The 57671-nt window shown below is 39.1% G+C and carries 38 protein-coding genes (2 of these 38 cut by a window edge); 26 read left to right on the forward strand and 12 right to left on the reverse strand.

What is annotated here, in order from left to right; all coding sequences use genetic code 11:
• Together R2R28_RS22895 and R2R28_RS22900 are read left to right on the forward strand one after the other, a co-directional pair.
• Nucleotides 1–419 carry the 3' portion of a hypothetical protein gene (locus R2R28_RS22895; protein ID WP_316827980.1) on the forward strand. The gene continues 967 nt to the left of window position 1, outside the view, so the window shows 419 of its 1386 coding nt (coding positions 968–1386); the start codon falls outside the window, past its left edge; it ends in the stop codon at nucleotides 417–419.
• Nucleotides 420–1039: 620 nt separating this feature from the next.
• Nucleotides 1040–2443, forward strand: coding sequence for an alkaline phosphatase (locus R2R28_RS22900; protein WP_316827981.1), 1404 nt, complete (start codon nucleotides 1040–1042; stop codon nucleotides 2441–2443).
• Nucleotides 2444–2611: 168 nt separating this feature from the next.
• Here the strand turns inward: R2R28_RS22900 and R2R28_RS22905 are convergent, their stop codons facing one another.
• From R2R28_RS22905 to R2R28_RS22925, 5 genes are all read right to left on the reverse strand, one after another.
• Nucleotides 2612–3394, reverse strand: coding sequence for an HAD-IIA family hydrolase (locus tag R2R28_RS22905; RefSeq protein WP_316827982.1), 783 nt, complete (start codon nucleotides 3392–3394; stop codon nucleotides 2612–2614).
• 233 nt (nucleotides 3395–3627) lie between these two features.
• On the reverse strand, nucleotides 3628–4356 hold the full coding sequence (locus tag R2R28_RS22910; protein ID WP_316827983.1) for an esterase family protein: 729 nt from the start codon (nucleotides 4354–4356) through the stop codon (nucleotides 3628–3630).
• 64 nt (nucleotides 4357–4420) lie between these two features.
• Complete coding sequence (locus R2R28_RS22915; protein WP_316827984.1) at nucleotides 4421–5008, reverse strand: GDSL-type esterase/lipase family protein; 588 nt, start codon at nucleotides 5006–5008, stop codon at nucleotides 4421–4423.
• A gap of 539 nt (nucleotides 5009–5547) precedes the next feature.
• Complete coding sequence (locus tag R2R28_RS22920; protein WP_316827985.1) at nucleotides 5548–6627, reverse strand: acyl-CoA desaturase; 1080 nt, start codon at nucleotides 6625–6627, stop codon at nucleotides 5548–5550.
• Nucleotides 6628–6946: 319 nt separating this feature from the next.
• Complete coding sequence (locus tag R2R28_RS22925; protein ID WP_158544319.1) at nucleotides 6947–7117, reverse strand: hypothetical protein; 171 nt, start codon at nucleotides 7115–7117, stop codon at nucleotides 6947–6949.
• A 318-nt stretch (nucleotides 7118–7435) separates the two neighbouring features.
• On the opposite strand from R2R28_RS22925, the gene R2R28_RS22930 reads away from it, so the two are divergent.
• On the forward strand, nucleotides 7436–10042 hold the full coding sequence (locus R2R28_RS22930) for a hypothetical protein (protein WP_316827986.1): 2607 nt from the start codon (nucleotides 7436–7438) through the stop codon (nucleotides 10040–10042).
• A 66-nt stretch (nucleotides 10043–10108) separates the two neighbouring features.
• On the opposite strand, the gene R2R28_RS22935 is transcribed toward R2R28_RS22930, so the two are convergent.
• Nucleotides 10109–10288: a hypothetical protein gene (locus R2R28_RS22935; protein ID WP_316827987.1), complete on the reverse strand. Its 180-nt coding sequence runs from the start codon at nucleotides 10286–10288 to the stop codon at nucleotides 10109–10111.
• Between the two features lie 679 nt (nucleotides 10289–10967).
• On the opposite strand from R2R28_RS22935, the gene R2R28_RS22940 reads away from it, so the two are divergent.
• Both R2R28_RS22940 and cysM read left to right on the forward strand, forming a co-directional pair.
• The gene (locus R2R28_RS22940) at nucleotides 10968–11780 is read left to right on the forward strand and encodes a serine acetyltransferase (RefSeq protein ID WP_316827988.1); all 813 of its coding nucleotides are present in this window, start codon (nucleotides 10968–10970) and stop codon (nucleotides 11778–11780) included.
• Nucleotides 11781–11791: 11 nt separating this feature from the next.
• Nucleotides 11792–12664 carry a cysteine synthase CysM gene (gene cysM, locus R2R28_RS22945; protein ID WP_316827989.1) on the forward strand — a complete coding sequence of 291 codons (873 nt, stop codon included), beginning with the start codon at nucleotides 11792–11794 and terminating at the stop codon, nucleotides 12662–12664.
• Here cysM and R2R28_RS22950 read toward each other — a convergent pair.
• The 3 genes from R2R28_RS22950 to R2R28_RS22960 form a co-directional block, all read right to left on the reverse strand.
• On the reverse strand, nucleotides 12661–13056 hold the full coding sequence (locus R2R28_RS22950; RefSeq protein ID WP_316827990.1) for a response regulator transcription factor: 396 nt from the start codon (nucleotides 13054–13056) through the stop codon (nucleotides 12661–12663). The genes cysM and R2R28_RS22950 overlap by 4 nt on opposite strands.
• A gap of 9 nt (nucleotides 13057–13065) precedes the next feature.
• The gene (locus R2R28_RS22955) at nucleotides 13066–13383 is read right to left on the reverse strand and encodes a hypothetical protein (RefSeq protein WP_316827991.1); all 318 of its coding nucleotides are present in this window, start codon (nucleotides 13381–13383) and stop codon (nucleotides 13066–13068) included.
• 547 nt (nucleotides 13384–13930) lie between these two features.
• Nucleotides 13931–15517: a 7TM-DISM domain-containing protein gene (locus R2R28_RS22960; protein WP_316827992.1), complete on the reverse strand. Its 1587-nt coding sequence runs from the start codon at nucleotides 15515–15517 to the stop codon at nucleotides 13931–13933.
• 157 nt (nucleotides 15518–15674) lie between these two features.
• On the opposite strand from R2R28_RS22960, the gene R2R28_RS22965 reads away from it, so the two are divergent.
• The 3 genes from R2R28_RS22965 (at nucleotide 15675) to R2R28_RS22975 (ending at nucleotide 19520) form a co-directional block, all read left to right on the forward strand.
• The gene (locus R2R28_RS22965; RefSeq protein WP_316827993.1) at nucleotides 15675–17291 is read left to right on the forward strand and encodes a Na+/H+ antiporter; all 1617 of its coding nucleotides are present in this window, start codon (nucleotides 15675–15677) and stop codon (nucleotides 17289–17291) included.
• A gap of 119 nt (nucleotides 17292–17410) precedes the next feature.
• The gene (locus R2R28_RS22970; RefSeq protein WP_316827994.1) at nucleotides 17411–18694 is read left to right on the forward strand and encodes an ATP-binding protein; all 1284 of its coding nucleotides are present in this window, start codon (nucleotides 17411–17413) and stop codon (nucleotides 18692–18694) included.
• 52 nt (nucleotides 18695–18746) lie between these two features.
• Nucleotides 18747–19520 carry a GDSL-type esterase/lipase family protein gene (locus R2R28_RS22975; RefSeq protein ID WP_316827995.1) on the forward strand — a complete coding sequence of 258 codons (774 nt, stop codon included), beginning with the start codon at nucleotides 18747–18749 and terminating at the stop codon, nucleotides 19518–19520.
• Here R2R28_RS22975 and R2R28_RS22980 read toward each other — a convergent pair.
• Nucleotides 19517–19741: a helix-turn-helix domain-containing protein gene (locus R2R28_RS22980; protein ID WP_187595127.1), complete on the reverse strand. Its 225-nt coding sequence runs from the start codon at nucleotides 19739–19741 to the stop codon at nucleotides 19517–19519. The two genes, R2R28_RS22975 and R2R28_RS22980, sit on opposite strands and share 4 nt — an antisense overlap.
• Before the next feature lie 637 nt (nucleotides 19742–20378).
• On the opposite strand from R2R28_RS22980, the gene R2R28_RS22985 reads away from it, so the two are divergent.
• From R2R28_RS22985 to R2R28_RS22995, 3 genes are read left to right on the forward strand one after another with little or no spacing between them, the layout of a single operon-like run.
• Complete coding sequence (locus R2R28_RS22985) at nucleotides 20379–21029, forward strand: TlpA disulfide reductase family protein (protein ID WP_316827996.1); 651 nt, start codon at nucleotides 20379–20381, stop codon at nucleotides 21027–21029.
• Nucleotides 21026–24217 carry a SusC/RagA family TonB-linked outer membrane protein gene (locus R2R28_RS22990; protein WP_316827997.1) on the forward strand — a complete coding sequence of 1064 codons (3192 nt, stop codon included), beginning with the start codon at nucleotides 21026–21028 and terminating at the stop codon, nucleotides 24215–24217. The genes R2R28_RS22985 and R2R28_RS22990 overlap by 4 nt, the downstream gene beginning before the upstream one ends.
• An 11-nt stretch (nucleotides 24218–24228) precedes the next feature.
• Nucleotides 24229–25590: a RagB/SusD family nutrient uptake outer membrane protein gene (locus R2R28_RS22995; protein ID WP_316827998.1), complete on the forward strand. Its 1362-nt coding sequence runs from the start codon at nucleotides 24229–24231 to the stop codon at nucleotides 25588–25590.
• A 421-nt stretch (nucleotides 25591–26011) separates the two neighbouring features.
• Here R2R28_RS22995 and R2R28_RS23000 read toward each other — a convergent pair whose 3' ends face one another.
• Both R2R28_RS23000 and R2R28_RS23005 read right to left on the reverse strand, forming a co-directional pair.
• Nucleotides 26012–26710: a hypothetical protein gene (locus R2R28_RS23000; protein WP_316827999.1), complete on the reverse strand. Its 699-nt coding sequence runs from the start codon at nucleotides 26708–26710 to the stop codon at nucleotides 26012–26014.
• Nucleotides 26711–27107: 397 nt separating this feature from the next.
• Nucleotides 27108–27977 carry an AraC family transcriptional regulator gene (locus tag R2R28_RS23005; RefSeq protein ID WP_316828000.1) on the reverse strand — a complete coding sequence of 290 codons (870 nt, stop codon included), beginning with the start codon at nucleotides 27975–27977 and terminating at the stop codon, nucleotides 27108–27110.
• Nucleotides 27978–28358: 381 nt separating this feature from the next.
• Between R2R28_RS23005 and R2R28_RS23010 the strand changes: the two genes are divergently transcribed.
• The 15 genes from R2R28_RS23010 to R2R28_RS23080 form a co-directional block, all read left to right on the forward strand.
• On the forward strand, nucleotides 28359–29027 hold the full coding sequence (locus tag R2R28_RS23010; RefSeq protein WP_316828001.1) for a DUF3826 domain-containing protein: 669 nt from the start codon (nucleotides 28359–28361) through the stop codon (nucleotides 29025–29027).
• A 79-nt stretch (nucleotides 29028–29106) separates the two neighbouring features.
• Nucleotides 29107–32199, forward strand: a complete 3093-nt coding sequence (locus tag R2R28_RS23015) for a TonB-dependent receptor (RefSeq protein ID WP_316828002.1) — start codon at nucleotides 29107–29109, stop codon at nucleotides 32197–32199.
• A gap of 26 nt (nucleotides 32200–32225) precedes the next feature.
• Nucleotides 32226–34061: a RagB/SusD family nutrient uptake outer membrane protein gene (locus R2R28_RS23020; protein WP_316828003.1), complete on the forward strand. Its 1836-nt coding sequence runs from the start codon at nucleotides 32226–32228 to the stop codon at nucleotides 34059–34061.
• A gap of 30 nt (nucleotides 34062–34091) precedes the next feature.
• Complete coding sequence (locus R2R28_RS23025; protein ID WP_316828004.1) at nucleotides 34092–35027, forward strand: hypothetical protein; 936 nt, start codon at nucleotides 34092–34094, stop codon at nucleotides 35025–35027.
• Nucleotides 35028–35543: 516 nt separating this feature from the next.
• Nucleotides 35544–38810 carry a SusC/RagA family TonB-linked outer membrane protein gene (locus tag R2R28_RS23030; protein ID WP_316828005.1) on the forward strand — a complete coding sequence of 1089 codons (3267 nt, stop codon included), beginning with the start codon at nucleotides 35544–35546 and terminating at the stop codon, nucleotides 38808–38810.
• Between the two features lie 11 nt (nucleotides 38811–38821).
• The gene (locus R2R28_RS23035; RefSeq protein ID WP_316828006.1) at nucleotides 38822–40645 is read left to right on the forward strand and encodes a RagB/SusD family nutrient uptake outer membrane protein; all 1824 of its coding nucleotides are present in this window, start codon (nucleotides 38822–38824) and stop codon (nucleotides 40643–40645) included.
• Between the two features lie 390 nt (nucleotides 40646–41035).
• Nucleotides 41036–42691, forward strand: a complete 1656-nt coding sequence (locus R2R28_RS23040; protein ID WP_316828007.1) for a polysaccharide lyase — start codon at nucleotides 41036–41038, stop codon at nucleotides 42689–42691.
• A 1-nt stretch (nucleotide 42692) separates the two neighbouring features.
• Complete coding sequence (locus R2R28_RS23045; protein ID WP_316828008.1) at nucleotides 42693–44324, forward strand: polysaccharide lyase; 1632 nt, start codon at nucleotides 42693–42695, stop codon at nucleotides 44322–44324.
• Between the two features lie 153 nt (nucleotides 44325–44477).
• Nucleotides 44478–47639, forward strand: a complete 3162-nt coding sequence (locus R2R28_RS23050; RefSeq protein ID WP_316828009.1) for a DUF6298 domain-containing protein — start codon at nucleotides 44478–44480, stop codon at nucleotides 47637–47639.
• 196 nt (nucleotides 47640–47835) lie between these two features.
• The gene (locus R2R28_RS23055; protein WP_316828010.1) at nucleotides 47836–49236 is read left to right on the forward strand and encodes a glycoside hydrolase family 140 protein; all 1401 of its coding nucleotides are present in this window, start codon (nucleotides 47836–47838) and stop codon (nucleotides 49234–49236) included.
• A 254-nt stretch (nucleotides 49237–49490) separates the two neighbouring features.
• Nucleotides 49491–50417 carry a glycoside hydrolase family 43 protein gene (locus R2R28_RS23060; RefSeq protein ID WP_316828011.1) on the forward strand — a complete coding sequence of 309 codons (927 nt, stop codon included), beginning with the start codon at nucleotides 49491–49493 and terminating at the stop codon, nucleotides 50415–50417.
• 129 nt (nucleotides 50418–50546) lie between these two features.
• Nucleotides 50547–52379, forward strand: coding sequence for a six-hairpin glycosidase (locus tag R2R28_RS23065; protein WP_316828012.1), 1833 nt, complete (start codon nucleotides 50547–50549; stop codon nucleotides 52377–52379).
• A gap of 205 nt (nucleotides 52380–52584) precedes the next feature.
• A complete protein-coding gene (locus R2R28_RS23070; RefSeq protein ID WP_316828013.1) occupies nucleotides 52585–53946 on the forward strand; it encodes a sialate O-acetylesterase in 1362 nt (453 codons plus the stop codon).
• Nucleotides 53946–56720, forward strand: a complete 2775-nt coding sequence (locus tag R2R28_RS23075; protein WP_316828014.1) for a glycoside hydrolase family 2 protein — start codon at nucleotides 53946–53948, stop codon at nucleotides 56718–56720. Before R2R28_RS23070 ends, R2R28_RS23075 begins: the two co-directional genes overlap by 1 nt.
• A 300-nt stretch (nucleotides 56721–57020) precedes the next feature.
• Nucleotides 57021–57671, forward strand: partial view of an alpha-L-rhamnosidase gene (locus tag R2R28_RS23080; RefSeq protein ID WP_316828015.1) — the 5' portion only. 2085 nt of this gene lie beyond the right edge of the window; 651 of the gene's 2736 nt are visible here — the first part of the coding sequence; it begins with the start codon at nucleotides 57021–57023; its stop codon lies off the right edge, out of view.

Here is a 57671-nt window from a genome sequence, read left to right on the forward strand (position 1 = left end):
TGACAACAGATGCCGATTTGGTAAATATTAAATACAATAACCAATATTATTATGGAAGCACTGCTGGTATATTGGCCCAGTTTTTAGCCAGCGATGGAGTAGCAAAAGCACAACCGGCAGATATTAAAAGCGCAACCGCAAAAGATAAAAACCCATTGTTTTTTAGTTACAACGTAGATCAGTACGATTATACTGCAAGCCCTGGCCCGATAGCAGCAGCATTAATGCCGGCTTATATCACTACGGTTGGTGCTGCTAACTTTAGCCTACAAGCCAGTTCTCCTGGCCGTAATAAAGCCAAAACAGATTTTACCCCTTTAGCAGTTGTTAAAACTACCGGTAACTTTGGTGCAGTAATTACTGCTCCGGGAAGCGATATTGGCGCTTACCAAACCGATGGCAGCGGAAACCAACATTAATCATTAGATAAACTAAAATACTTACTGGTCTTAGCATCCCGCTAAGACCTTTTTTGTTTGTTTTTGCCCTGCCTGCGCAGCCATTCAGGTGGTAACACATGGAAAAACAATAAAGAGTTGTCCTCTCGACTGAAAGGTCCAGGATATTCGGGAGAGAGATCTATAGCAGATCTCTCGGCTGTGTTGCACTCCGCTCGAAATAACGTTACTCGGTTTATTTTCGCTAAGGCCAGGTATTCCCGATATCTTAATATTTACTTAAAACCAGTTGCTTAATGTTAATGATATCATAACACTATTTGTTTATCCTGCTAATAGTTATAGTTCAATTTTGTAGTAAAAAGAATCAGGAATTAAATATTAAGTGATATGAGATTGGTTTCATGCGTAGGTCTTTTAATGGTTATACCAGCAGTTGCACTGCTAACCCATAGTAATGGGCATCAGCTTAATAAGCTAGAGACTGCAGAAACACATCAAAAAAATAAAACTAGATCCATAACACCGCAACAAACTGCACGTCTGGATTCTGTGCCGTTTTCTAAAGCAGGTAATGAACCTGCTCAAACACTACCCATACTTATCCGGAATAGATAAAAGCATAATTGCTTTACCAAAATATGAATAGAAGATCGTTATTAAAAAGCGGCTTGTTGGCCGGCTTAAGTGTACCACTTGTTGGGTTAAAAGATGTAATGGCCGCTCCGGTTGGCGGTACAAAGAAAGCAAAAAACATCATTATGATGGTGAGCGATGGAATGAGTACAGGTACTTTAAACATGGCCGATCTTTATGCCAGCCGTGCTTATGGACGGAGCAGCAAATGGTTAGGTTTATATCGCGACAACAAAGCTGTTCGCGCCTTAATGGATACCGCTTCAGCAAATTCCATGCTTACCGATTCTGCGGCCGCAAGTTCATCATGGGGTGGTGGTATCCGCGTTAAAAATGGTTCGCTAAATGTTGGGATGAAAGGAGAGAAACCTCAGCCAATCCTTCAGAAATTTAAAGAAAAAGGCAAGAAGGTGGGTTGTGTAACTACGGTTCCGATTACACATGCTACACCGGCAGGTTTTTGTGTGAATATTGATAACCGTGGTGGACAGGACATTATCGCTGAAATTTACCTTGGCCTGAAATTCGACGTGATGATGGGTGGTGGTAGTAAATATTTCGGAGAACACAGAGCAGGAGGGAACCTTTTGCCTAAATTCCTGACCCAGGGGTATAAAGTTGCCGAAAACAGAAACGAAATGTTGGCTTTGGATAAATCGAAGCCTGTTTTAGGTTTATTTGCTGAAGATGGATTACCTTATGAGGTAGATCGCATGCATGATGCGGAATTGCAGAAAACAGTGCCTACGATTGCTGAAATGACCATGAAAGCCATTGAGTTAATGAAAGATCATAAAGATGGTTTTGCATTGCAGGTTGAAGGTGGGAAAGTAGATTGGGCAGCCCATTCTAACGATTTAGGTGGATTAATTTTCGATCAGCTGGCTTTTGATGAAGCAGTGGGTAAAGTAATCGAATTTGCTGAAAAAGATGGCGAAACTTTGGTGATCATCACCACCGATCATGGCAACTCAAATCCGGGGTTGTTTTATGCCGATGAAGCCAACAAAAAGTTTGATAGCCTGCAACGCTTTAAACACAGTAATACCTGGTTATTAGGCCAGTTAAACCAATCATTCAGTGAGCAGAAAATCATGGAAATGATTAAAGAAAACCAGGGCATAGAAATGAAAAGCGAAGATGTAAAATCATTGCTCAGCCATTTTAAAGATATTGTTCCCGGTCAGCTATATAATGAAGCCAATCTTCCTTTTTACGAATATGGAAAGATTTTAGGTAAATATACCGATGTACAATGGGCAGGCATGAACCATACCGGTGATTATGTAGAATTAACCATGTTCGGCCCCGGATCAGAACAGTTAAAACCTTTTGTTAAAAATTACGAACTGCATAACTTTATGCTAAAAGCTGCTGAAATGCCGGAACATTTTTTGGTAGGGAGGTAAGTTCATTGGTTTATTAGTCATTTGTTCATTGGTTTATTAGTCATTGGTTCATTAGTCATTTGTTCATTGGTTAGGATGCTTTAGATATTTCTTTGGCGTGGTGTCAGATGTTACCATCTGACAGCACATTTTACACTGGACTCCCAACTCCCAACTCCCAACTCCAAACTACTTCTCTTCCCACCAACTTAAAGGAAATTTAATCTCATCAACAGAGCTGGCAATCATATCTGGTTTAAAAGCGTAGTGGCCTAAAGTATCCTTGCTTGATATACCCGAAAGCACTAAAATGGTTTTATAACCCATTTGTACACCGCCTTGGATATCAGTTTCCATGGTATCGCCAATAACGGTGGTTTCGCTGGTTTCCAGTCCTAAAAATTTACGTGCTGAGCGCATCATTACCGGGCTTGGCTTACCTGTTACAAAGGCTTTTCTGCCTGTTGCTTCCTCAATCATTGCTGTGGTAGCTGCTATACCCAGGTTGTTCCATCCCGGTTTTTTTGGAGACGGATCTCTGTTGGTTGTAATAAATTTTGCGCCTGCAAGAATCATGTCTACAGCCCTTTGAACCATCTCAAGGGTAAAATTCCTTCCTTCACCCAGCACCACAAACTCCGGGTCGGTATTTACAAGGGTAATACCATGATCATGCAGGCTACTCAATAAACCACCTTCTCCAAGTACATAGGCGGTACCATTCGGACTTTGATCGGAAAGAAATTTGCCAGTGGCCATTGCACTGGTGTATACATGGCTTTCTTCTACCTTTATACCTAAGCCTTTTAATTTACGCACTACCTCTAAAGCTGTACGCTGGCTATTATTGGTCATAAAAGCAAAAGGAATATTTTCATCAATTAAGTTTTTAATGAATTTATCGGCACCAAATATCAATTCCTCCCCACTGTAAATCACCCCGTCCATATCTATTAATAATCCTTGTTTCATGTTTCTTGCAGATTTAATTTGTTTGTATACAAACTTAATATTTTCTTGTTCAATCAAGGTTAAATTAAAGATTTTACGCAGGTGTTGCAGATCATATTCCTAATGGTTAATACGATAGACATACATTCCGCTTAGCTTTCAGCTCTTAAAAAGTTTTAGCCACAGATTAAGAGTTCTTTAACAAAAAACAGGATTTAATCTGTTGCTAACAAAAATAGTTATCTCTATGAAAGTTAAATGTACATAGGCGCCATTTTCCGCCAGTAATGAGGACGGTGGGCATTGCTTTCCCAGGTGTGGAACTGGTTAGGGACACCTTTTTCCCATAACAGGCTGCTAAGGTGCTGGTTTCCGCTCAAAAACGGGTCTGTTTCTCCAACGGCCAAAATGATTTCCATATTTCTCACCGCTGTGAGCAATTTATCATCATTAAGGTTCGCCAGGTATTGTGCAGGCATATTAAGGTATACCTGCTCATCATGAAATCCATTTAGCAAATCCCTGAAATCACCTATGTTGTCTGTAAGGTCGTACCTGCCACTAATGCCAACTGCTTTTCTAAATAACCAGGGATATTTCATTGCCAGGTTTATGGCATGATAAGCGCCCATACTGCAGCCTGCTGTTTCGATGTAATTACTGTCGTTCTTTTGGTAGATCAATGGTATCACTTCATCCAAAAGGTATTTTTCGTACTGGAGATGCCGCTCCATCCTAACCGATGGAAATACACCATCATTGTAAAAACTTTCGCCATCAATACTGTCCACACAGAAAACCTGAAGTTCGCCATTTTCGATCTGGGTACTTAACGAAGCTATAATTCCCCAGTTTTCATAATCATAAAACCTGGCCATACGCGTTGGGAAAAAGATAACCGCCCGTCCGCTGTGTCCAAAAACCAGCAGTTCCATTTCCCGTTGCAGATTATGGCTGAACCATTTGTGGTATTCCCTGTTCATCTGTTTAAATCTTGATGGAAAAATAATGCTCCGATGTTATCAGGATATTAATTCACCGTAATGATTAGCCTATTTTTTCTTTAACGGTTTCGGTCCATAAGCGGTAACCCGCCTCACTTAAATGCAAACCATCGTGGTCGTAAAGTGCAGCATCCGGTTGACCGGATTTATTAAGCATTTTTTTAAATACATCAATAAATTTCCAGTTGCCATTGAGTTTGATAATTTCACTCTCGATTAAATTATTGGTGTACCTGAACTGATCGGCCATATGCCAGCGGTTTAAACTCGGTTTTAATGAAATAAAATAGCAGGGAAGTGCACCAAACCTTAGGTTAACCTTAACCATCAGCTGCTGGAAAAATATAAAAATCTCTTCAGGATTCCTGCCATCACCAAGATCATTATCACCAGCATACACCACCAGCGATTTTGGTTTGTAATCTGCCATAATCCTTTCGAAAAACCATACGCAAGCTGCCAGGGTAGAGCCACCAAAACCCAGATTGGTTACTTTGGTGAAATCAAAATCATCCTCCAGACTGTTCCAGAGCCTTATAGACGAGCTTCCATAGAAAATAATGCCAGGATGGTCACGGTCTAAACGATACCTTCTTTCTAATTGTTTAACCTCTTCTTCGTACCAATACATATTGATAAAGATAAAAAGATCTGCCTTTTATAGGAATGTGTTGTATGTTAAGTTTATGTAAAGCGGGAGAGGTTGATTGGTTCACTGGTCAATAGTTTAATGGCTTATAGTTGATAGCCAATTTCTTCATGTATGGTGCAAAAATGAAACCATCATACTGATTAGTACTGAAGCCTTAATTTATAATATTTTGGTTAATTGCTTAACTGTTTAATCGATTGAAGCACCGATTAATTGGTCTGGATTCCGAACTGACACTTCGGGCTTGTTAATTTTTTTAACTTAATGGTGAGTAAATATTACCTTGTTTGATTAAACAAAAACTCCCGGCATACTAGCCTTCGATTCCGCTGCCATTCACAGATCCAATAGAATGGTCGTTATTGTTGAGGGCTGAAAAAGTCTTTCTCGCAATGATGATTCCTCCCAGTCAATAAACCGCATTAAAACCTTCTGTCATTCATATTGATTTTATACAATAAATACCCCTCAGGATGAAATTTCGAGTTAGAAAAGAACAAAGGACTCCAGACTAAAAACTAAGCAACCCTGCCCATCTTTTTCAAAATCCGGTAATGTGAACGGAGTGCCGATAAAAAAGTGGTATTTTCATGGTAAGGCAATCCAAATTCAATTGCTGTTTGTTTAACAATTCCTGATATCCGCCCGTAATGTACATGACAGATTTTTGGGAAAAGATGGTGTTCAATCTGCCGGTTTAACCCACCTAGAAAAAAGGCCGATACAGGGCATTCTGTAGCAAAATTGGCGGTAGTACGCATCTGGTGTTCTGCCCAGGCTTCTTCCATATTACCTTCTGCATTGGTTAAAGGGAAAGTTGTTCCTTCAACTACATGTGCCAGTTGAAAAACCAGTCCCATTGTTAAACCTTGCGCCATATGTAATAACAAAAAGCCGATTAAAACCTGCCACCATAACAGCGGCATCAGCATTATCGGCAAACCGATAAAAACAAAATAATATAGAAATTTATAAAAGAACAGGTTAAAATATTCAACTTTAGGGTGTTTGTTCTGACAGGCGCCAACACTTTTCTGAAAAAATTTTTTATAATCCTTACGGAATACCCATGAAAGTGAAGCCAGGCTATATAAAGGAAAAGCATACCACTGCTGAAAACGCTGATGCGGCTTTAATTCATCTTCCGTACAAATGCGGATCAGGCCTGGAGCTACTTCAATATCTTCATCATGTCCGGGGATATTCGTATAAGTATGGTGCACCACATTGTGGGTAATATTCCAAACATAAGGATTGGCGCCTACCATGTTAAACAGAAAACTAAAAAACGAATTGGTACGTTTAGAACTCGAGAACGAACCATGAATGGCGTCATGACAGATGTTAAAACCAATAAATGCACAGGTGGCACCCAATAGAATCGTTAAGGCCGAAAGGATGAGGCCATTTAACGGTAAAAGTAATATGGTAAGGTAAAATGCCAAAAATAAACTAAGAAAAAGACAGGCTTTAAACCACATCAGTTTATTCGCATTTGTACTTCTGTTGTTTTCTTTAAAGTCGTTATTAACCCTGCGACGAACCTCAGAGTAAAACGTAGTTCCCGGTACACATGGGAATTTTGCTTTTGATTTCATGATCTTGTGCTCTTATCAACCCCATGTACGAGGGAGAAAGTCCAAGTTCATTAAGCTTTATATGTAAACCCGGCATTTGGCCTGGCCTTGTTATAAACGTAAACTATTTTGTTTTAGTTTTCAGCGAAGATAATAACTTTAATTGTTGCTGCACCCAAATTAAATGTTAAATAAAGGCACGATTTAGTTAAAATAACCTGCATCACAAACAATTATTAAGCTTAACAGAGCTGGGGAGATTAAGACATAAAAATATAGGACACGACTATTTTAAGCCCAAACTATTTTAGCGGGATACAAAACTTAATTAAGAAACAGGCTACTCGCTGTAATTCCTCTTATCAGCAGCATAAATATGGTACCAAATGTACAGAATCCATATTAACACCACGGTGCTGTAAACCAGTTCAGGATCAAACGAATCCTGTGTAATTAACAACGCAATGGAGGAGATCAGGGCAGTCAGGAAGAAATAAAAAATATTTTTCATAACGTACTGATTTAATGAATGTTGGATTTAGTAAATATAATAAAATATCTGTTATTTGCCAAATGTAAATGAAGATAATTTACTTAAATCTGATTATTGATGATTTTTTGCCTGTTTTTGACCAAAATTTAACCGGATTGACCATTAAACAGCTTATTTATCTCGTAAAAGCCTTTCTTTTCTGATTAAATACCCTAATGTTAAGATTCCCTATTTTAGAATAAATTGATTGAATTAACAAAATTGTGGCAAAGCCGAATTTAGAATTTTTTGTATGTTTACCACACAACTAACCAAAAAACAAAGAACACAAACACAATGATCAAATTTTCTTTAAGTTTAATTTCTTTTACGTTATTCTTTTTCGGACTAAAAAGTTTTTTTAGCGAACCAAAAACGCAATCAGTATTACCTCCCGAATTAACGATAACCAATTTCGCTGGTCCCGATGTTACACCTAGTCCCGCTTGTTTAGCCGTTGCGCCAACCGGTGAGGTATATGTAGGTGTTGATATGATCGGCTCCCTGGGTAAAGATCCTGGAAAAGGCCATATTCTAAAACTAATTGATAAGGATAATGATGGTAAGATGGATCAGCACATCGATTTTGCTGAAGTAGATAATCCCAGGGGCATTATTGTTCAGGGCAGCCAAGTGTTTGTATTGCATACTACTTTTTCGAAAGAAACAAAACAGGCCACAGGTATGAACCTGGTCGTTTTTGAAGATAAAGATGGCGATGGCAAAGCCGATGGCCCCGAAAAACCACTTATCGAGCACATCAGCAATGCAAAATACATCCGCGAACGTGGTACCGACCACGCTACCAATGGCATCAGGATGGGTATTGATGGCTGGATTTATATCTCTGTTGGCGATTTTGGCTTCCACGATGCGGTAGACCGTTCTGGTAAAAAATTAACCATGTTGGGTGGTGGTATTTTACGTGTCCGCCCTGATGGTACCGAAATGGAAGTGTACACTCATGGTACCCGTAATGTGTATGATGTAGCCATTGATCCCTATATGAATGTTTTTACCCGCGAAAACACCAATGATGGTGGTGGATGGAATGTTCGTTTTTCCCACCATATCCAGTCAGGAGAATATGGTTATCCTGTTTTATTTCAAAATTTTACTGACGAAATTATCCCTGCATTGGCCGATTTGGGCGGTGGATCAGGAACAGGTGCATTATTTATGGATGAACCAAACTGGCCGGCACAATATAATCACGTACCTATGATGGCCGATTGGGGCAGAAGTATGCTTTACATCCACAGGGTTACAGCCGATGGACCAACTTTTACCCAAAAAGACGAAGAATTTATCAAACTGGCACAAATTACCGATCTGGATGTAGATGGATCCGGAAGGCTTTATCTTTCGGCATGGGATGGAGCAGGCTATTCAGGTAGCCCTAATAAAGGGTATATTGTACGGGCAGTGCCCAATAACTGGACCTATAAAGCTTTTCCGGATGTGAAAAAACTTTCCGTTAAAAAGTTAACAGAATTGTTGAAATCCAACAGTGCTGTAGGTCGCTTAAATGCTTCGCAGGAATTAATTTTCCGCAACAATAAACAAGCAGGCGAAACGGCTTTAAAAACGGCATCTGATCAAAGTTTAGCACTCGATGTTCGTATAGCTGGTTTATATACTTATGCGCAGATAGCCAAAGAAAATGGCATTACAACCCTGGTAGAATTTACGAAAGATAATGCTTTAAAAGAATTTGCCTTAAAAGCACTTGCCGATCGTAAAACTTACATTGATAAAGTACCGGTTGAGCCCTTTTTAGCGGGTTTAAAAGATGCTTCCCCACGTGTTCAGGCGGCTTCGATAATTGGTTTAAACCGTTTAGGCAGACCAGAAGTAGCCAATGTACTTTTACAAACCAAAGTGCCTGCCTCATTTGTTGCACCTGCAAAAGGTACCGAAGGCCCACACGCCACACCAAATGCTTCAATTATATTACCCCATCTTGCCGTGCGTGCTTTGGTTAATCTTAATGCGGTTGATGCTTTGCTTGCAGCGGTTAAAACCGAAAACTCAACCCTTGCACTTTGGGCTTTGCGTTATATGCATAATGAGAAAGTGGTTAATGGCCTTATTGATACCTACACTCAATCGAAAGATGAAAAATTAAAACAACAGATTCTGGTTACATTGGGCCGCTTATATAAAAAAGAGATTGCTTACGATGCTTCGTGGTGGTGGGGTACACGTCCTGATTCGCATGGTCCGTATTTTAAAGCGGTAAGCTGGGAAGGTTCTCCGGCAATCGAAAAATTCTTAAAAGAAGAAGCTGCAAAAGCCGGTACACAAGGAAAACAATTTTATGTTGATTTAAACTCGCGCCAAAGGATGGATATCGCTGAATTTGCCGAAGAGGAAAAAGTTGCAGCAACTGAAGAGCCAAAAATCGATCTTGAAAAAATCAAGAACAAAAAAGGCCAGGTAGGTAAATCATCTATTGAAGATGTATTATTAGCCATCAATAAATTACAGGGCGATCCGTTAAAAGGAAGAACAATTTTTAACAATCAGGGCTGTATCACCTGCCATAGTTTAAGTAGAACAGAGAAAATGAAAGGTCCTTTTATGGGACAGATCGGCTCCATTATGAACCGTGAACAGATTGCTGAATCGATTTTAAAACCAAGTGCATCTATTTCGCAGGGGTTTGCAACAGTGATGATCACAGCAAAAGGAGACCGTACCTATATGGGTTTTATTACGGAAGAAACTGCCGCTAAAGTGGTGCTGCGTAATATTGCAGGAGAAGTTTTTACCATTAAAGCTGGCGATATTTTATCCCGTAAAGAAATGGAAAACTCGATGATGCCCGAAGGTTTAGCCAACGCTTTATCTTATGATGAACTGGCTTCGCTAGTTACCTTTTTATCACAACAGAAAAAATAACTCATAAAAGCATTTCCGGTTGTCTCATTAATCGGAAATGCTTTTTTTACCATTAGCATCCTGATGCTAACTCCTGCGGATAATAATCAATTCTCCATTATCCAGCTGAAAAATATAGCTGCAAATACTTACTGATTTAAAGATGGCAATGCGATATACCAGACCAGATTTTTTTTCAAAAGTAATTTCCTTACCTATATAAACTTTATCCAGTTCTATTGTCGTTGTTTCTTTGGTAATCAGCATATAAAAGTAACATTGTGAAAAAGAGCTTGTTTCGGGAAAATACTTTATTCTTATTCCTTTTAGGAGTAATGGTTCACTGGTTCATTAGCCATTAGTGCATTGGTTAGCATGATGGATAGACTTGAGTAAATGTAAACTAGAAATTGTTCATTAGCCATTAGTTCATTGGTTAACATGATGGATAGACTTGAGTAACTGTAAACTTAAAATTGTTCATTAGCCATTAGTTCATTGCTTAACATGATGGATAGACTTGAGTAACTGTAAACTTAAAATTGTTCATTAGCCATTAGTGCATTGGTTAGCATGATGGATAGACTTGAGTAACTGTAAACTGAAAATTGTTCACTAGCCATTAGTGCATTGGTTAGCATGATGGATAGACTTGAATAACTGTAAACTTAAAATTGTTCATTAGCCATTAGTGCATTGGTTAGCATGATGGATAGACTTGAGTAAATGTAAACTAAAAATTGTTTCTCCTTAATCTATAGATGAATCGACTCCCAACTCCCAACTAAACCATTCGACTCAGGACTACCAACTCCTTTGTTATTTCCCCGCAATTTTTATAATAAAATTTACCCAATGGTTTCGGTTTAAAAAAACAAAACTTACATTAGCGATTAAATCTATATATCTAGTCGATGAGCAGATCGGCCAGACATGACCACCTATTATGGATAACCATTTTTTTGAACAAATATTTAAAAAACCGCTTGAGCAACCCAATATACCGCCTAATGAAGTCATATCCCAATGGGCTGAAAAACTGATTCAGGTACTTTTTCAAGAGAATGCGCCTAAAGTATTTTTAACGGTTGAAGAGGTTAAAGAACAAGTATCAGCTTTAAAACTTGAACTTTATGACATTATTTCGGCGAGTTGTAAACTGAGGAATAGCGAGTGTAAAAATGCAGCAGGACAATTTTTTATAGAACTGCCAGAACTTTACCGGGTATTAAATACGGATATTGTAGCCATTTACGAAGGTGATCCGGCGGCGCAAAGCAGGTTCGAGGTAATCAGGACTTACCCGGGTTTTTACGCCATTTGTTTTTATCGGATTGCGCATATATTGTATAATTTCGGCATTCCATTGGTCCCCAGGATACTTACCGAATATGCCCATTCTAAAACCGGAATTGATATCCATCCGGCCGCCAGCATTGGCGAATATTTTCACATCGATCACGGTACCGGAATCGTAATTGGCGAAACCAGCACGATTGGCCGTTATGTAAAATTATACCAGGGGGTAACGCTTGGAGCGCTAAGTGTTAAAAAAATACTGGCGGGCAGCAAACGCCATCCAACAGTAGAAGATCGCGTAGTGATTTACTCCGGAGCCACTATTTTAGGCGGCGAAACCATTATTGGGCACGATAGCATTATTGGCGGTAATGTATGGCTTACCGAAAGTATTCCGGCTTTTTCAACTGCATACCACTCTCCAATTATTACCATTAGAAACCATAAAGAAACCAATTAATATAATATAACATGGCAGGAATAATCGATCTGATCGGAAATACGCCAATGGCCGAGCTTCAAAAAATGAATATTAACCCGGCCGTAAGGGTTTATGCAAAATTAGAAGGCAATAATCCGGGCGGCAGCGTTAAAGACAGGGCCTCGCTCAACATGATCAGAAGTGCTATAGAACGTGGCGAAATAACACCAGGTACAAAATTGGTTGAAGCGACGAGTGGTAACACAGGCATTGCATTGGCTATGATTGCCAGTTTGTACAATTTAGAGATCGAACTCGTAATGCCAGCCAATTCTACCCGTGAGCGAAAGGTAACCATGGAAGCTTTTGGCGCTAAAGTAACTTTGCTTGAAAGTATTGAAGATTGCCGCGATTACGCAGAAGAAAAGGCCGAAAGTAAAGGATATTTCTTATTGAACCAATTCGCAAATCCAGATAATTACCTGGCGCATTATAAAACCACAGGACCTGAAATATGGAAAGATACAGAAGGGCAGATTACCCATTTTGTAAGTTCGATGGGTACAACAGGCACAATAATGGGATGTTCACGGTTTTTTAAAGAACAAAATAGCGAGATACAAATTGTGGGCTGCCAACCTACAGAAGGTTCATCAATACCAGGTATCAGGCGATGGCCGACAGAATACCTGCCAAAAATATTTGAACCAGAGCGTGTTGACCGGGTGATGGACATTGCTCAGGAAGAAGCAACAATCATGTCGCGCAGGATGGCTAAAGAAGAAGGTCTTTTTGCCGGGATGAGTTCGGGTGGTGCCTGTGCAGCTGCTTTAAAACTTGCTTCCGAGCTTGATCAGGGAACTATTGTATTTATTACCTGTGATCGTGGAGACCGTTACCTTAGTAGTGATCTTTTTGGCTAATCACCATCATCATTGTTCTTATCTGAGAGAAGGTTTTTTACCCTTTTGATGATGGTTTCCATTTCAAATGGTTTTTCAATGTAATCATCCCAATGTGTTTTATAATGAAAGCTGTTTTGAAAAACATTTCTTGACGACATTAATAAAATAGGAATAGGAGCATGTACAGATAATTTTAGCTCAGTACATATCGCGCGCCCTCCTATAGTACCTAATAAAGCATCAATTAAAATGATGTTTGGTGCAAAAGCACCTACCTGGGCATGTAAATCTATCGTGTTTGACAAACCCAGCACTTTATAACCTTCAAATTCGAAGATCATCTTTATCGCATCAAGCGTTGCATGATGATCTTCGATAATTAATATTTTAGTTTTTTTTAGGGAGCGCATTATAGGTATTTAGGGGTAGGGTTGGTTGTAGGTACCCCGCTTTTTAAGCAATAATTCAAATATTTTCGAATCTGTTTTGGTAAGGCTATCGAGCGAGTTGCGCAAGCTTTGGTTAACGAGACTGAGGTTGACAAACATGGTTCGCAAGGTTTCATTTTCATCCCTCAATTCCAAAAGTTCATTGGCTATACTGCCAAATTCCCTGATCCATGTATCAAAACAGTGCTTGTCTATGGCCAGTTCCGCAAAAATTTCTTCCGGTTCACGGCCATTGTAAAATTCCTGGATACTGCCAATAATTTGGGCAGGACTATTATTCGGTTTCATAGTTTGTTTAATATACTGCCGTGCCGGAGGGCAAATGGTCCCGCATTTACACCTCTGGTTACGCAGTAATATTTTTAAATGTTTTGTTTAAGAGATAGGGACAAAGGAATAGCAGCGTTAAGGCTAATCAAAATTTTTTTACTACGCAGTAATACGCAGTGTTTTTAAGTGCCTGACTTACAGTTGTAAAAATAAAATGTCATTATAGTTAACTTTCATGGGATATGGTTTTAATTGAATTAACGTTTTTAATAAGCCATGCCGTCAGTCGTGTAACAAATCATCCCGGATAAGACCGTTTCTGTCGACATGGCTAAAATTTGAGCACAATTCAGACAAATAAGATGAGTCTGTTTAGTTTGTACGGCATCGCACCGCTTGCACTCCTTTATGCTATATGCAAAGAGGGTGCGGCAGGTTCTTTTGCATCATACGCATTTCTACGCAACGCTACTCAAAAGGTTGTAATAAAGCGATTTAGGTGTTTCCTGAAAATTAATCGTTAAAATGACGTACAAGCCATATAGCGGATATTTTTGTATATTATTTAGGACGATTTGGTGAGGTTTAACACCCAAGCATGCATATTTGTTTCAGCATCTATACCTAATTTTTTGCGGATTCTATATTTGCGGCTTTCTACTGCCCTAACACTTAACCTGCAAGTACGGGCAATTTCTTTCGTATCAAAGTTTAACCTGATATAAGCACAAAGCTCCAGCTCTGCCAAAAGAAGCTGAGGAGAGATCTGGAGTAGTTCTGTTACAAATATGGTTTCCGTTTCCCTAAACCTTTTCATAAAAGAAGGATCACGTGATCGGGCTAATTCGGTAAGGGCTTTTAATGATAATTGCTCAGCTGGTTTTTCATGCTTTCGGTTAAGCTGTTCACGGTAGCCCTCCATTTGCTCGTGTAAAAGAATACGCTGCCTGCGGAAATGTGCATTGTGGCGGGCCAGTAACCGGAGCCGCTGTCCGAAAAGGCCTAAACTAATCAATATTCCTTCAATTATTCCGGCCAGGGTAAGCAGGTTAAAATTATAGGGTTGGAAAGGAATCAGTTCCATTAAACTAAAAACAAAATAAATGGAAACCAGGGCCACGGGGATCCAGCCAAATACATAACACCAGATGAGCAAGTTGTTTTTGGCATAGCCTCGTACAATAATTACCTGAGTGCTGCTAAAAAGAAAAAGTAGCGAGGTTAACAAAAATAAAACCTGTGTAAGTGCATTGGTAATGCTGCGTGCATCCCATAAAGAGCAGATCATGATCATGCCCCAACCAATCATCAGGGCAGTAAAAACGTTGTTAAGCTGTGGCAGTTGTCGCTTAAGTTTTAAAAAATAACGGTTAAACAAAATGGTACAGATGTAACCCAATGCAATAAAAAAATGGGCGTGTACCAAAATAAAACCGGCCACCTGTTGTCCGAGCAGTAATCCATAACCCTGCAGGTAACAAACCATTACAATAAAGTAAAGTAAGATTACCCTTGCCATATACAGGGCAAAAAGTTTACTCCTTGTAACAATGTACATAAAGGCATGAAAGATAAGGATCATTAACGCAATCCCTACATAAATAAGCTGCATACTGTAATCCTTAATAAGTGCATGGTTTAATACCGATTCAGTAACCAGCTTAACCGGTACCAGCAGGGTGTTCATGGCCCGCATCCTGATATAAATATCGCCAACTGGTGCCTTTACCTGTTGTAAGGGAAATACATAACCTGTACCGAGTGTAGCGTCGCTTTTTTGGAGATTAAACATGCCAGAGTTGATCGTATTAATCTTTCCTTGCATATCCCGGTAATATAACCTGATGGAATCGATATTTGCATAACCAATAAAGAGGTATGGAAGTGTTTGGCTGTTCCTTTTAAACCTCAGTTTCATCCACCATACTTTTCCGCTCGTACCACCATTAAAAATGGATGAAGTACCTTTTGAAAATTGCCCTGTTTTAAATTGTTCTACTTGTTCAAACGGTGTGTTTCCAAGGGTATCCTGCCAATAATATCCTGATTTGCCAACATTAACAAAAGATTGTTTCTCAACCTGAATAACGGGCTGTGCAAGGGATATACTGCTTTTTATAATAAAAGCGACAAGAAAAAAGATGGTCTTCATTAATAAACCAATGTAAAAGAGTTGGGATGACCTATTACAGGGGAGAAATTATGGCTTTATAATAGAAAAAACAAATTTTATCTTAAAAAAATGAACAATCCGGGATGATTTGCAGTTCATTACAAAAGTTGTATTTTAGAACCAAGCCAAAAACTTTATGCATCAACTGATTATACAATATGCTTTTTTACTTGCAGTAATTCTATTTGTGGTGATGCTGGCACAAAAAATCCGTGTGGCTTACCCCATTTTACTGGTAATTGCTGGTCTGGCATTAAGTTTTTTGCCCATTCTGCAGGATATTGAGATAGAACCAGACCTTATTTTCGTCATCTTTTTACCGCCTTTGTTATACGAAGCCGCCTGGAATACTTCGTGGAAGGATTTTTGGAAATGGCGGCGGGTAATCAGCAGTTTCGCTTTTCCAATTGTTATTTTCACTTCCACCATTGTGGCTTTTATTTCACGGAGTTTAATTCCGGGCTTTACTTTGGCCCTCGGGTTTTTACTTGGTGGAATCATTTCCCCACCCGATGCGGTATCTGCCTCAGCAATATTAAAAAATGTTAAGGTACCAAAAAGGCTCAGCACCATTCTGGAGGGCGAAAGTTTGCTAAATGATGCATCCAGTTTGGTGGTGTTTCGTTTTGCACTGGCTGCGGTAATGACGGGGAGTTTTGTGCTCAGTAAAGCGGCAGGGAGTTTTGTGATGGTTATTGTGATGGGAATTTTAATTGGCATTGCGGTAGCGCTGGTGTTTTATGCTTTGCACCGGTGGTTACCCACTACGACCAATATTGATATCATCCTAACTTTTTTAACGCCCTACGTGATGTACATGACGGCAGAGGAATTTCACTTTTCGGGTGTGCTGGCTGTGGTAAGCGGCGGATTGTTCCTTTCTGCACGCAGAGACCAGATTCTTACCCATAGGAGCCGTTTGCAGGGGATCAATGTTTGGGAAGCCGTCGCTTTTGTACTCAACGGTTTTGTTTTCTTGCTAATTGGTTTAGAATTTCCTGTGATTGTACATGGTTTAGGCAGTGATGGCCTTTTGCCTGCCATCCGTTATAGTGCCATTATCTGTTTGGTGTTAATTTTAGGGCGATTGGCCAGTACCTACGGCGCTTTATATTTTACACGTTTTATGAGCCATTTTATTACCACTGCCGATCCTAATCCAAATTGGAAAGCCTCATTACTTTTTGGCTGGGCGGGCATGCGCGGTGTAGTTTCCCTGGCGGCCGCACTTTCTATCCCAATAGCCTTAAAATCGGGCGCAGCCTTTCCCCAGCGTAACCTTATTCTGTTTATTACTTTTAGCGTAATACTGGTTACTTTAGTATTGCAGGGTTTAACATTGCCCTGGCTTATTAAATGGGTAAACATGCCCGATCCGGATTATACCGTTTCTTTTGAGCAGCAAAAACAAATGGTGAGGAAAAAACTTTCGGTGCTTTCGCTCAAAATTTTGGATGAAAAGTACCACGAAGCCCTCGAGCATAATGATATGATCAGATCGATAAAAATCCGTATTGAAGCCGAAATGGAATTGTTGAGGGATTGGGAGCAGGAAGAAAACACATTAAGAGCAGAAGGTTTTTATCACGACTACCGTTTAGCACTCGAAGATATTATAGCAGAACAACGTATCTTATTAAAGGGATTGAATAAAAAAGAACAGATTAATGACCTATTGGTAAAAGAACAATTGGAACTGCTCGATTTGGAAGAAGAAAAATTACGCAGACATTTTAGTCAGCGTGATGAATAATTAGGCCTAAGCCCATTATTTTAGCTGTACTTGATATTCATGATGTTTAAAACTTATAACTTGCCTCGCTATAAATAATCAGATTTAATAATATATTTGCTAATTAATTTAGTAAGTATATGTCGGTAAAGGTTAACATCACCTCAAAAGGAATACAAAAGGTATTAAAAAACTATAACGAGAAACAGGCTATTGCCGAGTACATCTGGAATGGTTTTGATGCCAATGCTGATACCATCGAGGTAAATTATGTTGCCAATGCACTTGGCCTTTTAGAAAGTTTAACCATTGCTGATAACGGTTACGGGATTAATTTTGAACGTTTACAGCAAAAGTTTGATCCTTTTTACGAATCCGAAAAATCGCTGCAAATTGTAGCTCCAAAACATACCTCAAAAATGCACGGACGTAACGGGGTAGGGCGGCTCACTTTTTTTACTTTTGCGCATGATGCCACCTGGCAAACGACTTATCAAGCTGGGCAGGGTTTTCGTTATGGCGAAATCAAGATCAGTACCGGCGGTTTAAACAGTTACAGTCACGATTTTACGGCTAAGCCAACCCATACCGGCCATACAGGAACTTCGGTTTCTTTTACTAATCTCCGCATTGGTGAGCAGGAAATGACAGAAATGGTATTGCCTTTTCTAATTAACGAATTTTGTTGGTTTGTGGAGCTGAACAAGCATAAAAATTATTCGATTATTGTAAATGGTGTAGCCCTTGATTTTAACAGTAATGTGAAAGTGTTAGAAGAATTTAATCTTTACTATCCCGATACCGCAATTACTTTTAAAGTTAAATATGTACACTGGAAAGAAAACCTGCATAAAGAACTTTCTAAATACTATTTTTTGGCTGGAGGAGAAGAAATTTATAAAGATTATACTACCCTGAATAAAAAGAGTGACGATTATTTTCATAGCATTTACATCGACAGTGATTTTTTTCGTGATTTTGATTTTAAGAGTTTCGAAAATGAAGGTCAGGTAGCCATATTTGGCGCTGCAAAATCTTCTCCCGAATACCGTTTTCTGATCAAAGAACTTACAATATACCTTAAAGAAAAACGCAAACCTTTTTTAAAGGAATATGCTAACCGACTGATTGAAGCTTACGAGCAGGATGGAATATTTCCATTGTATGCAAACGAAAGGGAAAAACAGTTTAGAAAACCCGAACTAATTACCTTAATTAAGGCTTTATGTGAATTAGAACCAAAATTATTCAATAGTTTAAATACCGACCAGAAAAAAACTTTGGTTCGTTTGATTGGTCTTTTAATGCATTCAGATCAGCGCGATGGGTTATATGAAATGTTTAGTGGAATGATGGAGCTTGAAACTGATGAGCAAAATGAATTGCTGCACCTTATAAAAGGCTCCGGGCCAGTAAAAGTTTAAGATGGTGTTTATTAATTATTTAGTAATTTGCTACCTGTAAAAAGAACCTTAGATGAAAAAATACCTGTTGTTGACCTGTATATTTTTAATGATTATAAGCTTCTTATCTGCAAAGCAGAAAAAGCGCAACCTCAACATCGTTTTTATTGGCAATAGCATTACCCAGGGCGTTCAATTAACCAATGCAGCAGATGCTCCACCCGCTTATGCGGTAGCTTATTTGTTGAAGCAAAAAGGAATTGATAGCGTTAACTTTAGCAATCAGGGACATAGTGGTTATACTACCCTTGATTTTTTACCTGCTGCGGGCCATACCTTTGCTAAGGTTGAGGATGCCGCAAATGCATTTTCTGATAAAGAAGCTTTACTCATTTTTTCAATTAAACTCGGTACTAATGATAGTGCCATTAAAGGGCCACACGGATCGCCGGTTTCGCCGGAGGATTATATCAAAAATGTAAAAACGATTGTAGATAAACTCTTAACCGATTTTCCGAAGGCGATTGTGGTGTTACAGCATCCTATCTGGTATAGTCCCAATACTTATAATGGTTCAAAATATATGGAAGAGGGATTATTGCGGCTACAATCCTATATTCCAAAAATCGACAGCCTTGTTGCAAATTATAGTGTAACCAATCCCAAACACGTTTTTGTGGGTGATAAAAAAGCATTTGCATATTTCAAAAAGCACCACATTACCGAGTTAATTCCGGAAAAAGGCCAGATTGGTACATTTTACCTTCATCCCAATAAATTAGGCGCTATTTCACTGGGTACATTCTGGGGTGAAGCCATTGAGCGGGTAGTGAAGAAGAATTTTTAAAAGTCCAGTAAATCTTTTGGATGGATGTCAAGTCCTTTGGCCAGCTCAAAAATAGTTGATAACTGAACATCGAATTTACCATTCTCGATTTTAGAAATATTGCTGTCGTCAATATCGCAGTTTCTTGCCATTGCACGTAAGCTCAAGCCCTTACTGTTTCTAATTTTCTTCAAATTGAAACCGAAATTATTCTGAATAACTGAGCCTTCCTTCTTAATCATCGAGGTTAAATAGTTGAGACCTCAAAGTCTCCAACTTATTTAAAATATTTGCGGTTATATATTACCGTATTTTAATTTATTTTTTTATATTTGATTTAATAACAAGGTATTAGTAAGTTGTTTAAGCCTGCATAATCTTTAGCTATTAAAGCGAAATCATATTAATTTCGTTTATACGCTACATCAGTTGTCGTTTATAAGGTTTTGCATCTGTTTTTTCTTTGTTTGTATTATTCGTATTAAAAATGAAACAGGAAACAAACGTAATCTGCCATCCGTTAGCCTTTTATCAAGGCCGTTTTCCTGTTATCCTCATTTCCCAAAATCATTCATTATCCCATGGTAGTATTTTACAGAAATGCCCTTTTAATTGGTTATATCCGTTAAAGCCAAAAAATCCAGTTTAGGCCCTATTTGCCCTATAGCAACAGTGAGTTTTGTTAAGGTTAATAATTTTTAATAGCTGTTGTTTATAGGGCATTTTTATCCCTATTTTCTTAATTAATAAAAAGGTTTAATCGCCAGCCAGTAGATCAGGATGTTTATTGGCTTGCGGAATTACGATTTCTGCCACTTTTTAATGGTGGCTGATGGGATCATATGGCCTAAAGTTAAAATTATTTCATTTAAATAAACTATGCGAAAAAGTATATTTTTTAACGTATGGGCATTGCTATGCCTAAAAAAAGGAAAGCTGTCAGTTGTTTTCTTTTCTCACAAGAACTTTAAAATATTCAGGTGTATCCAGGCTACATTTTTGTTTTTGTCATACGCTTGTTTTGCACAAAACGTAGCAATAGAACCTCTGAAAATAGGGGATAAGTTTCCTGAAGCGGTTTTAAATGTTTCATTCCCGCGGATAGCTAATGGATCTAAACCAGGCGACAGTTTACAGCTGAATCAATACAAAGGCAAAATTATCCTGCTCGATTTTTGGGCCTCCTGGTGTAGCACCTGTATTTATAAGTTTCCGCTGTTAGCAGAATTACAGCGAAAATACAAGGATGACCTGGTGGTTATTCTGGTTGATTCGAAAGAAACCAAAGATACGCCTGAGCGTATTTTGGGGATATTAACCGGAGTGAAAGCGCCATTCCAAAAAACAGCTTTACCATCTATTTATAATGATACCATCCTCACCAAACTCTTCCCACACCGTTTTCTGCCGCATTATGTATGGTTTGGTAAAGATGGAACCTTAAAGATGATTTCATCGGCCGAACTACTCAATGCCGAAACCGTAAATGCACTACTTTATCAGCCACTTAAAACGCCTCAAAAACCATGAAAAAACAACTAACAACCTTAATTCTAATTTTATGCTGTAGTTACAGTTATGCTCAATACCTGGTAAAAGGACGGATTTTAAATGTCGCAGATAGTACAGGGATATCAGGCGTTACGGTTAATTCTTTAACCGGTAGTTATAACACAGAAAGCGATGCGACTGGTAATTTTCAGTTGAATTTACCCGCCGGAGAATATGAATTTAACTTTACCCATATCGGTTATGCCAGGCAGAAAATGACCGTTAAAGTAACCGGATCTGTTAACCTGAATATATACCTGAAAACTTATACAAACGAACTTCAGGAGGTGGTGGTACATACCGGTTACCAGGACCTTCCTAAAGAACGTTCAACAGGTTCTTTTGTGAGCATTAGTGCTAAAAAGTTGAATGAGCAGTTTAGTACCGATGTATTAAGCAGGTTAGAAGCTGTAGCCAATGGCGTATCAGTTAATCATCGCTCGGGTACCAATGGTAAATTAATGGTGAGGGGCTTAAGTACCATAACAGGCCCTGGGCAGCCCCTTGTGGTATTGGATAATTTTCCTTACCAGGGCGATCTGAACAATATTAACCCCAATGATGTAGAAAGCATTACCGTACTAAAAGATGCGGCAGCAAGTTCGATTTGGGGAAGCCGTGCAGGTAATGGTGTAATTGTAATCACTACCAAAAAAGCAAAGGCAGGCCAGTCGCTGAACATCGATTTTACCGGAAATTTTAGTGTTACCCCAAAGCCGGATTTATATTATCTGAGTCAGATGAGTATACCTGATTTTATTGCGGTTGAGCAATTTTTGTATGGCAAAGGTTATTATAATTCCAAAATTAACTCCAGCTCCAAACCACCCTTGTCGCCTGTTGTAGAATTGTTGGTGGCCAATAAAAAAGGAACGTTAAGCAATCAGGGGCTACAGGATGCTTTAGCTATGCTTAATCAGGGCGATACCCGACGCGATATGCTCCAAACCAATTACCAGAACGCCATTAACAGGCAATTTGCTTTGTCTGTAAGAACAGGAGGGAAGATAACTGACTGGACTTTTAGTGCAGGCTACGATGCCAATACTTCATCTTTAGCCGCACAGAGCAGCAGGTTAAATTTAAACAGTTACAACATAATCCGGTTATATCCATGGTTAACCATGGATGTAGGATTGCGCTTAACTCAATCAAACAATGGCAATGGCAAGGCTGGTTATAGCGATATGGGCAATAATTCCAATGTAATTTATCCATATTTAAGTTTAGCCGACGCCAATGGAAATGCCCTGCCTGTTGCGAAAAATTATAGCCTTTCTTATTTGAATGGATTAAATTATAATCTCCTGTCCGACTGGAAATACTATCCTTTAACTGATTATCTGGAGAATGATATTGCGCAGACTACCAGGGATATGGTAAGCAATTTTGGCTTAAATGTGAATGTATTTAAAGGTTTTAAGGCTAGTGTGAAATATCAATACGAACTGCAACAGGTATATGGAAGGAGCGTTTTTGGCGCAAATAGTTTTACTGCCAGGAATTTAGTAAATACATTTACACAGATTCCAAATACCGGAACAGCAATTTATAAGGTACCTAAAGGTGGATTGCTTGATGAAACCGAAAGTTTGCTAAGGGCACAGAGCCTCCGTGGACAGCTGGCTTACAGCAGAAATTTTGGAGTGCACGAAGTGAGTGTTATTGCCGGCGCGGAATTAAATGAAAACAGGATTAATAGCTCGGGCAGCAGGTTATTTGGCTACAACGACGAAAATACTACATTTAGCTATCCCGATTTAAGCAATACCTACCCGAATTATGTAACAGGTGCTTTAACTTTTATTGATAATGGCCGAACCGATAGGCAGTTATACCTTAACCGTTTTGTTTCTTATTACGGTAACGCTGCCTATACTTATAAACAACGTTATACATTATCGGCCAGTGCAAGGAAAGATGCTTCCAACCTGTTTGGCCTTAATGCCAATGATAAATGGAAACCCTTATGGTCGGCAGGATTGGCATGGAACATGACCAATGAAGATTTTTTTAAAGTTAACTGGGTACAAGCACTCAAGTTAAGAACGAGTTATGGTTTTAGCGGAAATGTTGATCAAACTAAAGTAGCCGTAACCACATTAATGGGGAGTGTGATTTCGCCATATACGGGTACTGTAGAAGCAAGGTTTAGAGATTTTGCCAACCCCGATTTGCGCTGGGAGCAGGTGGGGACTTTTAATTTAGGTGTCGACTTTTCATTACTCGGTAACAGGCTATCAGGCAGTATAGAAGTATATAATAAACGTGCAATCGATTTGTATGGCTCCAGTCCGGTTGATTATACTGCCGTGCCAACCACAATCCTTTTTAAAAATTCGAGTTCAATGCAGGCAAGAGGGTTGGATTTTTTATTACAAAGTAAAAACATCACCGGTAAGTTTAACTGGTTTACCGATCTAAATTTTAGTTTGTATCGCGATAAGGTTTTAGAAGTTTATCAATCAGGCACAAACGGCAGCTCTTATCTAAACAGTGGTAATGCGATTATAAATGCTAAGGGTTATCCGGTATTTGCCATGTTTAGTTACAGGTGGGCAGGCCTTAACCCTAAAAATGGAAATCCACAAGGTTATTTAAACGGCAATGTTTCTGCCGATTATAATGCTATTGTTGGCGAAGGTACAAAGCTGGATGATCTGGTTTATAATGGCCCTATATTTCCAACAGTTTATGGTAATTTGGGTAATACATTTAGTTATTTAAACTTAAGTTTAACCTTAAGGCTGAGTTATAAATTTGGCTATTGTTTTAAACGTACCAGTATTGATTATGGTAAACTTTACAGTGCAGGCACCAGCCATGCTGATTATGCTTTGCGTTGGCAAAACCCGGGCGACGAAAATTTTACCGATGTGCCATCAATGGTATACCCGGCATTAAGTAGCAGGGATAGCTTTTATGCTTCAAATGAAACCTTGATAGAAAAAGGCGATCATATCCGAATTGCTTACATTTCAGTAGCCTATCAGCTAAATAAAGAAAAGCTAAAAATACTGCCCTTCAAATCAGTTCAAATTCAGGCCAATGCTTCAAACCTTGGTATTGTATGGCGCGCAAATAAAAAAGGTTTAGATCCCGATTATTCCACATCAACTATTCCACCATCAAAATTTTTCAGTATAGGACTGCGTGCAACATTTTAAAATTAAAAATCATGAAACAAACATTATATTATTTAGTTGCCGCATACCTGTTATGTGGTATAGGTAGCTGTAAAAAATACCTCGATGCTAAACCTAATTCTAAACTCGCTACGCTACAGACTTTAGAAAACCTGCAGTCGTTGCTTGATGATGAATTAAGATTAAATTATCAATGGCCAAACATTGGAGAGATATCTGCAAACGATTATTACCTTACAGATGTTGATTTGGCAGCACTGAGCAAAGATAGCGACCGCCGGATGTACAACTGGGAAACCGATAACCTCCAGGAAACAACCTCGGGCGACTGGTATTATTCTTATTTGCCTGTTTATTACGGAAATTCGGTTTTAGAAGCATTGCCCGGTATTGCCCGTAACGGAACAAACAGTAATGATTATGATAATATAAAAGGCGCGGCATACTTTTTTAAAGGCGCGGGGATGCTTAGCGCTGCACTGACCTGGTGCCAGGCTTACGATGCAAGTATTGCTAAGCAGCAACTGGGCCTGCCGATTAGAACAGGTACCAATTTTAATGTACCATCAGTAAGATCGAACCTTGCCGATACCTACCAACAGCTAATTGCCGATTTAAAACAGGCTGCTGCCCTGCTAAAAGTTAAACAGGTGCATGTAATACGGCCTGGTAAAATAGCTGCATTTGCCATGCTCTCGAGAACGTATTTGGCTATGAACCAGTATGCCTGGGCTACATTATATGCCGATTCGGCCCTGCAATTAAACAGCCAGCTTTTAGATTATAATACCTTAAATGCCAATGCCGAATACCCTATAGCGCTATTTAATACAGAGGTACTCATGAGTTTATCGATGATTACGCCAGATTTACTTAAACCCAGTGTTGCAAAAATACCCAACGAACTTTACGCTCAATACAAAACCGGCGATTTAAGAAAAACCATATTTTTTAAAAGCAATGGCAACAATACCTGGGCTTACAAAGGAAGTTACAACGGCGATCTTAACTTTTTTTGTGGACCGGCAGTTGATGAAATGTATTTAAACCGTGCCGAAGGTTATGCCAGGGCAGGTAAATTAACCGAAGCACTGGCCGATCTTAATAAGCTGTTGTTAAAAAGGTGGAATAAAACCATGGTTTATATCCCATACCAAAGCAACAATCAGCAAATGGTAATAAACTGGATTTTGGAAGAAAGAAGAAAAGAATTGTTAATGCGGGGTTTGAGGTGGATGGATATTAAGCGACTAAACAGAATAGATGCAAATATCATCATAACAAGAGGGATGAACAGTGGCAACAGGATATTAAAGCCAAACGATTTACGATATGCTTTACCTATACCGGAAGATATTATTAATCTTACCGGAATGGAACAGAATCCTAAATAAATAAAAGCGGGGAAGTTATTCCCCGCTTTCTACACTATTATATTTATTGTCAGTGATAATAAACCAGTATGTAATTATGAATAGCGAACGCATAATTGTAGATGGCGAGTGTGTAATTGTAAATTAAAGATGTGTAATTGTAAATTAAAGATGCGTAATTGTGAAATAAAAATGCGTAATTGTGAAATATGAATGTCTTATAGCAAAGCACTAATACATTGTTGTGAAAATATTATGGCTAGTTATAGAAGCGATGATGTTATTGTAAGAGATACACATTAAGTAAACTGCTTGATTGATCTTTTGAAATAATAAAACATTTCTAGTTTTTTTGTAGTGTTTCTGAAAAAAGAATAGGTCACCTTAAAAAGATGACCTAAACTGAAAATAGGGGGAAGCAGTTAAATAATATATGAAAAGATTATTTATTAAACTTTAGATCCAAAATGTATTTGTATTGAGGATGATCTTTCTTTAATGAAGCCTTAATGTAATTTTTAACTCCAGTTACGATATCAACTAAGGCAATTTGTTCGGTGTAAAAAACTGTGAATCGTTTTTTTTGGGCATCATTAAGTGGCGCTTTAGTACGGGCAACTGCTGTAATATTACTTTCCATAGCGGCAAGCAAAGTTTGAAAAGTTTTAATACTAATATCAGTTTCTTTTGGACTGTAAACTCCGCTAGTAGTTAAAACTTCAATATATTGTTTAAAATTTTCTATTTTATTATCGTAAGACAATCGCGAATGGGAAGAAACAGTTTCACCATCAATTTGAGTTTTTTTTGTCATGCCACGTATTTGACGAGCAAGTGTTTGAGCCGTTTGAAGTTCAGCAGGATTATTAATTGCTGCCTTTAAATAATTGAAACTTCTTGTAACCAAATTGTCTAAAGGCTTAAAAATGAGCTCTTGTTCATCCACAGCTTTTCTGTAAACTGGCAGAACTTGTGCTACAACACGAGTAGCTTCATCAGCATTTTTAGATAACTGTTTTAATTCTTTAAGTTCGAATTTAGGTTTAGGTGGCTGATAATCTTTTCCTAATGTTTCTAAAAGGAGAATTAAATCTTTTAAATTGGCTGCATTTTTTGCATAACCACTCTCTGAGCTTGACATAAGCTTTTCTAATTAAGTAAAACATATAATTAACTCGGGATGAGGATATGGGCTTTGATAACAGCTTATGTAATATTACAAATTATTCTTAAAATAAATAGTAAATGTTCTATACATTTTCTACGCTTACGCTCGTTTCGAAACGAGTGCAAAAATAGCTTCACGATTTTATCGTTTATAAATGATATGCCAGCTAACGCTCGTTAGAAACAAGCATTAGCACAAGCCTGATCATCAATCTAATTCAAATACTTCCTTTTATAATCCAAAGGTGTCATCTACGCTTGCGCTCGTTTCCAAACGAGTGCAAAAATAGCTTCACGATTTTATCGTTTATAAACGATATGCCAGCTAACGCTCATTAGAAAGGAGTATTAGCATAAGCCTGGTCATCAATCTAATTCAAATACTTCCTTTTATAATCCAAAGGTGTCATTCCGGTTACCTTTTTAAAATGCCTGTAGAAATTAGATACATTGTTAAAACCACAATCAAAACAGATCATTTCTGTTGGTAATTTATTTTCTATCAGGAAACGGCAAGCGTGACTTACCCTGATTTCGATCAGAAAATCATAGAAGGTTTTTTTCGTCATCAGTTTAAAATACCTGCAGAAAGAAGTTACGCTTAAATTACTCAGCGAAGCTACTTCTTCTAGTGTAATGTCTTTTTTGTAATTGCTCAGGGTATAATTGCAGATTTTATTGATGCGCAGCGTTTCAGATTCATTGCTTTGGTAAAAAGTGTTTTTGCTGGTTACAATGGTCGAATACTCATCCGTTTCGGCCAATGTTTTCAATATCGATAACAAAATTATAATCCGGTCGAGATTGGTGGCATCAACAGCAGCCCGCATTAAATCAACCAGTTTATCTTTAGCCTTCCCATTAATCACCATGCCACTTTTTGCCTTTTCGAATAATTTAGGAATCAGGTAAGCCTCTGGCAGGGTAAGCAGATATTTCCCCAAACAATCGGGCAGGAAGTGGATCACCATTGCTTCTGTTGTTAAATCGGGATTATTCTGAAAATATTCATCCTTGCAGCGCCAGGTATGGGGGAGGTTTTCACCCAACAACACCATCTCATCCGGTACAAAATTGCTGATATTATCGCCAATAAAACGGACACCTTCACCTTTAATTACGTAATGCAGTTCCAGCTCGGGATGGTAATGCCAGATGTTCCCGAAATCGGGTTTAATATCATGACGGATGCTAAAAGAACTTTGTAAAGTAACAGGGACTTTATGAAAATGGGGTTTCATCGTTGAGCTTAAAATATTTGGTTAGTACCGTGCCATCAAGATTTGCAAATCGCAGCACTGCAGGGCTAAAGTTAAAGAGTTAAATGATAATATCCTATATTAATTTGCTAAAAACCATTAGGAAATACTGTTTTTCAATGTTGAGTTTTGTAAATAGCCGATAAGGTGTAACCAAAATATAAACCAACAAATTATTTTCCTGTAAATAATTTGTTTATTAATAAATTATGAGATTGATTAAATAAAGAAAAATTCTGCTAATTTAGGGTAGAAATTTAAGGCTTTGTATCCATCATATCCCTTTGCATTTATAAGTTAATTTTAATTGTTTTTCAACAGATCAATACCTAACTAAATACTCCATTTTAAAATTCCAAAAATATGAAATCAACCATTTTGGCCTTATTGTTAACGTTCTCAAGCCTGACAGTAATTTATGCCCAAAATAACGCTGCAACAGATAAAGAAGCCTACACAAAAATGATTACCGATCGTGCCGCAAAAATTGTGGCCAACCTGGGTATTAACGAGGCTAAAAAAACTGAAAAAGTTACGGAAATCGTTCGCGATCAATACAGCGATTTAAATGATATTCATGCTGCCCGTGATGGCAGGGTTAAAGAAATTAAAGAGAAAAACAAAGATAATAAGGTTGAGCGCGATTCGGCCCTTGCAAAAGATGCCCGCACAGTGGAAGCTTCATTAAACAAACTCCACAAAAAATACATCAGTAAACTTTCTGCGCAACTAACTAATGAGCAGGTAGAGCTGGTTAAAAATGGCATGACTTATAATGTGTTACCCATTACTTACAAAGCTTATCAGGAAGAAATCTTAACACTGACCGAAGATCAGAAAAAGCAGATCCTCATCTGGTTAACCGAAGCTCGGGAACATGCTATGGACGCAGAATCATCAGATAAAAAACATGCCTGGTTCGGCAAATACAAAGGCCGCATCAATAATTACTTGTCAGCAGCAGGCTACGACCTTAAAAAAGAAGGTGCAGAGTGGGAGAAAAGGCGAAAGGCCAAGTCGGAAGCAAACTAAAATCAGACCAAAAAACCAAAAACTAACCAAATAAACTATTATGATTCTTAAAACTTTACGAAAAACCCCATGGGTTTTAATGCTACTGCTTTGCGCTTTTTCGAGTGTTTTTGCCCAGCAAAAACAGATTAAAGGCAAAGTAGTAGACAAAAAAGACGGGCAGCCCATACCCGGAGTGAGTGTAGGTATCCGTGGAAAAACCAACAACGTGAGCACCAATGATAAAGGTGAGTTTGCGCTGGTTGCCGATCCGGCAACTGATGTTCTGGTATTTTCTTATGTAGGTTACACCCGGCAGGTGGTTAACCTGGCAGGTAAATCAACTTTAGAAATTAACCTGGTTGAAGACAATAATGGTCTCGACGATGTAATTGTAGTAGGTTATGGCACCAAAAAGAAATCTGAAATTTTGGGTTCTGTAGCCAACATCAAAGCCGAAGAAATACAGGATTTACCCGTGCCCAATATCGCGGCGGCCCTACGCAACAAAATACAGGGTGTTGGTGTTAACACGGTTTCAGGTAAACCGGGATCTTCCATCACGTTAAACATCCGTAATTCAACAGCTTCCGATCAATCGAAACTCTACGGTGTTACCTCCGAACCACTTTATGTGATCGATGGAATTACCGTAACCCGGGATGAATTTGACAATATCGATATCTCGATGGTAGAAGATATTTCCTTTCTAAAAGATGCCTCTGCAGCCATTTACGGCGCTTCGGGTGCAAAAGGAGTGGTTTTAGTTACCACCAAAAGGGGGAAAGCAGGTAAACCTAAAATAAGTTATACGGGTTATGTAGGTTATCAGGATAATACCAGCGATGTTAAAATGCTTAGCGCTTATGAACACGCCACCTTATTAAATGATGCCAACAAAATCAAAAATGCAGCTACCTCATCTTTGTTTTCGGATGCAGACCTGGAAGTTTTAAAAAACAACCCCAACAAAAGCTGGTTTGATGAACTTTGGAAAGTAGCATCTACCAACAGACACAACATCAATATTTCGGGTGGTTCAGAAGCGATTACTTTTTTTGCGGGCGGCAATTATTACAATGAAACCGGTAACTACGGTGGCATTACATATAATAAATATGCTTTCCGTTCGGGTATGAATGCGAAGATTTTACCGGGTTTAACCGCTGATGTTACCTTAAATACCGATTTCAACAAAAAAAACAGCGATACCTATAAAAACGGCGGCGAAAACGACCAGGCTTTTTTCCAGCAATTAATTACCACCCCAATGTGGGTACCTATACAAATTGATGGCAAACCCGTAAATTTTAACGGTAATACGAACCCCTTGGCAGTAATTAATTCTGGCAATAACATTTACAGTAAATCACAAGGTTTAAACATCAATGCATCCTTAAATTATAGTCCTGCCTTTATTAAAGGTTTAACAGCCAGTGTGCGCTTCGGTAAAAACAACAGAAGCGGGAGCGGTGGCCAGTACATTCCACCTTATACCGTTTACAATTTCAAAATGACAGGTCAGAATGGTTTATTATACACCAATGAACCCACTACGGCCATAACCGCTGTAGGTTTGGCCAATACCTTATTGTTAAAAGGTAATGATATGGCTTCAAGTTATCAGGCCATTGGCTCATTAAGTTATAACCGCCAGCTTGGAAAACACTCCATTACCGCTTTAGCAGCCTTCGATCAGTCGGAGAACAACAGCGAATCACTTTCGGTTTACTGGCGAAATCAGGTTTTACCAAATGTTGATCAATATTGGGGTTTTGATCAATCAACCTTCACCATGCAGGAAAATACCTTTGGCGAAGCCGTACAACGATCTTTCATTACCCGTTTCAGCTACGATTTTGATAAAAAATACCTTTTGGAAGCCATCGGCAGGTGGGATGCCTCTTCCAATTTCGCTCCGGGGAACCGCTGGGGACTATTTCCAAGCTTAGGTTTGGGATGGGTTATCAGCCAGGAGAATTTCTTTAAAGAAAATGTAAAGTTTGTAAGCAATTTAAAAGTGCGTGCAAATTATGGTCTGGTAGGCGAAAGCCGTGTTGATGCCCGTTTATGGCAATCGCGTTATAAAGTAGATCCAAATGGCTATTCTTATAACGAATCGATGTATGGCGGCCTCAACCCATCAGTTTTGCCAAACCCTGATATTACCTGGGAAAAAGCAAGAACCATGAACCTGGGCTTAGATGCCTCCTTATTTAACAATAAACTAAACATCACTTATGAGTATTACCACCGTTACTCGTACGATATGTTTGATAAAGGAAACAACGAAAACTTCCCGATGTATGCCGGTTTTGAGGCACCCATTGTAAATTATCAGCAAAGAACCGCCTGGGGCCATGAAATTACCCTGGGTTACCGTACTAAATTAGGTAAGGATTTAGGCATTTCAACCGATGTGATGTTTGGTTTTGGCAATAGCCGCATCGACAGGATGTTTTATAATCAGTTTCAGCTGTGGGATACCACCTATCCTGATCTTAAATACCAGTTCGGCACCAATCCAAATGTATACAATGCTTCCAACTACGGATTGATTTCGAAAGGTATGTTGCGCACGCAGGCTGATGTAGATGCTTTGTTGAACAAATACCCTACCTATACCATTAACGGATCGGTACCACAAGTGGGCTGGCTATATTACGAAGATGTGAACGGCGATGGAAAAATCACCGAAAAGGACCAGACACTGATGTTTAAAAGCCTTAATTCATTCGGAATAGGTTTTAATGTTGGCCTTACTTATAAGGCATTTAGCTTAAATACCAATTTTGTAACCCGTTTTGGAGGAAAAGCATTTTTCGATACCAAATCTAAAGCAGCAGCCAGTACAACGGTAAATGTTCCGGCATACTGGAAAGACCACTGGACACCTGAAAACACCAGCGCAGAATTTCCACGTTTTGATGATCCTTCTATTGCAGCAGGATGGAATTCTACCTTCTGGGCAAGAAGTGGAACGATGATCAGGATTAATAACATGACGCTGACATACAAAATGCCCAGAAATTTCATGAATAAACTGGGTATTGCCGATTCGCGCTTTGTATTAACGGGCAATAACCTGTGGACAATCATCAATCCTTTAGATTACAAAGATCCTTATTCATCAACCATTTATGATTATCCTACACTCAGAACCATCTCTGTGGGATTAAATGTAAGCCTGTAATGCTGTATCACTCTAACCAAGCTAAAATGATTTTTAATACTAAACCTGCATTGCTGATCGGAATGATGGCGATGCTGACGATATTTTCTTCTTCCTGCAAAAAAGATTTCTTCGAACTGGAAGATAGAAACGGAATGGATTCACGCATCTGGGACAACGAAGGTTCTATCCAGTTCCTTTTAAACGACACTTATGATGTGACCATGCCCGATTTTCCTTACGAAATTACGGCTGATAATGTGATTTATGCCAGTGATGAAGATAAATTTTCGTCATCAGAATCGATTATGCGGAAAGCCATTGGCGTTAACGGCGTATTAACCTCGAATGACGTAAAGTTCATCGCGACTAAATATCAGGGGAACAAAGGCGACAACCGGTACTTCGATATTGCCCGCTGCAACACTGCATTAAAGGAAATCCCAAATGGAACTTTATCGCAAACTTCGAAAAACAAGCTAAGGGGACAGTTTTTTGCTTTAAGGGCAATCACCTACTTTCAGTTGGTAAGGCTTTATGGAGGTGTGCCTCTGGTGTTGGAACCTCAAAATCCTGATAATTTAACCCTTACCGGACGAGCAAAAGCATCTGTATGTTTTCAGGCCATTGTGAACGACCTCGATTCGGCCATGAATTTGCTAAATGGTGTAACCTGGGTTGACGCAACCGAAAGAGGCAAATTTACCCGTCAGGCGGCAGCAGCATTAAAAGCAAGGGTTTTATTGTATTGGGCGAGTCCACAATTTAACCCAACCACCATTGCTGCCCATCCTTTCGATCAAAGCAGGTGGCAAAAAGCTTACGAAGCCAATAAAGAAGCTTACGATATCTGTAAAGCAGCAGGGGCAGCCTTGATGCCAAATTACGGAGACATTTTCCTTAAAGAAGGAACCGCCAATCCTGAAGCCATTATTGTTCGTTCGTATTCTGCCAAACTTTCTAAAAGAGGGCAAAATGTGGAGCAAAAAAGCAGACCAACAGAAGAAGGAGGGAATGCATCGGCTTTTACGCCAACTTTACAACTGGTAAATGCCTACACGATGAAAGATGGTGTTCCGGTAGGGCAGGCCAGTTCTTTTACCTACGATCCGGTAGTATTCTGGGTGAACCGCGATCCCCGTTTAGATGCCTCCATTGCCTATAATGGAAGTCCATGGAAATTAAGCGGTCTTTCTACACGCAAGCAATGGTGTTATAATAGCGGTATTACAGAAGCCTCACCACAGGGATTTTATTTAAAGAAATTTTGCGATCCTGACCTGGCAAAAGGCTCGGTAATTTATGCTAATGATTTTGGTGGTAACGGATTAGACTGGGTAGAGCTTCGTTTTGCAGAGGTAATTATGAACTATGCAGAATGTGCCAACGAAATCGGTAACCTGCAGGAAGCGAAAGACCTGATTAAACTGATCAGAATCAGGGCAGGTATACAGCCTGGCACTAAAAATTATGGTTTAGACCTGGCCACATCTAAAGAACTAATGCGCGACCTGATCATGAACGAACGCATGGTTGAATTTTCTTTTGAAGGCAAACGTTCATTTGATTTAAGACGGATGCGTCGTTACCATTTATTGAGTGGCCAGATGCAGACCGTGCAATGGACGGTGAAAACAACTGCTTTAAAAACAGAATTAGAGGCTGTAGGAACCAACGGTATCCGTTTCAGAGAAAGCATTAATGTAAACGACAGGACCACCTTTGATAAATATTTTACAGTGGCTAACGTAAATCAGGGCGCTACAGGTTTTGGGGTATTAGATACCTATTATTTTTTCGCACTTCCTTCAACATTCATGAATTCCAGCCCACTGTTAGATCAAACCATAGGATGGGATGGCGGAACATTTGATCCATTGTAAACCAATATTCATCATTAAATAAAATTTAAAATGAAAAGAAATTTAAATTACGTTGGCCTGATCTTATTGGCAGCCCTTCTGTTTACGGCCTGTAAAAAAGAAACCACAAATATATTTAACATGTTTGAGGATGTAACCGTAACCTATTCGGCCAAAAGCCCCTTTGCAGTAACCAGTTATAAAGATGTAAATGTGGGTGATAGTGTTTATCTGGAATATACCATCGAATCGCCAAAAACAGATATGTACGTGGCCTGCATTTTCGAAACTTCATCAGCCATCCCGACAAAAATTGCATTAGACGATACACAACGAAAAAAAGCAAGTGGTGTGGTGAAATTGAAAATGGATACACGGGTTGGTTTAATTTCATATCGCATATGGGCCTTGGATAAAGGTGGCATTTACCTCGGCGACGGCTATAAAACCATTACCCTAAACGTATTGCCTGATTATAAATATTGGTCATCAAGGGAAATTTTTATTCCAGATACCCTTACCAAATTGGCTAATTCATACATTTCTTTAACTACCGGACAGTTATACAATTATTCGAACGGTAAGGAAAATACAGATAAAATTGATCTGGGTCTTTATCGTGCACCGGTATCGGCTAATGGCGTTAATGGTTATGTTTATGGTGTTTATGCCCTTGATGCCAACCCGCTTCCTTTCACAGCTTATGATATCAGCACCTGGACAAACAAAAGGGCAACGCTGGTTGCTGCACCAAAAACCGGGCAGGCATCTGCATTTTTAAACCTGAGAACCGGTGCCCAGATTTTGACAGCCGGCAAAAGTGCCAAACCAACCCTAAAATCGATTACTACCGGTTTAGCTGCAGGCAGTTTATTTTACTTCTTAACACCAGAAGGTAAATATGGAGCCTTTTACGTAAATTCCATTTCAAGTAACAATTCATCAAGAGGCGTCTTTTTAAATATAGATGTTAAAATTCAAAATTAAAAAATGAAGGTTTAAACAGACAATACCTAAATATTATGTTAAAAATCGAGACAAATAATTTGCCTCGATTTTTTTATTTAAGAATATTTCATTTATATATGAATTAATTATATCTTGTATCGTCAATTAAAATATGTACTGTTGTTCTTGTATCTTATTCTCTGTGATGATAATATCATACAATAAATAATAAAATTTTTAATGTAACAGTGTTATTTTAATGCAATTACGAAGTAAAATATACTTTCTAACCAAAATAATTATCGAAGTCAAAATACAAAAATGAGCCATTTCACATTACATTTTTCTTTACATTTAATTTAATAAGCGTTATTTTAACGTTTTATTTTAATTAAACAGGTACAAAATATTACACTTTAAAACTTTTTACGACAGATTAACGCCTTCAATTTATAATTTTAGTACAAAACTATAGCAAAAAAAACAGGCACAATAATATTAGCAGCAGGCGCAAACACCTGCCGAAACAAATTTAAAAACTAACCAAATAATAAGATGAACTTAAAATTTTTACGCAAAATTTCTTTGCCCTTGCTATTGATGATGCTGGCAAGTACAATCCTCTTTGCTCAGGAACGAAAGGTTACGGGTAAAGTTGTCGATCAGGCAGATGGGCAGGGGATTCCGGGGGTAAACGTAAGCTTAAAGGGAGTTCCTAGCAACGTAAGTACCAATTCGGACGGTAATTTCACCATCCAGGTAAAAAGCAATAGTGATGTGTTGGTATTCTCTTATATCGGCTACATCAGGCAGCAGGTAACCGTAGGTGCACAGAATTCAATTAATGTTAAGCTTGCACCGGATAATAAAAACCTCGAAGATGTAGTTATTGTGGGTTATGGTGTACAGAAGAAAAGTTCACTTACAGGTTCCGTATCTACACCAAATTTAAAAAGTGTAGAAGACATCCCGGCCTTAAACTTAACATCAGCGCTTAAAGGTACAGCGCCGGGTTTAAGTGTATCTGGCGGTGCTCAAAGGCCTGGACAGGGAACCACAGTAACCATACGTAACCCGGTAGTCTTCGCAAAAGATGGCGGTCAGGGAACCAATCCTTTATTTGTTATCGATGATATTATCAGAACGCAGGCCGATTTCGACAACCTGGATATTAACGAAATAGAAAACGTATCTATTTTGAAAGATGCCGAAGCGGCTATTTTTGGAGTTCAGGGGGCAAACGGTGTTATTCTGATCAGAACAAAAAAAGGAAAAATTGGTGCCCCAAAATTCAACATCAGTAATTCACTTGGTGTATCTACGGCTACCATTATGCCTAAAATGATGAATTCATTGCAATTAGGTACATTTTCAAATGATTATACCCAGGCTTCTGCTTATATACAAACTGCTCCGGGTGTTCCGGTTGATAAATATTACGATGCTGATGGTTATTTAATAACAGCAGGCGTTAAAGGGCCAACAAGGCTGGCAGCCTGGTATACGCCTGATGAATTAGATTATTTTTCTACACATAGTCATGATTATTTTGATGATGCTTTTGGGCCGGCTTACGTTTGGCGTACAGCAGCAAACATTAGCGGCGGTAATGATAAGGTAACTTATTTTATTGGTGGCGATTTTGTAAATCAGAACAGTAACTTTAAAGGTATAAACTCTTACAAATACGGATTAAGAGCTACCGTAGAGGCAAAACCCGCTAAAGGTTTGGTTACCTCTTTATCATTAAACACCAATGTTGGCTATAACAGAAGTTACTGGTATAAAGTAGCCAATACTTCCGAAAACCTCGATAATGATGCAGCATCATTACAAAATGTTCAACCTTGGCAGGAATATTTTATCAATGGCAACCCTGTGGTAATGGGTGGTAGTAATACCGGTGGTAACGATAATATCAACTTTTTTGCCATTCAAAATTCTAACAACTATACCGGAGGTACAAATACTTCGACCAATATATTAGCTAAAGTTACTTACGAAATTCCCGGAATTAAGGGTTTAATGGCTACAGCTACTTTTAACAAAAACTTAAACGCTTCAAACAATAAGCAATTTGGTACATCATTTGTTTATTATAAATATGCTGGTTTAGGTGCCAACAACCATATTCCTGGTGGCGCACTTGCCGGTACCTTTACAGTTTTAAACGGTGATAAAGTACGTTTAACCCCAAATTTTGCTGATTCTTACCAATTAAATGCCGGTTTAACTTATGCCCGTTCATTTGGTAAACACAATATTTCGGCACTGGCTTTGCTTGAGCAGCGTGAACAGAATAGCGAAGGTGTAAATGCAGAGGCAACAGGTTTGGTAACCGGAGCTTTAGATTATCAATCGTTTGCAGTAGGTGCATCCAGTTCAAACCAATCATCAACGGTGAGCCAGTTGGGTTTCCAGGCATTGATTACCCGTTTAAATTACGATTACGATCAAAAATATTTATTACAACTGATCTACAGGGCTGATGGAAGCTCTCGTTTTGCCCCTGGAAACAACTGGGGACATTTCCCTGCTGCATCAGTAGGCTGGATAGCCAATAAAGAATCTTTCCTGGCAAACGCCAAATGGCTTGATTTATTAAAATTCAGGGCTTCGGTTGGTTTATCAGGCGTTGATAATACTAAAGCATACCAATATTTGGCAAATTATAACCTGGGAACAGGAAGTGCTGGTGGTGCTGTTTTTAACGGTAACGACCCAAGAACAATCGCTATTAAACCAAACCTGGCCATTCCAAATGTGGATGTAACCTGGAACAAAGAGCTTAAAACCTCTTATGGTGTAGATATGGGTTTCTTAAAAAACCGTCTTTCGTTTACCACCGAATACTACTGGAATCACGGAACTGATATTTTAACTTCTTTAAGTTCGTCTGTACCAACAACAATCGGCGCTAACACACCAACTGAAAACTACACTAATGCCAATACATTTGGCTGGGAGTTCTCGCTGGGCTGGAGGGATAAAATTGGTAAAGATTTTACTTATGGTTTTAGCCCGTTTTATACCTGGATGGATAACAAAATGTTAAAAGTAGATCAGGCAGCCTCCATTATTGGAACCGTGGAAGATGTTACCGGAAGATCGTCTGATTTAGGCGTTTTTGGTTACAAATCATTAGGTATTATCAGAACCCAAGCCGATGCTGATGCCATTATCGCGCAAAGGGCTACTGCAGCCGGTGGTGCAGCTAATGTTAAAATATTTGGTCAGCCTTTACAACCTGGCATGATCAACTACGAAGATGTGAACGGAGATGGTGTAATCAGCACTGATAAAAAAGATCAGGCTTTTATTAAAAACAGACAGAACAACCACAATGCTTTAGGCTTGAACTGGAATGTTGGTTATAAAGGCATTGTTTTAAATGTAATTATGGGCCTATCGTGGGGTGGATGGACAACCATTGACGGTTTAAAACCTGCTAATCAATCAAGCTCGGCCACTGGCGCATCCATTTATGATAACAGGGCAGAATATTGGGTAGACCACTGGACGCCAACAAATACCAATGCAACCTATCCAAACCCGTTCTTCAGAACAAATTTCGAAGTAACATCTGATTTTTGGTTGGTTAGGGCTACAAGCTTTAATATCAGCAGTGTAAATTTAAGCTATAATGTGCCGGCCAACATTGCCAATAAAATAGGAATGGCCAGTTTGCGGGTATATGCTGTTGCCACCAATCCGGTTCAGTTTATTAACCCTTTCCCTGGCAAATACAGGGATTTACAAACTGCTTTATATGCCTATCCGACGCTAAAAACTTGGTCGTTCGGATTAAATGTTGGTTTTTAAAATATAGAAAAATGAAAAAGATATTCATCATAACCGCACTAAGCTTAGCTGTATTGTCGCTAACAAATTGCAAAAAGGTTCTTGAAAAACAAGACGTAGGTAATTTTACAGCAGATCAGATATTTAATGACTCAACCACTGTAAAATTAAATGTCGATTATTTATACAGCCAAAATCAGCCTGGTTGGTTTGGCTCAACCGGAGGTTCAATACATTCGGCGGGTACCTATAATCTTACTGAAGAAAGTCAGGGAAGTAATAATTTTGTATTAGGTACATTAACGATAGAAAGTGTTACTGATATCGGTACATCTGCCAGTGCAAATCCCGCATATACCAAAATCAGGGTAATTAATACCTTTTTAAGGGATATTAATGCCGGCACGCTCGATATTGCCGTAAAACGCAGGTTTGCAGCACAGGCTTATTTCTGGAGGGCCTTCAGGTATTTCGAACTGGCTAAACTTTATGGTGGTGTACCGCTAATTTTAATACCATTAGGTGCGGTTGGCGATGAAGCCAAACAAGAAGCACTGGTTCCGCGTGCCAAAACAAGTGTGGTTTTCGCACAAATCAAAAGTGATCTCGATTCTTGCATTAAGTACCTGCCAGCCAAATGGCCTAAAACGGCTGATTATGGCAGGATTACCTCTGGTGCAGCGGCTGCATTTCTTGGTCGTGTGTTATTAACCTATGCAAGTCCTGAGTTTAACCCAACAAACGATATTACACGCTGGCAGGCTGCTTATGATGCAAACAAAACCGCAGTAACTATTTTATCTGCAAATGGTTTTGCCCTTTATCCTAAAATAGATTACACCATGTGGACTACAGAGGGGGCTGCCAATACCGAAGCTGTATTGGTTACCGGATACAATAATTCATCAGTGGATGCAAATGCCAACAACAATACTTACGACAATGGAGCAAGACCAAGATCGGTCTCAGGTAGCGGCTCTTATACACCAACCTACGAAATGAGTTTAGCCTTTCCGATGGCGGATGGCAAACCTGCCAATGTTTCTTCAAAGTATCCATATTCAATGGCTACTTTTTACAAAAACAGAGATCCAAGATTTTACACCACGCTTGCCTATAATGGAGGTACCTGGGGTTCTGTATTAGGTGGTAACCGCTTGTGGACATACTATTATTTCACGGCCACTTCTGGTACTGCCAATAAAACTACCGAGGCCGTAGCAGCAAGTAATACAGGATTTTACCTACGCAAAGGCGTTGATGAAACGAAAACTTCTCCAACCACATTTATGGGCACAGACTGGATAGAAATACGCTATGCAGAAGTATTACTGAATTTGGGTGAATGTGCTGCTGAGCTTAATAAATTAGCAGTAACCGATGAGGCTTATGCAAACTTAATTGCCATAAGAAAAAGAGCTGGCATTGAAGCAGGTACAGATGGCTTATATGGTTTAACCGGTAATTTAGGTAAAACCGATCTTGTTGCTGCTGTGATGAGAGAAAGACAAATTGAACTGGCTTTTGAAGGTAAAAGATTTTGGGATTTGAGAAGAAGAAAACTGCTGGAGTCTACCTTAAATGGCACAAAACGAAATGGTTTAGTGATCCAGCTTAATAGAAGCGGTACACAAACTACGGATTATATTGCATTAACCAGAGAAGCTTCCGCAGCAAGTTCTTTAGATGCGTTGTATACAGCTAACTTTACATTAAGCCTAAAGGCTTTAGATACTCAAAACATTAATTTCCAGGCAGGAAATTATTTTTATGGAATTCCAACACTTTCTATAAACAACAATATCAATTTACAACAGAACAATACCTGGGGTGGTCCGTTCGATCCGCTACAATAAGTATTGAATAATCTTAGGCGGTTTGCTCACCGCCTTGTTTTTTATTTTTGGTTTTAAAAGAGAACATGAATTTGTTCTCTTTTTTCATTTAAGAATGTTACATTTATATATGAATTTTATTTATATCTTGTAACACGGTTGTGGAAATGAATTCAATTTGTTACAGCCATTTTAACCAGATGATAATATGATACAATACCTAGCCAAAATTATACAGTAAATAGCTGTATTTTGCATGCAAATTTGAAATATAATATACTTTCTAACCAAAACTTACAACCAGAGATACAAACAGAAGTGAGCCGATTTTTATAAAAATCCCGATCGATAATTTCATCAATCAACAATATCAGCTAAATTTCTTTTGATTCTTTAACGGGCAAAACACAAATGAAAAAGAACTTTTTAAATCTGTTGTTTACAACAGCATTAATGCTCTCCGCTAATTATTCTTTCGCACAATATCCTAACATCCCTGCCGATGTTAAGAAAGCATCCGATTCGATGCTTAAAGAAGCTTATCATCAGTCGGATATCGCCTGGGAAAAAGCTAAACCGATTATGGCCAAAGAGGCTGCCGAAGGCAAACCCTACATTCCATGGGCTGGCCGTCCGAATGATTTGCCCCAATCTAAATTACTGGCCTTTCCGGGTGCAGAAGGTGGTGGTGCATATAGTTTCGGCGGACATGGCGGCAGGGTAATCGTGGTGAAAAATTTAAACGATAGTGGTCCGGGTTCTTTACGTGACGCTTGCGAGCAAGGTGGTGCAAGAATTGTTGTTTTCAATGTTGCCGGAATCATCAGGTTAAAAACGCCATTGATCATCCGTGCGCCATACATTACCATTGCCGGACAAACAGCTCCGGGTGATGGCGTTTGCGTGGCAGGGGAATCAGTATGGTTAAACACCCATGATGTAATTGTGCGTTTTATGCGTTTTAGAAGAGGCGAAACATTTGTAGGCCGCCGTGATGATGCCATTGGCGGTAATCCGGTAGGTAATATTATGATCGATCACGTTTCGGCAAGTTGGGGATTAGATGAAAACATGTCGATGTACCGCCACATGTATAACGATAGTACAGGTAAAACAGAAGAAAAACTGGGCACGGTAAACATCACCATCCAGAATTCAATTTTCTCCGAAGCTTTAGATTACTGGAACCATGCCTTTGGATCTACATTAGGTGGAGAAAACTGTGCCTTTATACGTAACCTTTGGGCCGATAATGGTGCCCGTAACCCATCAATCGGCTGGAATGGAATATTTAACTTCGCCAACAATGTGGTTTTCAATTGGAACAACCGCTCTACAGATGGTGGCGATTATACTGCGCAATACAACATCATTAACAATTTTTATAAACCAGGTCCGGTTACAGAACTTAAAGACCCGATCAGTTACCGCATTTTAAAACCAGAATCTGGCCGCAGTAAATTGCCTTATGTGGTTTTCGGCCGTGCTTATGTAAACGGCAACATCATCGAAGGAAATGAAAAAGTAACTAAAGATAACTGGAACGGTGGCGTACAGGTAGAAGATAAAAAGGGAAATTTGATGTCATTCGAACAGGCCAGTAAATATTTTGCAGCCATGAAGGCAAAAGATCCTTTCCCAATGCCAAAACTTACCATAATTCCTACCTTACAGGCAAAAGATTATGTGCTGGCAAATGCAGGTGCCACTTTACCAAAAAGAGATCCGGTTGATACCCGCGTAGTTAAACAGGTAAGCACAGGAAAAATCGAGGTGCATCCTGATGCGAAACCATCAGCTTTTCAATTTGAGCACCGCCGTTTAGCAAAAGATTCTTACAAACAGGGCATCATAACCGAAATTTCACAAGTTGGTGGCTATCCGGAATACAAAGGAACACCTTACAAAGATTCAGACGAGGATGGTATGCCCGATGCGTATGAACTAAAGAACGGCTTGAATCCTAAAGATGCATCTGATGCTGCTAAAATTACAAAAAGTGGTTATGCGAACATCGAAGTGTATTTAAATAGTGTTGTTCCAGTTTCAATTGTTAAGCCTAACTAATATGCGTACCTGGAATTCAATTTTTAGCATAATAGCGCTCTCTGGTATTGGAAATGTAGCTTTTGCACAATATCCGGTAATCCCAGAGGCTATGGAAAAGAAAGCCGATTCGCTTTTAAAAAGCATTGAAGAAAAATCTGAGCTGCAATTTTTAAAAGTAAAACACATTGTAGATGAAGAAGCAAAACATGGTAAACCTTATATTCCATGGGCAGCAAAACCAGGCGATTTACCGCAAGCTAAAACAGTGGCCTTTCCGGGTGCTGAAGGTGGTGGTGCTTATTCTTTTGGCGGCCGCGGTGGAAAAGTTTACGTAGTAACGAGTCTCGAAGATTCGGGTAGTGGAACTTTACGTGAGGCCTGCGAACAAGGCGGTGCCCGAATCATCGTTTTTAACGTTTCGGGGATTATCAAATTAAAAACACCACTGATTATCCGTGCACCATATATTACCATTGCCGGTCAAAGTGCGCCTGGTGATGGGATCTGTGTGGCTGGCGAATCGGTTTGGATCAATACCCACGATGTAGTGATCCGTTATATGCGTTTCCGTCGTGGTCAAACGGATGTAACACGCCGCGATGATGCCATTGGTGGTAATCCTGTTGGCAATATCATCATCGATCACGTTTCGGCAAGCTGGGGATTAGATGAAAATATGTCGATTTACCGCCATGTTTACGATCCAAAAGACGGTTCTAAACCTGAGAAATTGCCTACGGTAAATGTAACCATTCAAAATTCTATCTTTTCTGAAGCTTTAGATACTTATAACCATGCTTTCGGAAGCACTATTGGAGGTTTAAATTCAACTTTCATGCGTAATCTTTGGGCATCGAATATTAGTCGCAATCCATCTGTAGGCATGTACGGTGATTTTGGTTTTGCCAATAACGTTATCTTTAACTGGTGGAACAGAAGTGCTGATGGTGGAGATAATGCCTCATTTTACAGTTTCATTAATAACTATTACAAACCAGGACCTATTACGCCCCCTGGTGAACCGATTTCTTATCGTATCTTAAAGCCAGAGTCTGGAAGAGATAAAAAGTTCACTAACGAATTCGGTAGGGCTTATGTAACCGGAAACATTATAGAAGGAAATGAAAAAGTAACCAAAAACAATTGGGATGGTGGCGTTCAGCCCGAAAGCAAAAGAGATAAACAAAAGTTATTAGATTCAATAAAAGTAGATAAACCGTTGCCTATGGCAAAAATTTCGATCATCGATACTAAAAAAGCTTATGATTATGTTCTGGCTAATGCTGGTGCATCTTTACCTGTTCGCGATGCTGTTGATCAACGTATTATTAAACAGGTTACAACAGGTAAAATTGAACATGTAGAAGATGGGAAATTGCCTGCTAAACAAAGTTATGTAAAACGCCGTTTACCAGCCGATTCCTATAAACAAGGTATTATTTCAGATATCGCACAAGTAGGTGGTTATCCAGAATATAAAGGAAAACCATATTTAGATACAGATCATGATGGAATACCAGATGCCTGGGAAACCAAAAACGGACTTAACCCTAAAGATGCAAAAGACGCCACAAAGATGTCGAAATCAGGTTATGCCAATATTGAAGTTTACTTGAACAGTTTGGTAGACATCAATAAAGTGAGGCCCTAGTTTTATTTGTTATTCTGAACGCAGTGAAGAATCTGCAATGGATGAAAGCAAAACTTACATAACCCATTAGCCAAGACGTAGGAAGGTTGGCCAATAACAGTAAACATTAGGTTGCAGATGCTTCGTGCCTCAGCATGACAATATTAATAATTAATGCCAAAAACTAACCACATATTAAAAGCCATGCGACTGAAAATTTTACCAATTTCGGTAATTGCTCTTTTAGTGACTAACTTTTCTTTTGCGCAAAAGACAAAGCCTGTTGAGCCACCAAAACCAATCTTTAAAGGAAAAGATGGCAAAATGGCTTATACTCCCGATGCAGAAGGCAACCGGATTCCTGATTTTTCTTATGCGGGTTATATGGCGGGAGAAAAAGCTATACCAAATGCTCCTGTAAAAGTGCTCGTTCCTGTTTCAAAAGGAGATGCTACCTTACGGATTCAATCAGCTATTAATTACGTAGCTAAATTACCGATCGGTAAAGATGGTTTACGAGGAGCAGTTTTATTAGAAAAAGGAACTTACGAAGTAGCCGGAACATTGCGATTATCAGCACCTGGCGTAGTGCTTCGTGGAAGCGGTATGGGTGAAAATGGAACAAAAATTTTCGCTACTGGTTTAGATCGCATTGGGGTAATCAGAATTTTAGGACAAAAGAATAAGGTTGAAGAGGAGGCAATCGCCATTACAGATACTTATGTACCTGTTAATGCAATTAAAATTACTTTAGCCAATACCAGCAGATTAAAAGTTGGTGATGAGATTATAATCCACCGCCCATCAACCAAAGAATGGATCGAAACCCTGAAAACAGTAGATTTTGGCGGAGGTGAAAGCGCTTTGGGTTGGAAACCAGGAACAAGAGATATTCATTGGGATAGAAAAATTATAGCTATAAACGGCAATACATTAACTTTCGACGCCCCAATTACAACAGCTTTAGATACCAAGTTTGGTGGTGCAACCATTTCAAAATATAATTGGGCAGGCAGAATTACGCAATCTGGTGTTGAAAATCTAAAAATCGAGTCCGATTATCATAAAGAAAATAGTAAAGACGAATACCACCGCTGGACAGCTATTTGTTTAGAAAATGTACAAGATGCATGGGTGCGTCAGGTGGTTTTTGAGCATTTTGCAGGCTCTGCCGTTAATGTGCTCGAAACCGCTAAAAGAATTACTGTAGAAGACTGCAAATCACTAACGCCAATTTCTGAAATTGGTGGGGAGCGCCGTTTTACATTTTTAACCACTGGTCAGCAAACACTCTTTCAAAGATTATACTCTGAATATGGTTACCACGATTTTGCAGTAGGCTTTTGTGCCCCAGGGCCAAATGTTTTTCTGCAGTGTCAGTCTTATTTACCTTTCAGTTTTAGTGGGGCGATTGATAGCTGGGCATCAGGTGTATTATTCGATATCGTAAACATCGACGGACAGGCCTTAAGTTATTTAAACCGTGGACAAGACGGACAAGGAGCTGGCTGGAGTGCAGCCAACAGTGTATTCTGGCAATGCAGTGCAGCAAGAGTTGATAATTTTCAACCACCAACAGCTCAAAATTGGGCCTTCGGAACATGGTCGCAATTTGCCGGAAATGGTTATTGGGATATGTCGAACGAACAGATTCAACCGCGAAGCTTATATTATGCGCAGTTAAAAGATAGGTTAGGCAACGAAGCCGATAAACGGAATTTCGTTCTTCCGGTAGAAACAGAAGCTTCGAGCAGTCCACCTGTTGATGTGGCACTAAAACTGACTAAGCTAGCATATAAACCTGCATTAACGGTTTCAGAATACATTGATTCAGCAACGGATAGAGATAAAATTCCAATAGATGCTGGTACTGCAAAAAGTATTGATAAAATTGGCTTAGATAAGGTTGTTCAACCTGCACTTGCTGATGCAATGGCGATCAAAAATGGCTGGCTCGTTCGTGGCAATAAAATTGTAGTGGGTAATCGTCAGGATGTACCCTGGTGGAATGGAAGCGCTCGTCCGCATGGATTAAAAAACACCAAGTTCCATATTACACGTTTCGTACCTGGCCGTTCGGGAAATGGCTTAACAGATGATTTGGATTCGATTACAGATGCGATGAAAAATGGCGCTGTTAAAGTGCTAGATCACAATTATGGCCTTTGGTACGATAGAAGAAGAGATGATCATGAGCGTATCCGCCGTATGGATGGCGATGTTTGGGCACCTTTCTACGAATTGCCTTTTGCCCGTAGCGGACAGGATAAAGCCTGGGATGGTTTGAGCAAATACGACATCACCAAATACAATCTTTGGTACTGGGATAGGTTAAAGCAATTCGCTAATCTGGCTGACCAAAAAGGCTTGGTTTTAATCCACGAAAATTACTTTCAGCACAATATCATAGAGGCTGGTGCACACTATGCCGATTTTCCTTGGCGTACCGCAAACAATATTAACAACACGGGTTTCCCTGAGCCGGTGCCATATGCTGGCGACAAACGCATTTTTATGGCCGAGCAGTTTTACGATATCAGCAATGAACATCGTAAAGCTATCCATAAGGCTTACATTAGAAAATGTCTGGAGAATTTCAACGGAAATACAGGCGTAATTCAGTTAATCGGTGCAGAGTTTACCGGTCCATTACATTTTGTGCAATTCTGGATTGATACCATTCACGAATGGGAAAAAGAAACAGGTAAACATCCGATTATTGGTTTAAGTGTAACCAAAGACGTTCAGGATGCCATTTTAGCTGATCCTGAACGTGCAAGTGTGATTAATCTAATCGACATCAGGTATTGGCACTACCAGGCAGATGGAACGGCCTATGCGCCACAAGGCGGCTTAAGTTTAGCACCTCGTCAGCATGCCCGTTTGTTAAAGCCGAAGAAAACTTCTTTCGAAGAAGTTTACCATGCCGTTTCCGAATATAAAAACAAGTTTCCTGACAAAGCAGTGATGTACTCAGGCGATAGCTTTGATAGTTTCGGATGGGCTATTTTAATGGCTGGAGGTTCTTTATCAAATGTTAACGAAATAGATCAATCGGTTTTAAGTGCGGCATCTTCAATGAAACCTTTTCTTCCCGCAGGTAAAACAATCAAACAATATGGCTTGGGAAATGCAGGCAAAGCTTACATTTTATACAATGCTTCAGCAGATGCAATTGATCTTGATTTAACTAAGATTTCGGGGAAATTCAATGTAAAAGTGCTGAATCCTAGAACAGGGAAATTGCTTAAGGAAGAAAAAATTAACGCGGGTGCAATTGTAAAATTGAATAAAGTAGCATCAGGCGACGAGGTAATTATCATCAATAAAATTTGATAAAAAGCATGTGGGGACATAATACATTAAGTAAAAGGATAAATCAGAAAAAATGTCATCCTGAGCGTAGTCGAAGGACAATATTTTATGATTTATCGAGTAGAAGGGGTCTTCGACTACGCTCAGACTGACAACCAAGAGTTTTTTATTGGTGGGCGTCTGCACCCACCACATTTATAAATATATTAAACTAAACATGAACATTAAATCTAAAATATTTCTGCTTGCTTTGCTTTCTTACCTTGCTTTTGGCTGTAAGAAAAAGCCTCATTTTGGCGACAAAAGTCTCTTGGTTTCAGAAAACGGACGGTATTTAACCACTGGTGATGGTAAACCATTCTTTTGGCTTGGCGATACGGGTTGGCTGTTGTTCGGCCGTTTAACCCGCGAAGAGGCAAACACCTATCTCGAAGACCGTAAACAAAAAGGTTTTAATGTTATTCAGGTAATGTTATTGCATGATGTGCCATCGAGAAATGTGTACATGGATTCTTCAGTGGTTCATGCTGATGTTTCAAAACCAATGCTTACACCTGACAACAACCCCAAAGATTCTTTGGCCTACGATTATTGGGATCACGTAGATTATATCGTAGATCGGGCCGCTGAAAAAGGGCTTTATATGGCTTTAGTACCAGTTTGGGGCACCAATGTTAAAAATGGAAAAGTTAAAAAAGATCAGGCAAAAGCTTATTCCGAATTTTTGGCTAAACGTTATAAAGAAAAATGGAATATCATCTGGTTAAATGGTGGCGATATCAAGGGCAGTGAAGGTAAAGAAGTTTGGAACACCATCGGCGAAACCTTAAGAACAAACGATCCGAATCATTTAATTACATTCCATCCAAGAGGCCGTACGGCTTCTTCGCAATGGTTTCAACAAGCTAAATGGTGCGATTTCGACATGGTTCAGTCGGGTCACCGCCGTTACGATCAGGACACTTCTAAAAATGAGAAATTACATTATGGAGAAGACAATTGGAAATATATCGAAGCTGATTATAAATTAAAACCAACTAAACCTACTATTGATGGCGAGCCTTCGTACGAAGATATTCCACAAGGTTTACACGATACTACACAACCACGCTGGACAGATAGCGATGTGAGAAGATATGGTTATTGGTCGGTTTTTGCGGGTGCGTTTGGTTATACCTATGGCCATAATTCGGTAATGCAGATGTACAAAAAGACAGATTTAAAACCTGCTTATGGCCCGAAAGATGAATGGGCAACTGCGATAAACGCACCTGGCGCAAAACAGATGCAATACCTGAAAGATTTAATGCTTTCACATTCTTATTTCGATCGTATACCTGATCAAAGCCTGGTTGCTGGTAAAAACGGAGAAAAGTATGAACGAATTCTTGCTACAAGAGGCGAAGAATTTGCGATGTTATACACTTATACTGGTAAAAATTTCAGTGTACAAATGGGCAAAATTGATGGTGATGAAGTAAAAGCCTCGTGGTTCGATCCAAGAACAGGAAAAATTACCCCAATTGGAGAATTTGAAAATAAAGGAGTTAAAGAGTTTAACCCACCCGGCGAACCTGCAAATGGCAACGATTGGGTATTGGTGTTGGAAGAGATATAGCAGAAGCGATTAGCGAAAGGCGTATGGCGTTGAGCCTGCACAAGATCGTCATTGCGCGAAGGAACGACGAAGCAATCTCAATAGAAAGATCGTCATTTCGACTGGAGTGCAACGGAATGGAGAAATCTATTGCGAGAGTTAAAAAGATGTCATCCTGAGCGTAGTCGAAGGACAATCTTTTTAACAAATTACAGAAAAGGTCTTCGACTACGCTCAGACTGACAATTGCAAAAAAGAAATAATTAAAGAAAACAGTGTTTAAACCCAATTCCATATCATCAGTTCGTTTAGCCATTATTGGCCTCGTTTTGTGCGGATTAACATCTTGCTCAAAGCAAGCCTATTTATTTACGTCTTTCCATGAGCCAGCAAACGAAGGTTTGAGGCTTTTGTACAGTTATGATGCTTACCACTGGACAGATTTAAATAAAACCTTCTTGAAGCCTGCTGTTGGCACACAAAAAGTGTTACGCGATCCATCTATTGTTCAAGGACCAGATGGCACTTTTCATTTAGTTTGGACCTGCAGCTGGAAAGGCGATAAGGGTTTTGGTTGTGCCAGTTCAAAGGATCTGATTAATTGGAGCGAACAAAAATTCCTGCCCGTAATGGAAAGCGAGCCAAAAACAGTTAACGTTTGGGCACCTGAAATCTTTTACGATAATGAGAAAAAGGAATATGTAATTATCTGGGCTTCAACTATACCGTTCCGCTTTGCTAAAGGAATAGAAGAAGAGGAGAATAACCACCGGATGTATAGCATTACAACCAAAGATTTTGAGACCTTCTCGAAGCCTAAACTATTTATCGATCCTGGATTTAGCGTAATTGATGCAGTTATCGTAAAACGGGCCACCAAAGATTATGTGTTGGTGTTGAAAGACAATACACGCCCGAACAGAAATTTAAAAGTAGCTTTTGCTAAAGATGCTTTGGGGCCTTACGAAAATGTTTCTGAAACTTTTAGTCCGAAATTAACGGAGGGACCAACTGTTGTAAAAGTAAAAAATGATTGGCTGATCTATTTCGATGCCTACGGACAAAAGATTTATTCAGCCTACAAAACAGCCGATTTTAAGACTTTTAAGGATGTAACTGCCGAAGTTTCTATTCCTGAGGGGCATAAACACGGAACAATTATAAAAGTGAAAAGGAAATTGATTGAGAATTTATTGAAATAATAAATGAGTCGTCATTGCGAACTGAAGCAAGGGAACGTGCGAGAGCGTGAAGCAATCTATTTAACAAAAAAGATTGCTTCGTTCCGATGAAAAACCGGAAACTCGCAATGACAGAATGAACTAAAAAACATGAAAATATTTAAAATACTTTGTTTAAGCCTAACACTAACACTTGCGGCAATAACCTCGCAAGCGCAGGATACGGTGCGTTATACAGGTAAAACCTTAGTAAATGCCGATTACCATCACGGCCAGCTTTCGCCGGTGATGGGTGTGCATAGTATCCAAACTTTCCGTGCCAACAGGGAACACCCTGAACTGGCCGAAAACTTCGGTTGGACATACAACCATGCACCGATGTTGGCCTATTGGAACAATAAATTTTACATCGAATACCTGAGCGATAAGGTTGGCGAAAGTATCCCGCCAGGGCAAACATTATTACAGTCCTCAAAAGATGGGTATACCTGGACTAAGCCAGATGTTGTTTTTCCGATTTACAGAATTCCTGATGGCACCACAAAAGAGGGCAGAGCCGATGTTGCCAAAGATTTAGATGCTGTGATGCATCAACGCATGGGATTTTATGTTTCCACTAAGAATGTGTTCCTGGTTTTGGGTTTTTACGCGATTAGTTTTGATGCTAAAGACGACCCGAACGATGGCCATGGAATTGGCAGGGCAGTAAGAGAAATTCAGTCAGATGGAAAATACGGCCCGATTTATTTCATCCATTACAATCCAGGTTACTCGGAGAAAAATACCAAATATCCATTGTATACAAGAAGTAAAAGTAAAGCTTTTATTGAGGCGTGTAATGAGTTATTAGCTAACAAATTAATGACGCAACAATGGAATGAAGAAGCAGACAGAAAAGATCCATTAATTACTTTACAGAAACAATATAAAGCCTTCAGCTACTATCATTTGCCTGATGGAAGAGTGGTTGGGTTATGGAAAAACGCCTTAACAGCAATCAGCAATGATAACGGTAAAAGTTGGCCTGAAAACGCTTCACGTGCACCAGGTTTTGTAAACAGCAATGCCAAAATATGGGGACAAAAAACTTCTGATGGTAATTACGCAACAGTTTATAATCCATCTGAATACCGCTGGCCTTTAGCCATTTCAACAAGCAAAAACGGACTCGATTATACCAATCTTTTACTTGTGCATGGTGAAATTACGCCAATGCGTTACGGGGGCAATTACAAATCTTACGGGCCACAATATGTGCGTGGAATTATTGAGGGTAATGGCAAACCTGCCGATGGAAAATTATGGGTAACCTACAGCATGAACAAAGAAGATATTTGGGTTTCTTCTGTTCCCGTACCCGTTAACGATAAAGCAACACAGCATGTAAATGATGATTTTGGTAAAATGCCAACTGATAAGGCACTCGACATGTGGAATATCTATAGTCCGCTTTGGGCACCTGTTAAGGTAGAAGGTGGCGCCTTAGTATTGAAAGACAAAGACCTTTTCGATTATGCCAAAGCCGAAAGATTATTCCCTGCATCTAAAAAAATAGTCACCTCGTTTTCGGTTACGCCGAAACAAGATGATTTCGGTTTGTTGGAAATTGAACTGCAGGATGCAAAAGGAATGGCAACTGTGAGGTTAACCTTTGATACCGCAGGAACATTAAGCGCAAAAGCGGGTGCACGATATAAAAACTTGATGCAATATGAGGCAGGTAAAAGTTACGACATCAAACTAAAATTAGATGCGTTTACTCGATTTTACACCATTACTGTAAATGGAAAAGATGTATTAACCAGTTTAGCTTTTCAACCTGTTGCTGATGTTTCCAGAATTGTTTTCCGCACCGGCGATATTCGCCGTTTTCCTGATGTAGATACACCTGCAGATCAAACTTACGATTTGAAAAATGCAGGGGAATCAGAGAAAAAAGAGGCTGTTTATTCGATTAAGTATTTAAAAACGGAGGGGGTTTAGGATGGTTGAATTTTCGAGATATATCGTCATTGCGAGCTTTCGATTTTTCATCGAAGCGAGGCAATCTTTTCAAAATGCTAGAAAGATTGCTTCGTCGTTCCTCCTCGCAATGACGACCACCTTACCGTCATTGCGAGGAACGAAGCAATCTCTCTTGCTATTATTCCTCCTTATATGCTCATTGTCATCCAATGCAAAAATCCTATTGCCTCAGATCTTATCGAGCAATATGGTTTTGCAACGTGATAAACCGATCAATATTTGGGGCTTTGCCTCACCTGGAGAAAAAGTAGCTGTAACGTTTGCAGGTCAGAGAAAAGAATCCGTTACCGATAAAGAAGGAAAATGGTTAGTGGTTTTAGCGCCATTAAAAACATCTTCGAAATCTCAAACAATGACTATCAGTGGCTCAAATAAAATTGAACTCACCAATATTTTGGTAGGAGAGGTTTGGGTATGCTCAGGTCAATCGAACATGGAATACCAAATGCGTAAACTCGCGAAAATCCCTAAACCTAAAAATGAAAAATTGGGCTTTCCTGCTGATGAAGTAGCTAAAGCCAAAAACGATCAGATCAGAATTTTCCTGGTTAACCGCAAACAACTTTCCAAGCCAGATTCTATTCATAAAAGCTGGGCAGTTGCACAAGATTCGGCCTTAAAAGCCTTTTCTGCAGTTGGATATTTTTTCGCGAAAGAAATTCAGGAGAAACTAGGTATTCCGGTTGGAATGATCTCTTCTTCCGTTTCAGGGAGTGCCATTGAACCCTGGGTTGCTCCAGAGGCTTTGGTTCAGGAAGAATATTTTAAAAACCAGAAGGTGGGTAACGATCCTGGTAAGTTCTATACCCCAATGATTGAACCTTTGTCGAAATTTAAAATTAGAGGCTTTTTATGGTATCAAGGGGAAACAAACTGCTTCCTGAATGAAACAATTAGCTATTCTTATAAATTGAAATCGTTAATTAATTTATGGAGAAAAGCTTGGGGAGAACAGGATTTACCTTTCTATTATGTTCAAATTGCACCTTTCGATTATAGCAAGCAAAAAAGCGATAAAGTTGTGCTTACGGCTGATACAGAACCTAACTTTTGGGAAGCACAAGAACAAGTTTTGCGCATGTCAAACACAGGAATGATTTCAACTTCAGATTTGAATGATAATGGTGGAGATTTGCATCCAACTTATAAATGGGAGGTGGGCAGAAGATTGGCACTTTTAGCGCTAGGCAAAACATATGAGCAAAAAATAGGCTTTTCTGGACCTTTTTATAAATCTGTTTCTTTTAAAAAGAATGAAGCTTTGCTTGATTTTGATTACCTGAAATCGGCTAATTCATCTTCAATAACTGGTTTTACAATCGCAGGAAATGATGGGAAATTTGTGAATGCTGATGCTACCATAAAGGATGGAATGGTTATCGTTTCTTCAAGCGAAATTGCAGCGCCTATAGCTGTACGTTACAACTGGTCGGAAAACCCATCAGGTAATTTTTATAGCAATGGTTTACCTGCTTTGCCTTTCCGTACCGATAATCCCTTAAATAAAATTTTTAAAACCAATTAATGAAACGCAGATTTATACTTTTCTTGTGTTTAATCACCATGTTCTGCTCACTAAGAGCACAGCAAACAGAGAAATTATACCTATCGGGAACTGGAAACGACAATACCGTTAACTGGGATTTCTTCTGTACAGATGGAGCAAATTCGGGCAAGTGGACCACCATCCCCGTGCCTTCAAACTGGGAATTGCAAGGTTTTGGAAAATATAACTACGGTTTCAACAAAGAGGAGAACAAAGGCAAAGAACAAGGACTTTATAAGTATAAATTTAAGGTTCCTACAGATTGGAAAAACCGAAAAATCAATATCGTTTTCGAGGGATCGATGACGGATACCGAAGTTAAAATTAACCGCAAATCTGCCGGAGAAACGCATCAAGGTTCATTTTATGTTTTCAGGTACGACATCACTAAACTGGTTAAACTCGGCGGCGATAATTTGCTTGAAGTAAAGGTATCTAAACACTCTGCCAATCAATCCGTTAATGAGGCTGAACGCAAAGCGGATTTCTGGATTTTTGGTGGTATTTTCAGACCTGTTTACCTCGAATCGCTACCACAAACGCATATCGATCGAATTCAGATTGATGCTAAAGCTGATGGCAATTTAAATGCTCAATTAAGTTATACTGGTGATGCAGATAAGATTGAAGTGGAACTTTTAGGGAAAGATGGAAAAAGATTCGGTGATCGGTTTACGACTTCAATAAAAAAAGGAAATAAAAACATACAGCTCAATCATCAGTTTTCTAACCCAGCATTGTGGTCGTCAGAGTTTCCAAACTTATATACCGCGACTTTTAGCTTGATTAAAAACGGGAAAGAGATTCATCAGGTTTCTAAAAAGATTGGTTTCAGAACGATTGAGGTAAAAGAACGCGATGGTGTCTATGTAAATGGGGTGAAAATGAAGTTCAAAGGAGTAAACCGACATTCATTTTACCCAACATCGGGTAGAACAACCAGTAAAAAAATCAGTATTGCTGATGTTTTGCTAATGAAAGAGATGAATATGAATGCTGTTCGGATGTCGCACTATCCACCAGACGGACATTTCTTAGATGTTTGCGATTCGTTGGGTTTATTTGTAATGGATGAACTGGCTGGCTGGCACGGTACTTATGATACGCCGACCGGAACAAAACTGATGAAAGAAATGATGCTGAATGATGAAAATCATCCATCCATTATATTTTGGGCCAATGGAAATGAGGGTGGACATAACCGCGAACTTGATCATCTTTTTGCTGAAGAAGATATACAAAAACGTCCTTTAATTCATCCCTGGGAAGTTTTTAATGGGTTCGAAACCACGCACTATCGCGAATTTAACTACGGAATTGGTAATTATGATCACGGACACAACATTCTGATGCCTACCGAATTTCTGCATGGCATGTGGGATGGCGGTCATGGTGCAGGCATTGAAGATTATTGGAATGCTATGTGGAACAATCCACTTTCGGCTGGTGGTTTCCTTTGGGACTTTGCCGACCAGGCTGTGGTTCGTACGGATAAAAATGGCGAATTGGACACCGATGGAAATCATGGCCCTGATGGAATTGTTGGACCTTACCACGAAAAAGAAGGTAGCTTCTTTACGATTAAAGAAGTTTGGAGCCCTGTTTTTGTAGAGAAAATAGAAATGACAGCAGGTTTTGATGGTTCGTTTACGCTAGAAAATCGTTATGCTTTTACCAACCTCAATCAATGCACCTTCAACTGGCAATTGAAGAAACTAAAAATAGGAACGGATGCAGAATTCAAATCAGGTAAAGCAGATGCGCCAAATGTTAAACCTTTCGAAAAAGGGAAATTACAGATCAATCTTCCAACTGATTGGAGAAGCTTTGATGCACTTTATCTTACTGCTAATGCACCAGATGGTAAAGAATTGTTCACCTGGAGTTTCCCGATTGCACTACCTGCAGCTGATGCAGAGAAAACTGTTATAAAAACAGGCGCTTCGAAAGTAGGTTTAAAAGAAGACACAAAAGTTTATCAGGTTTCTGCCAATGGCATTGATTTAACTTTCGATAAAATATCAGGTTTGTTGCTACAGGCAAAGAATACCAACGGTATAATTCCATTTTCGAACGGTCCGATTTTGCAAGAGGGTGTAAATAACTTTAAAGGTTTTACTCAAAAAATGGATGGTGAAAATTTAGTGATTTCATCCAAATTTGATAAAAAAGAAAATTGGAATACTTTACAATGGACAATTTATCCTTCAGGTTGGCTAAAAATGGAAGTGAAGTATTTTCCATCAGATTACTTTACCACTTTCGTTGGGTTGAACTTTTCTTATCCTGAATCAGAAATTAAAGCAGTTGAATATAAAGGCAACGGACCATACCGCGTTTGGAAAAACAGAATGAAAGGCACAACTTTTGGTATTTGGAAAAAGGATTACAACAATTCGGCAACTGGTGAAGCACCTTGGCAATACCCAGAATTTAAAGGCTATTATTCCAATATGTATTGGTGCGACTTTATAGGTAAACAGCAATCGTTCAAAGTGGTTACAGATAGGGAAGATATATTTCTAAGATTGTTTACACCAAAAAAATCGAAAGACACAGAATATGATAACATGAGTCCGACATTTCCGAATGGTGATATTTCATTTATGAACGCAATTTCAGCAATTGGCACAAAAACACAAAAGCCAGAAACAACCGGCCCTATGGGAATGAAGAATATTTATTACGATTTTGATAAATCTCCAAGTAGAGCATTGAATATGACCTTGTATTTTGATTTTTCTACTAAATGATGTTACCACAAAGACACGAAGGCACAAAGAAGGAAAAGAAAAAGTTTTGTCGCTCTGAGGGGTTTGTCATTCTGAGCGTAGTGAAGAATCTCTAAACGATAAAAACAATGCGTTAATAAATCACTGCCAAAACTAGAGAGTGGGCAGGCAAAGGCAGTATATAAAAACCAACAGATGCTTCGTGCCTCAGCATGACAGCAATGAAATGGTAAATTGAAAAAATAAAGAATAAAATTAGTAATCAGTGTAATCCAACAATCGGTGTAATCATATACGAAGTATAATCAACTGCGAAGCATAATGAACATTAAAATCTACATAGCGATCATCAGTATTTGGTTCCTATCCTTTTCAAAAGTGATAGCGCAAGTCTCGTTGCAAAACACCACCTGCGAAATGCTCGAAAATCCGCTGGGAATTGATGTTTTAAAACCTCGCTTCGCCTGGCATATTATTTCCAATGAACATAATGTAATGCAAACGGCTTATCAAATTATAGTTTCATCATCATTAGAAAAACTAAAAGCGAATGACGGAGATTTATGGGATTCAGGAAAGGTTGGCAAACAAGAATCTATTCACGTAAACTACAATGGTAAGTCACTAAAAAGCCGAATGAAAGCCTATTGGAAGGTTAAAGTATGGACGGGTGCAGGCGAAAGTGCATGGTCTGCCACCAACTATTTCTCAATGGGCTTAATTTATTACAAAGATTGGCCAAAAGGCTGGATTGGTTTCGACAGGGCCTTTCCATGGGATAACATTAAAACTGATTCACGTTTATCAGCAAGATATTTCAGAAAGGAGTTTCAGAGCTCCAAAGAAATCAAGTCTGCTACGGCATCTATTGTGGGCTTGGGCTTGTATGAATTGTTTATCAACGGCAAAAAAGTTGGAAATGATGTTTTATCTCCGTCACCTACAGATTACACCAAAAACGTAAAGTATAAT

Source organism: Pedobacter miscanthi, assembly GCF_032678605.1.
In the GTDB taxonomy this organism is placed as follows: Bacteria; Bacteroidota; Bacteroidia; order Sphingobacteriales; family Sphingobacteriaceae; genus Pedobacter; species Pedobacter miscanthi_A.

Bases quoted from the DNA above. Each gene is read 5' to 3' on its own strand.
- R2R28_RS22900 (WP_316827981.1), top strand. From the start codon at position 1,040: ATGAATAGAAGATCGTTATTAAAAAGCGGCTTGTTGGCCGGCTTAAGT.
- R2R28_RS22905 (WP_316827982.1), bottom strand. From the start codon at position 3,394: ATGAAACAAGGATTATTAATAGATATGGACGGGGTGATTTACAGTGGG.
- R2R28_RS22910 (WP_316827983.1), bottom strand. From the start codon at position 4,356: ATGAACAGGGAATACCACAAATGGTTCAGCCATAATCTGCAACGGGAA.
- R2R28_RS22915 (WP_316827984.1), bottom strand. From the start codon at position 5,008: ATGTATTGGTACGAAGAAGAGGTTAAACAATTAGAAAGAAGGTATCGT.
- R2R28_RS22920 (WP_316827985.1), bottom strand. From the start codon at position 6,627: ATGAAATCAAAAGCAAAATTCCCATGTGTACCGGGAACTACGTTTTAC.
- R2R28_RS22925 (WP_158544319.1), bottom strand. From the start codon at position 7,117: ATGAAAAATATTTTTTATTTCTTCCTGACTGCCCTGATCTCCTCCATT.
- R2R28_RS22930 (WP_316827986.1), top strand. From the start codon at position 7,436: ATGATCAAATTTTCTTTAAGTTTAATTTCTTTTACGTTATTCTTTTTC.
- R2R28_RS22935 (WP_316827987.1), bottom strand. From the start codon at position 10,288: ATGCTGATTACCAAAGAAACAACGACAATAGAACTGGATAAAGTTTAT.
- R2R28_RS22940 (WP_316827988.1), top strand. From the start codon at position 10,968: ATGGATAACCATTTTTTTGAACAAATATTTAAAAAACCGCTTGAGCAA.
- cysM (WP_316827989.1), top strand. From the start codon at position 11,792: ATGGCAGGAATAATCGATCTGATCGGAAATACGCCAATGGCCGAGCTT.
- R2R28_RS22950 (WP_316827990.1), bottom strand. From the start codon at position 13,056: ATGCGCTCCCTAAAAAAAACTAAAATATTAATTATCGAAGATCATCAT.
- R2R28_RS22955 (WP_316827991.1), bottom strand. From the start codon at position 13,383: ATGAAACCGAATAATAGTCCTGCCCAAATTATTGGCAGTATCCAGGAA.
- R2R28_RS22960 (WP_316827992.1), bottom strand. From the start codon at position 15,517: ATGAAGACCATCTTTTTTCTTGTCGCTTTTATTATAAAAAGCAGTATA.
- R2R28_RS22965 (WP_316827993.1), top strand. From the start codon at position 15,675: ATGCATCAACTGATTATACAATATGCTTTTTTACTTGCAGTAATTCTA.
- R2R28_RS22970 (WP_316827994.1), top strand. From the start codon at position 17,411: ATGTCGGTAAAGGTTAACATCACCTCAAAAGGAATACAAAAGGTATTA.
- R2R28_RS22975 (WP_316827995.1), top strand. From the start codon at position 18,747: ATGAAAAAATACCTGTTGTTGACCTGTATATTTTTAATGATTATAAGC.
- R2R28_RS22980 (WP_187595127.1), bottom strand. From the start codon at position 19,741: ATGATTAAGAAGGAAGGCTCAGTTATTCAGAATAATTTCGGTTTCAAT.
- R2R28_RS22985 (WP_316827996.1), top strand. From the start codon at position 20,379: ATGCGAAAAAGTATATTTTTTAACGTATGGGCATTGCTATGCCTAAAA.
- R2R28_RS22990 (WP_316827997.1), top strand. From the start codon at position 21,026: ATGAAAAAACAACTAACAACCTTAATTCTAATTTTATGCTGTAGTTAC.
- R2R28_RS22995 (WP_316827998.1), top strand. From the start codon at position 24,229: ATGAAACAAACATTATATTATTTAGTTGCCGCATACCTGTTATGTGGT.
- R2R28_RS23000 (WP_316827999.1), bottom strand. From the start codon at position 26,710: ATGTCAAGCTCAGAGAGTGGTTATGCAAAAAATGCAGCCAATTTAAAA.
- R2R28_RS23005 (WP_316828000.1), bottom strand. From the start codon at position 27,977: ATGAAACCCCATTTTCATAAAGTCCCTGTTACTTTACAAAGTTCTTTT.
- R2R28_RS23010 (WP_316828001.1), top strand. From the start codon at position 28,359: ATGAAATCAACCATTTTGGCCTTATTGTTAACGTTCTCAAGCCTGACA.
- R2R28_RS23015 (WP_316828002.1), top strand. From the start codon at position 29,107: ATGCTACTGCTTTGCGCTTTTTCGAGTGTTTTTGCCCAGCAAAAACAG.
- R2R28_RS23020 (WP_316828003.1), top strand. From the start codon at position 32,226: ATGATTTTTAATACTAAACCTGCATTGCTGATCGGAATGATGGCGATG.
- R2R28_RS23025 (WP_316828004.1), top strand. From the start codon at position 34,092: ATGAAAAGAAATTTAAATTACGTTGGCCTGATCTTATTGGCAGCCCTT.
- R2R28_RS23030 (WP_316828005.1), top strand. From the start codon at position 35,544: ATGAACTTAAAATTTTTACGCAAAATTTCTTTGCCCTTGCTATTGATG.
- R2R28_RS23035 (WP_316828006.1), top strand. From the start codon at position 38,822: ATGAAAAAGATATTCATCATAACCGCACTAAGCTTAGCTGTATTGTCG.
- R2R28_RS23040 (WP_316828007.1), top strand. From the start codon at position 41,036: ATGAAAAAGAACTTTTTAAATCTGTTGTTTACAACAGCATTAATGCTC.
- R2R28_RS23045 (WP_316828008.1), top strand. From the start codon at position 42,693: ATGCGTACCTGGAATTCAATTTTTAGCATAATAGCGCTCTCTGGTATT.
- R2R28_RS23050 (WP_316828009.1), top strand. From the start codon at position 44,478: ATGCCAAAAACTAACCACATATTAAAAGCCATGCGACTGAAAATTTTA.
- R2R28_RS23055 (WP_316828010.1), top strand. From the start codon at position 47,836: ATGAACATTAAATCTAAAATATTTCTGCTTGCTTTGCTTTCTTACCTT.
- R2R28_RS23065 (WP_316828012.1), top strand. From the start codon at position 50,547: ATGAAAATATTTAAAATACTTTGTTTAAGCCTAACACTAACACTTGCG.
- R2R28_RS23075 (WP_316828014.1), top strand. From the start codon at position 53,946: ATGAAACGCAGATTTATACTTTTCTTGTGTTTAATCACCATGTTCTGC.